Annotated in this window: 45 protein-coding genes (1 of these 45 running past the window's edge); 16 read left to right on the top strand and 29 right to left on the bottom strand. The window is 70.9% G+C overall.

All coding sequences use genetic code 11. The features are described 5' to 3' along the window. Nucleotides 1-92 precede the first annotated feature (92 nt). From O2L52_RS10330 to O2L52_RS10355, 6 genes are all read right to left on the bottom strand, one after another. Nucleotides 93-1,013 (bottom strand): proline dehydrogenase family protein, encoded by a 921-nt coding sequence (locus O2L52_RS10330; protein ID WP_270115300.1) that lies wholly within the window; start codon nucleotides 1,011-1,013, stop codon nucleotides 93-95. Nucleotides 1,014-1,193: 180 nt separating this feature from the next. Next, on the bottom strand, nucleotides 1,194-1,823 hold the full coding sequence (locus O2L52_RS10335; protein ID WP_270115301.1) for a hypothetical protein: 630 nt from the start codon (nucleotides 1,821-1,823) through the stop codon (nucleotides 1,194-1,196). Next, complete coding sequence (locus O2L52_RS10340) at nucleotides 1,820-3,157, bottom strand: glycosyltransferase (protein ID WP_270115302.1); 1,338 nt, start codon at nucleotides 3,155-3,157, stop codon at nucleotides 1,820-1,822. Before O2L52_RS10340 ends, O2L52_RS10335 begins: the two co-directional genes overlap by 4 nt. Further along, nucleotides 3,147-3,689, bottom strand: coding sequence for a hypothetical protein (locus O2L52_RS10345; RefSeq protein ID WP_270115303.1), 543 nt, complete (start codon nucleotides 3,687-3,689; stop codon nucleotides 3,147-3,149). The genes O2L52_RS10340 and O2L52_RS10345 overlap by 11 nt, the downstream gene beginning before the upstream one ends. Further along, complete coding sequence (locus tag O2L52_RS10350; protein WP_270115304.1) at nucleotides 3,686-4,882, bottom strand: glycosyltransferase; 1,197 nt, start codon at nucleotides 4,880-4,882, stop codon at nucleotides 3,686-3,688. The genes O2L52_RS10345 and O2L52_RS10350 overlap by 4 nt, the downstream gene beginning before the upstream one ends. Beyond that, the gene (locus O2L52_RS10355; RefSeq protein WP_270115305.1) at nucleotides 4,879-6,396 is read right to left on the bottom strand and encodes a glycosyltransferase family 4 protein; all 1,518 of its coding nucleotides are present in this window, start codon (nucleotides 6,394-6,396) and stop codon (nucleotides 4,879-4,881) included. Before O2L52_RS10355 ends, O2L52_RS10350 begins: the two co-directional genes overlap by 4 nt. A gap of 290 nt (nucleotides 6,397-6,686) precedes the next feature. On the opposite strand from O2L52_RS10355, the gene O2L52_RS10360 reads away from it, so the two are divergent. After that, complete coding sequence (locus O2L52_RS10360; protein WP_270115307.1) at nucleotides 6,687-7,307, top strand: acyltransferase; 621 nt, start codon at nucleotides 6,687-6,689, stop codon at nucleotides 7,305-7,307. Next, nucleotides 7,304-8,395: a non-hydrolyzing UDP-N-acetylglucosamine 2-epimerase gene (gene wecB, locus O2L52_RS10365; protein ID WP_270115308.1), complete on the top strand. Its 1,092-nt coding sequence runs from the start codon at nucleotides 7,304-7,306 to the stop codon at nucleotides 8,393-8,395. Before O2L52_RS10360 ends, wecB begins: the two co-directional genes overlap by 4 nt. 128 nt (nucleotides 8,396-8,523) lie before the next feature. Here the strand turns inward: wecB and O2L52_RS10370 are convergent, their stop codons facing one another. Continuing rightward, the gene (locus tag O2L52_RS10370; RefSeq protein ID WP_270115309.1) at nucleotides 8,524-10,062 is read right to left on the bottom strand and encodes a glycosyltransferase family 4 protein; all 1,539 of its coding nucleotides are present in this window, start codon (nucleotides 10,060-10,062) and stop codon (nucleotides 8,524-8,526) included. 521 nt (nucleotides 10,063-10,583) lie between these two features. On the opposite strand from O2L52_RS10370, the gene O2L52_RS10375 reads away from it, so the two are divergent. Both O2L52_RS10375 and O2L52_RS10380 read left to right on the top strand, forming a co-directional pair. Continuing rightward, on the top strand, nucleotides 10,584-11,846 hold the full coding sequence (locus O2L52_RS10375) for a glycosyltransferase (RefSeq protein ID WP_270115310.1): 1,263 nt from the start codon (nucleotides 10,584-10,586) through the stop codon (nucleotides 11,844-11,846). Next, the gene (locus O2L52_RS10380; RefSeq protein WP_270115311.1) at nucleotides 11,843-13,954 is read left to right on the top strand and encodes a glycosyltransferase family protein; all 2,112 of its coding nucleotides are present in this window, start codon (nucleotides 11,843-11,845) and stop codon (nucleotides 13,952-13,954) included. Before O2L52_RS10375 ends, O2L52_RS10380 begins: the two co-directional genes overlap by 4 nt. Nucleotides 13,955-14,050: 96 nt before the next feature. On the opposite strand, the gene O2L52_RS10385 is transcribed toward O2L52_RS10380, so the two are convergent. After that, nucleotides 14,051-14,845 carry a sugar phosphate isomerase/epimerase family protein gene (locus O2L52_RS10385; protein WP_270115312.1) on the bottom strand — a complete coding sequence of 265 codons (795 nt, stop codon included), beginning with the start codon at nucleotides 14,843-14,845 and terminating at the stop codon, nucleotides 14,051-14,053. A 65-nt stretch (nucleotides 14,846-14,910) separates the two neighbouring features. Here O2L52_RS10385 and O2L52_RS10390 point away from each other — a divergent pair, with 65 nt between their 5' ends. Next, nucleotides 14,911-15,723 carry a hypothetical protein gene (locus O2L52_RS10390; RefSeq protein ID WP_270115313.1) on the top strand — a complete coding sequence of 271 codons (813 nt, stop codon included), beginning with the start codon at nucleotides 14,911-14,913 and terminating at the stop codon, nucleotides 15,721-15,723. A gap of 45 nt (nucleotides 15,724-15,768) precedes the next feature. On the opposite strand, the gene O2L52_RS10395 is transcribed toward O2L52_RS10390, so the two are convergent. From O2L52_RS10395 to O2L52_RS10410, 4 genes are all read right to left on the bottom strand, one after another. Then, entirely contained in the window at nucleotides 15,769-17,052 is a 1,284-nt protein-coding gene (locus tag O2L52_RS10395) for a nucleotide sugar dehydrogenase (RefSeq protein ID WP_270115314.1), read from the bottom strand. A gap of 20 nt (nucleotides 17,053-17,072) precedes the next feature. Next, nucleotides 17,073-18,065 carry a Gfo/Idh/MocA family protein gene (locus O2L52_RS10400; RefSeq protein WP_373897041.1) on the bottom strand — a complete coding sequence of 331 codons (993 nt, stop codon included), beginning with the start codon at nucleotides 18,063-18,065 and terminating at the stop codon, nucleotides 17,073-17,075. Between the two features lie 44 nt (nucleotides 18,066-18,109). Then, nucleotides 18,110-19,213: a DegT/DnrJ/EryC1/StrS family aminotransferase gene (locus O2L52_RS10405; RefSeq protein ID WP_270115316.1), complete on the bottom strand. Its 1,104-nt coding sequence runs from the start codon at nucleotides 19,211-19,213 to the stop codon at nucleotides 18,110-18,112. Nucleotides 19,214-19,466: 253 nt separating this feature from the next. Then, nucleotides 19,467-21,098 (bottom strand): glycosyltransferase family 2 protein, encoded by a 1,632-nt coding sequence (locus O2L52_RS10410; protein WP_270115317.1) that lies wholly within the window; start codon nucleotides 21,096-21,098, stop codon nucleotides 19,467-19,469. A gap of 416 nt (nucleotides 21,099-21,514) precedes the next feature. Here O2L52_RS10410 and O2L52_RS10415 point away from each other — a divergent pair, with 416 nt between their 5' ends. The 5 genes from O2L52_RS10415 to O2L52_RS10435 all read left to right on the top strand — a co-directional run bounded on the left by O2L52_RS10415 (nucleotide 21,515) and on the right by O2L52_RS10435 (nucleotide 30,535). Further along, nucleotides 21,515-22,996 (top strand): bifunctional cytidylyltransferase/SDR family oxidoreductase, encoded by a 1,482-nt coding sequence (locus tag O2L52_RS10415; protein WP_270115318.1) that lies wholly within the window; start codon nucleotides 21,515-21,517, stop codon nucleotides 22,994-22,996. A 59-nt stretch (nucleotides 22,997-23,055) separates the two neighbouring features. Further along, on the top strand, nucleotides 23,056-25,308 hold the full coding sequence (locus tag O2L52_RS10420; protein WP_270115319.1) for a hypothetical protein: 2,253 nt from the start codon (nucleotides 23,056-23,058) through the stop codon (nucleotides 25,306-25,308). 8 nt (nucleotides 25,309-25,316) lie between these two features. After that, entirely contained in the window at nucleotides 25,317-26,963 is a 1,647-nt protein-coding gene (locus O2L52_RS10425; RefSeq protein WP_270115320.1) for a CDP-glycerol glycerophosphotransferase family protein, read from the top strand. A 216-nt stretch (nucleotides 26,964-27,179) separates the two neighbouring features. Next, a complete protein-coding gene (locus tag O2L52_RS10430; protein WP_270115321.1) occupies nucleotides 27,180-28,817 on the top strand; it encodes a glycosyltransferase family 2 protein in 1,638 nt (545 codons plus the stop codon). A gap of 134 nt (nucleotides 28,818-28,951) precedes the next feature. After that, complete coding sequence (locus O2L52_RS10435) at nucleotides 28,952-30,535, top strand: glycosyltransferase family 2 protein (protein ID WP_270115322.1); 1,584 nt, start codon at nucleotides 28,952-28,954, stop codon at nucleotides 30,533-30,535. Nucleotides 30,536-30,696: 161 nt separating this feature from the next. Here O2L52_RS10435 and O2L52_RS10440 read toward each other — a convergent pair whose 3' ends face one another. From O2L52_RS10440 to O2L52_RS10470, 7 genes are all read right to left on the bottom strand, one after another. Further along, nucleotides 30,697-32,643 carry a glycosyltransferase family 2 protein gene (locus O2L52_RS10440; RefSeq protein WP_270115323.1) on the bottom strand — a complete coding sequence of 649 codons (1,947 nt, stop codon included), beginning with the start codon at nucleotides 32,641-32,643 and terminating at the stop codon, nucleotides 30,697-30,699. Between the two features lie 155 nt (nucleotides 32,644-32,798). Next, nucleotides 32,799-33,494: a phosphocholine cytidylyltransferase family protein gene (locus O2L52_RS10445; RefSeq protein WP_344471988.1), complete on the bottom strand. Its 696-nt coding sequence runs from the start codon at nucleotides 33,492-33,494 to the stop codon at nucleotides 32,799-32,801. Between the two features lie 147 nt (nucleotides 33,495-33,641). Then, on the bottom strand, nucleotides 33,642-36,416 hold the full coding sequence (topA, locus tag O2L52_RS10450) for a type I DNA topoisomerase (protein WP_344471786.1): 2,775 nt from the start codon (nucleotides 36,414-36,416) through the stop codon (nucleotides 33,642-33,644). A 143-nt stretch (nucleotides 36,417-36,559) separates the two neighbouring features. Next, on the bottom strand, nucleotides 36,560-37,738 hold the full coding sequence (locus O2L52_RS10455; protein WP_270115326.1) for an RNA-guided endonuclease InsQ/TnpB family protein: 1,179 nt from the start codon (nucleotides 37,736-37,738) through the stop codon (nucleotides 36,560-36,562). A gap of 134 nt (nucleotides 37,739-37,872) precedes the next feature. Next, a complete protein-coding gene (locus O2L52_RS10460; protein ID WP_270115327.1) occupies nucleotides 37,873-40,197 on the bottom strand; it encodes a sodium-translocating pyrophosphatase in 2,325 nt (774 codons plus the stop codon). A gap of 227 nt (nucleotides 40,198-40,424) precedes the next feature. Next, a complete protein-coding gene (locus tag O2L52_RS10465) occupies nucleotides 40,425-40,943 on the bottom strand; it encodes an ATP-binding protein (protein ID WP_270115329.1) in 519 nt (172 codons plus the stop codon). Next, nucleotides 40,940-41,299: an STAS domain-containing protein gene (locus tag O2L52_RS10470; protein WP_270115330.1), complete on the bottom strand. Its 360-nt coding sequence runs from the start codon at nucleotides 41,297-41,299 to the stop codon at nucleotides 40,940-40,942. Before O2L52_RS10470 ends, O2L52_RS10465 begins: the two co-directional genes overlap by 4 nt. Nucleotides 41,300-41,597: 298 nt before the next feature. Between O2L52_RS10470 and O2L52_RS10475 the strand changes: the two genes are divergently transcribed. After that, a complete protein-coding gene (locus O2L52_RS10475) occupies nucleotides 41,598-43,952 on the top strand; it encodes a DEAD/DEAH box helicase (protein ID WP_270115331.1) in 2,355 nt (784 codons plus the stop codon). Between the two features lie 187 nt (nucleotides 43,953-44,139). Here O2L52_RS10475 and O2L52_RS10480 read toward each other — a convergent pair whose 3' ends face one another. Then, nucleotides 44,140-44,730, bottom strand: a complete 591-nt coding sequence (locus O2L52_RS10480) for a heme-binding beta-barrel domain-containing protein (RefSeq protein WP_270115332.1) — start codon at nucleotides 44,728-44,730, stop codon at nucleotides 44,140-44,142. A gap of 151 nt (nucleotides 44,731-44,881) precedes the next feature. Here O2L52_RS10480 and O2L52_RS10485 point away from each other — a divergent pair, with 151 nt between their 5' ends. Next, complete coding sequence (locus tag O2L52_RS10485) at nucleotides 44,882-45,667, top strand: HAD-IIA family hydrolase (RefSeq protein ID WP_208496955.1); 786 nt, start codon at nucleotides 44,882-44,884, stop codon at nucleotides 45,665-45,667. Between the two features lie 269 nt (nucleotides 45,668-45,936). Next, entirely contained in the window at nucleotides 45,937-46,218 is a 282-nt protein-coding gene (locus tag O2L52_RS10490) for a DUF3263 domain-containing protein (protein WP_270115333.1), read from the top strand. Between the two features lie 362 nt (nucleotides 46,219-46,580). Here the strand turns inward: O2L52_RS10490 and O2L52_RS10495 are convergent, their stop codons facing one another. The 3 genes from O2L52_RS10495 to mdh all read right to left on the bottom strand — a co-directional run bounded on the left by O2L52_RS10495 (nucleotide 46,581) and on the right by mdh (nucleotide 49,672). Further along, nucleotides 46,581-47,825 carry an APC family permease gene (locus O2L52_RS10495; RefSeq protein ID WP_270115334.1) on the bottom strand — a complete coding sequence of 415 codons (1,245 nt, stop codon included), beginning with the start codon at nucleotides 47,823-47,825 and terminating at the stop codon, nucleotides 46,581-46,583. Nucleotides 47,826-47,860: 35 nt separating this feature from the next. After that, nucleotides 47,861-48,607 carry a phosphatase PAP2 family protein gene (locus tag O2L52_RS10500; protein WP_270115335.1) on the bottom strand — a complete coding sequence of 249 codons (747 nt, stop codon included), beginning with the start codon at nucleotides 48,605-48,607 and terminating at the stop codon, nucleotides 47,861-47,863. A gap of 114 nt (nucleotides 48,608-48,721) precedes the next feature. Beyond that, nucleotides 48,722-49,672, bottom strand: coding sequence for a malate dehydrogenase (gene mdh / locus O2L52_RS10505; RefSeq protein ID WP_270115336.1), 951 nt, complete (start codon nucleotides 49,670-49,672; stop codon nucleotides 48,722-48,724). A 411-nt stretch (nucleotides 49,673-50,083) separates the two neighbouring features. Here mdh and O2L52_RS10510 point away from each other — a divergent pair, with 411 nt between their 5' ends. Further along, the gene (locus O2L52_RS10510; RefSeq protein ID WP_270115337.1) at nucleotides 50,084-50,983 is read left to right on the top strand and encodes a sulfite exporter TauE/SafE family protein; all 900 of its coding nucleotides are present in this window, start codon (nucleotides 50,084-50,086) and stop codon (nucleotides 50,981-50,983) included. Nucleotides 50,984-51,043: 60 nt separating this feature from the next. Here O2L52_RS10510 and O2L52_RS10515 read toward each other — a convergent pair whose 3' ends face one another. Next, complete coding sequence (locus O2L52_RS10515) at nucleotides 51,044-51,577, bottom strand: hypothetical protein (protein WP_270115338.1); 534 nt, start codon at nucleotides 51,575-51,577, stop codon at nucleotides 51,044-51,046. A 98-nt stretch (nucleotides 51,578-51,675) separates the two neighbouring features. Continuing rightward, nucleotides 51,676-52,842 carry an acyl-CoA dehydrogenase family protein gene (locus O2L52_RS10520; protein WP_270115339.1) on the bottom strand — a complete coding sequence of 389 codons (1,167 nt, stop codon included), beginning with the start codon at nucleotides 52,840-52,842 and terminating at the stop codon, nucleotides 51,676-51,678. Nucleotides 52,843-53,108: 266 nt separating this feature from the next. On the opposite strand from O2L52_RS10520, the gene O2L52_RS10525 reads away from it, so the two are divergent. Beyond that, nucleotides 53,109-54,503: a UDP-glucose dehydrogenase family protein gene (locus tag O2L52_RS10525; protein WP_270115340.1), complete on the top strand. Its 1,395-nt coding sequence runs from the start codon at nucleotides 53,109-53,111 to the stop codon at nucleotides 54,501-54,503. Nucleotides 54,504-54,733: 230 nt separating this feature from the next. Here O2L52_RS10525 and O2L52_RS10530 read toward each other — a convergent pair whose 3' ends face one another. Continuing rightward, complete coding sequence (locus O2L52_RS10530; protein ID WP_270115341.1) at nucleotides 54,734-54,985, bottom strand: hypothetical protein; 252 nt, start codon at nucleotides 54,983-54,985, stop codon at nucleotides 54,734-54,736. A 2-nt stretch (nucleotides 54,986-54,987) separates the two neighbouring features. After that, nucleotides 54,988-55,572, bottom strand: coding sequence for a UbiX family flavin prenyltransferase (locus tag O2L52_RS10535; RefSeq protein ID WP_270115342.1), 585 nt, complete (start codon nucleotides 55,570-55,572; stop codon nucleotides 54,988-54,990). Nucleotides 55,573-55,623: 51 nt separating this feature from the next. On the opposite strand from O2L52_RS10535, the gene O2L52_RS10540 reads away from it, so the two are divergent. Next, a complete protein-coding gene (locus tag O2L52_RS10540) occupies nucleotides 55,624-56,532 on the top strand; it encodes a polysaccharide deacetylase family protein (RefSeq protein WP_270115343.1) in 909 nt (302 codons plus the stop codon). Between the two features lie 221 nt (nucleotides 56,533-56,753). Here the strand turns inward: O2L52_RS10540 and O2L52_RS10545 are convergent, their stop codons facing one another. Both O2L52_RS10545 and O2L52_RS10550 read right to left on the bottom strand, forming a co-directional pair. After that, nucleotides 56,754-57,200, bottom strand: a complete 447-nt coding sequence (locus tag O2L52_RS10545) for a hypothetical protein (protein WP_270115344.1) — start codon at nucleotides 57,198-57,200, stop codon at nucleotides 56,754-56,756. A gap of 132 nt (nucleotides 57,201-57,332) precedes the next feature. Beyond that, a protein-coding gene (locus tag O2L52_RS10550) for a CDP-alcohol phosphatidyltransferase family protein (protein WP_270115345.1) crosses the window boundary here: on the bottom strand, nucleotides 57,333-57,671 show its 3' end. Its footprint extends 1,689 nt past the window's final position; the window shows 339 of its 2,028 coding nt (coding positions 1,690-2,028); its start codon lies beyond the right edge, outside the window; it ends in the stop codon at nucleotides 57,333-57,335.

Consider the following 57,671-nt stretch of genomic DNA (forward strand, 5'->3'; position numbering starts at 1 on the left):
TGGTTGGGTGGGGGGCCCGGGGCGCCCACCGCCGTCACCCGCCCCCGGGCGGGGCGGCGCAGGCCCCCCCCGGCCCGGTTCCTGAGAACTCTCTAAGACTTCGTCCACAGTGACCGCGCGAAGACGGCCAGGTTCGCGGGGCGCTCGGCCATGCGGCGCATGAGGTACCCGTACCACTGGTCGCCGTACGGCACGTAGACGCGCATCCGGTACCCCTCGGCGGCCAGGCGCAGCTGCTCGGTGGGGCGGATGCCGTACAGCATCTGGAACTCGAACGACTCCTTGCCGCGGTCGTACCAGCGGGCCCGGTCGATGCCGATCTCGATCAGGCGCGGGTCGTGGGTCGCGAGCATGGGGTAGCCCTCGCCGGCCATGAGCGCGTTGATGCAGCGCACATAGGACCGGTCGACGTCGAGGCTGCGCTGGTAGGCGACGGACTCGGGCTCCTTGTAGGCGCCCTTGCAGAGCCGGATGCGCGAGTCGGGCACGGCGTGGGTCTTGCAGTCGTCCTCGGTGCGGCGCAGGTAGGCCTGGAGGACGGCGCCGGTGGCCGGGTGGTCCTCGCGGAGGCGCTGCACGATCTCCAGAGTGGAGTCGGTGACGGTGTGGTCCTCCATGTCGATGGTGACCGTGGTGCCGGCGTCGGCGGCGGCGGCGCAGATCTCGCGGGCCCGGTCGTAGGCGAGCTCGGGGTCGATGCGCTGGCCGAGGGCGGAGAGCTTGACGCTGACCTCGGTGGAGCCGGCGAGGCCCTCGCCCTTGAGGGCGGCGAGGAGGCCGAGGTACTCGTCGCGGGTGGCGTCGGCCTGCTCGACGACGACCGTGTCCTCGCCGAGGTAGTCGAGCGTGGCGAGCAGTCCGTCGGCCGCGAGGGTCCTCGTGGTGGCGACGGCGTGGGCCGTGGTCTCGCCCGCGACGTAGCGTCGGACGAGCGATCGCGTCACCGGTGCGGTGCCGACGAGCCGCTCGATCTTCGATGACCTCGCGGCGGCGAGAATGACAGAACGCAGCATGTCTGCAGCGTAGCCGCCCGCGTCCCGGCCGCAGGTCACGGTGGCATAACACGTGCGCCGCAACATTGGAAACAGCGCCTCAAGACGAGAAGGATCGTCTCATTCCAAGGTCAGGCGGGGCTGTGGCCTCTGTTCGCTCCGAATTGGTGGGCGATTTAGGCTGTTTAGCCGGGTTTCGCGTTACAGCGGGGTGTAGGGCTCTCGGTGCGGCGCCTCCGCCGCGTCAGGGTCCCAGGGCTCGATCGGGTTCACGACCGGGTAGGGCTTGTACGGGCCGTAGTGCAGCGCGCGGGTGACGACGGGGCGGGGGTGGCGCCTGGCGATCGACCAGGCCAGCGGAACGGCCGCCGGGTCGGGGCAGACCACGTGGTCGGCGGCGCCGAGATCGAGGCGCCCGAGGCGGCGCAGGGCGATCGCGCGGAGCGCCTGGTGGCGAAAGGGCCGGTAGACCTTCCAGAAGACGTTGCGGCGGCAGAAGCCCGCGGCCTTGCGGTGGGCGCGGCGGGCGAAGCCCGCGCCGGGGAGCCTGCCCTCGAGCCGGCGGAGCACAGCGGCGGGGGCGCGCTCGACGAGCGCCTCGTACAGCCACAGGAGCGGCTGGCGGTTCTCGGGCTTCGCCAGCGAGTACACCTCGACGCTGGGATGGAGGAAGGGCGCGCGGCGCCAGCCCTGTCCGTCCGCGACGACCGCTTGGACGCGCACGCCGCGGCGGGCCATCTGCCAGGCGTAGTCGTTGGTGCGCTTGATGGCGCCGTTGCCGAACAGGAGGATCACGACGCGTTCGGGCAGGGGCTGCAGATCGGCGGTCATCGAGGGCTCCTGTCCGCTGCGATGGTGCGGGCGCGCCGCTCGAATGCCTCGAGGGCGCGGTACCGGGTGAAGCCCGCCCCGTAGGTGCGGGCGCTTTCGGCCAGTTCCGGGTCGGCTTTGCGGGCCGCATCCCCGGCGTCGGCCATCGCGGCGGCGACCGCGGCCGGCTCCAGGGCGCCGGGGTTGAACCAGAGCGGGTAGTCGCGGAGCAGTTCCTCCGCGGCCGAGCCGGGTTCGTGCACCGAGACGATGGGCTTGCCGGTGGCCATGTACTCGAAGATCTTTCCAGAGGTCACGTACTTGGAACCGCCGACAAGGAAGACCAGCACGTCACTGGCGGCATAGGCCTCGCCGATCTCGGACTTGGAGACCGGGCCGTGGTGGTGCACCTGCTCCTGCTCCTCTTCGAGGCCGAGCTCACCGCGCATGCGCGACTCGTACTTCGCGAAGAACCCGAGGTGCCCGTAAAGGTCGAGCCGCGCGCCGGGGTGCCGTCCCGTCTCCGCCATATGCCGGAAGCCGTCCAGCATGGCGCCGGCGGGCTGGTTCGCCGTGAGCGTCCCGATGTAAGCGAACGACAGCGGTCGGCTCTCGTCCGCCGTGGAGGCGGGGATCTCGGGGAGGACGTCGGGGTCCCAGCCGTTGAGCACCACGTGCATCCGCTCGGCGGCCTTGGGGTAGCGCTCGGCGTGCCAGGACCGCAGCGCCTCGTTGACGAACAGCGCCTCGGCCGCGTTGTCGAGGATCCGCCGCTCCCACCGCCAGGCCTTGTCGCCCTTGGGGAACGCGTCCTCGTTGGTGAACAGGTCGAGCGTCCACGAGTCGCGGTAGTCCACGATGTACGGCACCCCGGTGCGCCGCCACAGCTCGTAAGCGGCCCCGAACGCCGAGAACGGGTTCCCGGTGGCGATCACCAGATCGAAGGGGCGTTCGACGTGAAGCCGCAGGCCCTCCTCGACTGCGGACTCCCCCCAGGAGGCGTACCGGTCGGGGAACTTGAAACGCTGGCGCCACCGGTGCCACCTCGAGGCGAGGAACGGGAAGTTCCCGCGGAAGCGCCCGAACTCCCGGATGTCGGTCTCCCAGGCGAAGTCGTCGAGCGCGGGGCTGACAGTGGCGATGCGCGGGTCGACGGTGGCGGCGAGGCCCTCGTCGGTGGAGCCGACGACGTCGGTGAGGAACCACTGCGGAACGCGGGCGACCGTGACGTCCCAGCCGGCCTCGGCGAAGTAGTTGGCGGTGGCGCGGGCGCGGAAGACGCCGCTGGCGCGCGAGGGCGGGAAGTAGAACGCCAGATACAGCACCCTCGGTCGGGCCGGGGCCTCATCGCGCATCGTCGCCTCCCCGGGCGGGCTCGTAGGCGTAGGTGGTGATGGTTCCGGGTCGCTCGGCGAGGAGGGCGGGCAGGAACTCGATGCCGAGTTCCAGGGCCTTGGGCTCGCAGACGACCAGCCAGTCAGGGGTCTCGTACTCGAGACGGGCGCGGATGCGCTCGAGTTGGCGGGCTTCGCGCAGTGCGGTGGTGCCGGCGCGCAGTCGCCGGTCCAGGGGCTGCACGACCCACCGTTCCCAACGGCGGGCGACCTTGTCCGCGGGGCGGCGCAGCGGGCCGCGGCCGAGGCGGCGCAGGAGCCCGAGCGGGAGGCGGCGGGCGAGGACCGCGAGCGCGGGAGATTCGGTGGCGCTCAGGGTGTTGGCGTCGAGCCAGTCGACTTCGACGCGGGGGTCGAGGTCCTCCCAGCCTTGCCGGCGGATGCCGGCTTCGGCGATGAGGACGACGCGGTGGCCGTCCTCGACGGCGCGGCGGGTCTCGACGGCGACGGCCCGTTTGCGGCTGGCCGCCGGGGCGAGGAACAGGAGGTTCATGCGGCGGCTCCGAACCAGATGCGGTGGTGGTGGTCCGCGACGGCCTCGTAGGAGTACTTGGCGCGCAGGTGCTCCCGGGCCCGGCCGAGGTCGGTCTTGCCGGGGTGGCGTTCGCGCAGGTCCCTGAAGGCGTCGGCGAACGCCCCGGGGTCGTCGACGACGTCGACGAGTCGTCCGGCGTCCTCTTCGATGCCGGCCAGGACCTGGTCGGAGCCGCCGGAGCGGGTGACGAGCACGGGGATGCCGGCGGCGATCGCCTCGACCACGACGACGCCGAAGGTCTCGTGGCGGCTGGTGTGGACGAGGAGGTCGTGGTCGGCCATGAGCGCGGGAATGTCGCCAGGGTCGACCGAGCCGATGAACGAGACCGCTTCGCTGATGCCGAGCTCCTCGGCGAGCTTGACGAGTGCTGCGCGGAGTACGCCTTCGCCCGCGAGCGTCAGAGTGAGCGTGCCGTCCTCGGCATGGCATTCGGCGAAGGCCTGGAGGAGGTAGTCGATGCGCTTGCGTTCGACGAGGCCTGCCACGGACAGCCAGCGGCGCAGGTCCCGAGGCGCCTGCTCGCGACCGGCGGTGAAGTCGATCGGATTGGCGATGTACTGGATCTTGGCCGCGTGATGCGGGAAGACCTCGGCGATCAGGTCGTGCAGCGGTGCGCCGACGACGAAGCTGCCCGCGCTGCGGTGCAGTATCTCGTCGTACAGCTCTCGGGAGGAGGCCTGCGACAGGACTTCCGGCAGGAACGAGGAGTGCTCGGTGGTGTAGACCTTCGCGCCGGAGCGGCAGTGCTCCAGCGCGGCGTAGCCGCCGAGCATGGGGACGTGCGCGTGGATGACGTCGGCCTCGATCCTCCTGCCGTCCAACGCGACCCCGAGCCATTCGGCGTACCGGCGGGCGTGCACGGCGTGGTCGCGGCTGCGTTCGACGATGGCCGGAAAGCGGTACAGGGACGCGCCGCCGACGGCCTCGGCGGCCTTCATCGCCCTCGGCAGCAACTGCGTGTGGAGGTCCCTGACGCGTCGGAGCCGTGCGGGTTCAGGACTGACCGCCCAGCCGTCGAGGTGGTAGATGTCGAGCCGGTCGAGCCCGGGGGCGACGGCCGCGGCCATGGCCTGCACGAACGAGCCGCGGTAGGGCCGCTGCGCGTCCGGGTACCAGGGGGTGACGACGGCGACGTTGCGTTCGATGCTCACTGCGCGGTCCTCCTTGGCGGGCTTCCGATGAGGCTCTCATAGACCCCGGCGAGGTGCTCGGCCTGGCGCTGCCACGTCCACTCCTGGAGCGGCACCTGGTCCAGGTAGGCCCTGCGGTAGCGCTCGGGGTCGGCGAGCACCTGCCTGACGGCGCGCACGAAGTCGGCGGTGTCCTCCGCGCGGAAGACCTCGCCCTGACCGGTGCGGCGGACGGTCTCGGCGATGGTCTTCACGTCCGAGACGACCATCGGCAGCCGCGCGTGGGAGTAGTCGAAGAACTTGGTGTTCAAGGAGATCTCGTGATTCTGGTGGTGGTGGTTGGGGCTGACCCCGATGTCGGCGGCCGCGACGTGGCGGACCACCTGGTGGTGCTCGACGTGCGGGAGGATGTGGACGCGGTCGGCCACGCCGAGCTCCTCGGCGCGGGCGGCCAGTCCGCGGACGTACGCCCAGTGGTGCTTCGAGACCACGAATGCCGTGTGGACCTCCGGAAGCGAGGGCAGCGCGTCGACCATGATCGTGAGCCCGCGCTGGACGAGCGGGACGCCGCTGTAGATCATCAACGGCGTGTCCTTCTCGATCCCGCACCGTTCACGCAGGTCGGGTACGTCATCGTCGGTATGGTCGCCGATGTCGGGGGTGTTCATGACGATCACCGGCCGTTCAGCGAGGCCGTGCTCGGCGACGAGGAGGTCGGCGAGGGGCTCGGAGACGGTGACGACCGCGTCCGCATACGGAGCGAACTCGCGCTCGTGCCCGACCTGCGCCGCGTGCCACCACGGGTGGTCCTTCCAGGGCTTCATGCCCGGCAGGAACTCGTGCGCGTCCCACACCAGCTTCACGTCGCGGCCCTTCGCGGCGGCCCGCAGCTTCGCGCGGGCGCCGACGCCGAGCATCTGGAAGTCGTTGGCGTGGATCAGGTCAGGGGCCAGCTCGTCGATCACGGGGCCGAACGCGAGCTCCAGGTCCCACAGGGCCGGGTCGAGCCGGCGCCAGGCCCGGTCGCCGAGGACGCCCTTCCAGAAGCGGAACGCGGCCCGGTCGACCGCGCCGCCCGCGCGTTCGCGGCGCTCGCGCACCCGGCGGCTGAGGCGGGTGCGGCCGCGGATCCACAGGCTCGCGGCCTTGACCGCGGCGGTCCTGCAGCCGAGACCGAGCGAGGCGACCGCATTCGGTTTCGCCGCGAGGCGGGCCCGCTCGTACGCGAGGTCCGCATTCCACGCCTGCACCTGCTTGCGCCGGTACGACTCGAGCGGGCCGGGCGGGTACGCGAACGGGCTGCGCAGCCACGGGCGGCGCACCTCGTGGCGGCGCTTGTCGAAGTCCCGCCCGGTCGGCACCAGCCGCACCGTCGCGCCGCCGAGGTCCCAGGTCTCGGCGCGCTTGTCGGTACGGCCCAAGAGGAACACCTCCCAACCCGCGGCGGCGGCCGAAGCCGCCTCCTTCTGCACACGGGAATCGCCGACGACGCCGTTCTGGACCAGCATCACGATGCGACCTGGGCGCTGCGCCATGTTTCCTCCGAGGGTTCCGGCCGGAGTCGATCCGTCCGTCGTTCAAGCGCAGATGATACGGAGTCCCTTCCTTCACCTTTCGTTTTCCCGCAGTTGGCCGCCTATGCAGTTGGCATCCGAACGGCGTTCTCCTTTCACCTTCGGTTTGCCCGCAGTTGGCCGCCCGGGCAGGCCGCGTCCCAGTGGCGTTCGCTCGAATTCGGTTGGGTCGAGTCCGAATCGGCGGCCCGTATAATTCGCCCAGCGGGCGCCGGCCGCCGGCCGCGCCATTTCTCTATCGAAAGCAGCACATGCCTTACAGGATTCAGGAATCCGCTCAGGTCGACCCGACGGCGAGCGTCGGCGACGGCTCCGCGGTCTGGGAGCTGGCGCAGATCCGCGAGCGCGCGGTCCTCGGCGAATCGTGCGTCGTCGGCCGCGGCGCCTACATCGGTACCGGCGTGCGCATCGGCGACAACGTCAAGATCCAGAACTACGCCTTGGTGTACGAGCCGGCGACCCTTGCCGACGGCGTGTTCGTCGGACCCGCCGCGGTGTTCACCAACGACCACAACCCGCGGGCGGTCTCGGCGGACGGCAGTCAGAAGAAGGCCGCCGACTGGGACGCGGTGGGCGTCGAGGTCGCCGAGGGCGCCTCGATCGGGGCGCGCGCCGTCTGCGTCGCGCCGGTGCGCATCGGCCGGTGGGCCATGGTCGCCGCCGGAGCCGTGGTGACCAAGGACGTGCCCGCTTTCGCGCTCGTCATGGGCGTGCCGGCCCGGCAGGCCGGATGGGTCGGGCGCGCCGGCGCCCGTTTGGAGAACGCCGGGGCCGGCCTGTGGCGCTGCCCCGAGACCGGTGAACAGTACGTGGAAGCGGACGGCGAACTGTCCGAGAGCAATCTGTCAGCAAGTAACGAGGAGTCCGCATGAAGGTCGTCAGCATCGTCGGCGCCCGCCCGCAACTGGTGAAGCTCGGAGCGGTCGCAAAGGCCTTCGCGGGCACCGATCACCGGCATGTGGTGGTCCACACTGGACAGCACTACGACCCGGAGCTGTCAGACGTGTTCTTCACCGAGTTCGGCATCCCCGAGCCCGACTTCCACCTCGGCATCGGTTCGGGCAGCCACGGGGCCCAGACGGGTGCGATGCTCGCCGCGATCGATCCGATCCTCGACGCCGAGCAGCCCGACTGGGTGCTGGTCTACGGCGACACGAACTCGACCATCGCCGGCGCGCTCTCGGCCGTGAAGCAGCACCTCCCCGTCGCTCACCTGGAAGCCGGGTTGCGCTCCTTCAACCGGCGGATGCCCGAAGAGCACAACCGCGTCCTCACCGACCACTGCGCCGACCTGCTGCTCGCCCCGACCGAGGAAGCCTTGCGGCACTTGACGAACGAGGGCCTGGGCGCCCGCGCCGTCAATGTCGGCGACGTCATGGTCGACGTGTGCTTCCAGACCCGCGACAGCGTGCTCGCGGACGGGACCCGACCGCAGCTGCCGGCCGAGGTCGACCCGGCCGCGCCGTTCCTCGTCGCCACGCTCCACCGCGCCGAGAACACCGACGACCCCGAGCTGCTGGCCGCGCTCGTGGAGTCGATGACGGGCCTGCCGATCCCGGTGGTGCTGCTGGCGCACCCGCGCCTGCAGGCGAAGGCGGACCAGTACGGGCTCAAGCTGACCCAGGGCTCGCTGTTCGCGGCCAAGCCGCTGCCGTACCGCGACCTCGTGGCGGCCGTGCTGGCCTCGTCGGGAGTCGTGACCGACTCGGGCGGGCTCCAGAAGGAGGCGTACCTGCTCGGCCGCGTCTGCACCACGCTGCGTACGGAGACCGAGTGGGTCGAGACCATCGAGGAGGGCTGGAACGTCCTCGTGCCGCGCCCCGACCGACTCTCGGTCGAGGACTGGCACGCCACGGCGACCCGGCCCGCCCCGGCGCAGCGCCCCGGCGCCCCGTACGGCGACGGGAAGGCCGGCCAGGCGGTCGTCGCGACCCTTGAGGCGCACCTCCCCCGCCGGTAGCGACCGGTCGACCCGCCGCATCGGGCCGCGAGGTGGGACGGCGAACCCGCCGTCCCATGCGGCACTCCTCAGCACGAACGAACATCCGAACGCGGCGCCCGTCAAGACGGGCGCCGCGTTCGCGTGCGTCAGACGCCCAGGGCTCCTTCGGAAACCGGGACCGGGGCGGGGCCGATCAGCTCCTCGTACAGCTCCACGTAGGTGTGGACCTGGCGTTCCCACGTGTATTCGGCGAGGACGTCCGGGTCGCGGTAGGCGCTGCGGTAGGCGTCCGGATTCGCGAGGACCTTCTCGATCGCGACGACGAGGCCGCCTATGTCGCCCGAGGCGAACACCTCGCCGTTGCCGATGCGCCGCACCTCCTCGGACAGGGTCTTCACGTCGGAGACGACGAGCGGCAGCCGTGCGTGGCTGTACTCGAAGAACTTGTTCGGCAGCGCGATCTCGTGGTTGATCGGACCGGACTGCATCGGGTGGATCCCGACGTCGGCGGTCGAGAGGAACCGCGGCAGGTCCGCGTAGTCGACGTACCCGCGAAAGTGCAGGCGGTCGGCGACGCCGAGCGCCGTTCCCAGGCTGATGAGCGACTTCACGTACGGATGGTTGGGGCGGTTGACCAGGAACGCGACATGGAAGCCGGGGATGCGGGCCGCGGCCTCGATGATCCATTCGATCTTGCGTTCCGGTGCGGCCCAGCCGGAGTAGACGCCGAGCGGCGTGTCGGCACCGAGTCCGCAGGCGCTGCGGATGTCGCCGGGGTCCGGGCGCGAGTAGTCCGGGGTCAGCGGTGCGTTGAGCACGACCGCGGGCGTTCGGTCGAGGCCGTGGTGCTCGCGCAGCAGCTCCGCGAGCGGCTCGGACACCGTGACGATCGCGTCCGCGCCGGGCAGGTAGCGGCGTTCGTAGCGGACCAGGGACTCGAAGCGGTCGGCCGGGAGGGTGTCGCACCCGGGCACGAACTCGTGCGCGTCGTACAGCAGCTTGACGGTGCGGCCGGAGCGGCGGATGCGGGCGGCGGCGCGGGCGCAGATCCCGATCGGGTGCATGTCGTGGGCGTGGATGAGGTCCGGCTCGAGCCGGATGATCTCCGGCTGCAGGGCGAGTTCGATGCGGACGGCGTCGATGTCGAGGCGGCGCCACACCCGGTCGCCGAGCAGCAGGGTCCACCAGCCGCGTTCGAAGCGGTCGATGCGGCCGTCGTCGCGGGCGGCATAGGAGTCGCGGGCCCTGGTCTGGCCGATGCGGCGGCCGATCCAGAACCGCTGGACCTTCCGGGCGAGGCGGCGCACGTGCCGGGGCGGGCGCAGCAGCCCGTCGCGGCCCTGGCCGCGCTCGTCGTCGATCGCCTCGAGTTCGATGCGCTCGGCCTTGATCCGGGTGTCGCCGTGCTTGATGCGGGCGGTGTCGCCGTAGGCGAGCGGGTAGCGGAGCGCGGCGAGGCGGCGGCGGAGGTTCTTGGGCGGGTCCATCTTGGGGACGGGGATCTTGTGATAAGTCGCGTCGCCGTGCCGGTAGTGCTCCTGCCTGCCGGACACGGAAAGGCCGACGAGGTGGACGTCCCAGCCGGCCTCGCTCATCGACTGGGCCGACTTCTGCACCCGGGAGTCGCCGTCGATGCGGTTGGCGACGACCATGACCACGCGCCCAGGGGCGGAGGCTGCGTTCATATCGGGGACGGTCCTTCCAGATTCCCGTCGGCCGGCGAAAACGGCCGCTGCTCGAGACTGCATAGTACGGAACGAGGTCATTCACCTTTCGTTGTCCCGCAGTTGTCCTCGAATGCAGCATGGGGAAATTCGCGATTCATTTCGATTCCCATTGAAGCCGCAATTGCAATTGCGGATCGCCCTATGCGGGGTCCGTCCGCATTCGACGCAGGCGTGGTCGTCCGAGACCCGGCCCGGTAGGCCCCGGCCCGAGCTCCTGCGGCACCGCCCGGACCGCATTCGCAGTCGTCAAGGCCGTCCCCCGGCGGCTTACCAGACCGGGAGGTCCACTTAACGTTCTTCATCCAGACAGCTCAGAGCCCTTTCGCACCATGCTAACGTCCACTACCATGTCAGCCTTCGCAACATCCGGGCCCGCTCGGCACGACAGGGCACCCGGACCGGGGCGCGGTGAGCAGCGCCCCCATCTGATCTATCTCGCGATCGGGTTCCCCCCGGCCGCGAAGAGCTGCGCCTATCGGATGCGTGAGACCGCCAACCAGTTCGCCGCCCAGGGCTGGGACGTCACGGTCGTCACCATCGAGGACGAGTCCTGGAAACTGGAGTCGGGCCTCGACCACACCCTCTCCGAGAAGGTCGACCCGAGAATCGCGATCGTCAAGCTCCCGCTGCGGCGCGAAGACCTGGAGACCGACATCCGCCGCTACGGCGAGCGGCGGGCCCTCACCCCCGCGAAGTGGGTCAGGTCGCTGCGCGACCGCCAGCAGGAGACCTTCCCCGAGATGAACTTCGGCGATTGGCGCGGCGCGCTCGAGGACGCGGTCCTGCGCATCCACAAGGACAAGCCGGCCGACCTGGTGCTCGCCACCTGCGTCCCGTACACCAACCTCGCCGCGGCCTGGCGGCTGTGGGAAGAGGCGCACGTCCCCTACGCCGTCGACTTCCGGGACGGCTGGTCGATCGACGTGATCGACGGTCGCGAAGCCTTCACCCGCGACTCCGAGAACGGCCGCTGGGAGGAGCGCGTCCTCGGCTCCGCGACCAGCCTGTGGGTGGTCAACGACCCGATCGCCGAGCACTACCGCGCCCGCTACCCGGAGCTGGCCGACCGCGTGCACGTCGTCCGCAACGGCTACGACGTGGACAGCGCCCCCGGCCGGGCGCACAGCCCCGACCCCGAGTCGGGCCTGGTCTTCGGCTATCTCGGCACGGTCAACTTCTCCACCGAGCACCTGGGCGCCGTCCTCGACGGCTGGCGGGCGGCCCGCAAACGCGAACCGCTGCTGGCCAACGCCCGCTTCGAGGTCCGCGGCCACATCGGCCACGGCTCCGTCCGCGGCGCCAGCCCGCAGGTCGAACTGCTGCGCGACGCCGAGGCGGACGGGGTCACCTACGGCGGCCCGGTCGCCAAAGCCGACGTCGCCGCCACCTACGCCCGGTGGGACGCCCTGGTGCTCATCCTCATCGGCGGCCGCTACGTGACCTCCGGCAAGGTCTACGAGTACATGGCGACGGGCCTGCCGATCGTGTCCGCGCACGCCATCGACCACGACGCTTCGAACGTCCTCAAGGGGCACCCGCTCTGGACCGGACCGCGCGGCATCGACTGGGAGGCCCTGGCCGACGCGTTCGTCGAGGCCGCTCACCTGGCCGTCGAGTCCACCCCTGAGCAGCACGCGAAGGCGATGACCCACGCCGACCGGTTCACGCGTGAGATCATCATGTCCGCGGCCGTGAAGAAGCTGGTCAGCGAGATGCCCGCCAGGAAAGGCGACTCCCAGTGATCGACGTGCTGTTCATCAGCGGCAAGACCGCACCGATCAGCGTCCTCGCCGACGCGGTGCGGACGCTCGGCGCCGAAGGCGCCCGCGTCTCCTACGCCGCCTCGGTCCCGGCCGCCTGGATCTCCGGGCAGCTGGTCGACATCGACTTCACCGACACGCACCGGCTCTCGACCTACAACCGGCGGCGCAACGTGGAACTCCCCTTCGGGGAGCGGGTCTGGCTGCGCAGCCGCAAGGACCCGTGGCTGCGCGACCATGCCCGCCAAGCCCACGTCCTCGTCGCCCTCGACGAGGGTGCGGTCTACACCGTCTGGCAGCTCGCCCACCGCAACCGCGCCGCGAAGGCCGTCTACGGCCTGGCCCCCGCGATCGACGCCGTGCGCGACCTCAACCAGCGCGAGGACGGCCCCGCCCGCCCCCGCGGCGCCTTCGCGCCCCCGCCGTCCGTCATCGCGCGCGACTTCGCCAAGACCATGCAGCGGCTGCCGGCCTCCACGGCACGCACCCTCACCGCCAAGCCCATCATGCGCTCGTCCATCGGCGCGCGCCTGTGGCGCCTGCCGCTGCGCGTTCCGGGCGTGCCCGCCTCGATCCGCGTCAAGACCGGGCTCCGGGTGAACGAGGCCATGAACTGGGCCGGCCGCCACAGCGGCGGGGCCTACGCCCTCGCGTTGACCGCTTCCAAGATCAAGGACCCGGCGATCAAGGCTGAGCTCCTCGACAAGGCCGTGACGCAGGAGATCAACCGGGGCACCAACCCCAAGCACATGGCAGCGGCGGTGCAGGCGCTCCTCGCGCACGCGGACGGCCTCCAGGCCGCCGAGCGGTACGAGGAGGCCGCCCAGGCACTCCAGCGCGCCCTCTTCCTCGGCTTCCACCGGGTCGTCCACATCGACCAGCTCACTTCGCCGCTCGCCGACGACCCCGAGGCCTTCGTCAAGCGCTTCCACGGGTCGAACGCGATGCGCACGGTCATGACACCGCGCGGACGCGTCCGCCCGGCCGCACCGGCCCCGACCGACCGGCCACTGCGGCTGCTGGTCGCGACCAGCGCGAACGACAACTTCCTGCACCACATCCTCGACCGCTACCGCAACCACCACGGCGTCGAGGTCCGCTACCTGGACGTGGCGACGCAGCCCTCGCTCAAACGGATCTCGTGGGCCGACAAGCGGATGATCATGGAGCGCATGGGCGGCGACGACGAATACGCCGAGCTGGTCGAAGACCTGCTGCGCCCCCACCTCGACTGGGCCGACACCGTGTTCCTCGACTGGTGCGTGGGCCCCGCCGCCATGCTGACCACTGTCGACCCGGGCGACACCCGGATCGTCGTCCGGCTGCACAGCTACGAGGCGTTCACCCGCTGGCCGCACCTGGTCGACTTCTCCCGCGTCGACGACCTCGTCTTCGTCGGCGACCACGTCCTGGACCTGACCACCGCCCTGGTGCCGCAGCTGCGCGGTCCGCAGGCGCCGCGGACGCAGGTGCTGTACAACGCGGTCGAGCTCAGCGAGTTCCCCCGCGCTAAGACCGACGAGGCCCGCTTCAGCCTCGGCCTCATCGGCGTCGGGCAGGTCGTGAAGGACCCGCTCTGGGCCGTGGCGGTGCTGCGCCTGCTCCGCGAAGAGGACGAGCGCTACCGCCTCGTGCTGGTGGGAGGCGACATGGACCCCAAGTCCAGTCGCGCCACCGCGAAGTACCGGAGCAAGATGGAGAAGGAGCTGGCCCCGCTCGCCAAGGCCGGTGCGGTGCTGCGGCTCGGCCCGACCGACGACGTCGCGGGCAAGCTCACCGAGGTCGGGTTCATGCTCAGCTCGTCAGTGCGTGAAAGCGCGCACCTGGGCCTCATGGAGGGCGCCGCCAGCGGCGCCGTCCCGGTGGTGCGGGACTGGCCGTTCTTCGCCGGCAAGGTCCACAGCGCCCGCACGGTGTACCCGGACAGCTGGGTCGCGGACACGCCGGAGGCGGCCGCCGAACGGATCCTGCGGATCAACGCCACCGAGGAGAGCTGGCGCCACAGTGCCAAGCTCGCCGCAGAGCACGCCCTGTCCACCTGGGACTGGTCGGTGGTCAGCGCCGACTACGACCGGTTCTTCCTGGGTTAGAGCGACGGAAAGCGAGAGCCCTCGGACGGTGTCCGGGGGCTCTGCCCATGTACGGGCCGGGGTCGCGGTGGAGAGCGGCGCGCGGCGATCTCACTGCTATGGGCGGGAGTCGAGCGCGTCGCGTGCGAACTTCAAGGACTCGTGCAGGTCCTCGGCCCGGCGGATCCGGTTGCCGGACTTGCGGGTCGAGACCTCCACGGTGATCGACCCGTCCCAGTCGGACGAGCCCAGGGAACCCAGCAGCTCCGCGCACGGCTGGGTGCCGCGGCCTGGGACGAGGTGCTGGTCCGACCCCGGCTCGGTGCCGTCGCACAAATGGATGTGCCTGAGGCCCTTGCCCATGCGCTCGGCCATCGCGAGCGCGTCGGCCCCTGAGGCCGCGCAGTGCGACAGGTCGAGCGTGTACGAGTCGTAGCCGTGCCGGGTCGGGTCCCAATGGGGGCGGTAGGGCACGAGGTTCCGCTTGCCGAGCTTGAGGGGGAACATGTTCTCCACCGCGATGGTCACGTGCGGGTAGCGGGCCCGGAGCCCCTCCAGGACCGTCGAGAACTTCGACGCGTACTCCTTCTGCCAGGAGAAGGGCGGGTGGATGACCACGGTGGGCGACTCGAGGTACTCGGCGGCCTGCACCGAGCGGCGCAGCCGTGTCCACGGGTCGGCGCTCCACACCCGCTGGGTGACCAGCAGGCATGGGGCGTGGACGGCGCCGATCTTGACGCCGTAGTGCTTGGCGAGGCTGGCCGCGGCGGACGGGTCCTGGGAGACTCGGTCGGTGAAGACCATCAGCTCCACGCCGTCGTAGCCGAGTTCAGCGGCGAGCTCGAAGCCCACCGCGGTGGGCTCCGGATACACGGAGGTGGTCGACAGCAGAACCGGGACGGACTGGGTCACGGACACCAGGATACGCCGGGCCGTCGGTGCCGGGCGGACCGTATGGGGGCGGGTACCGTTGACGGATGACCGACGAGGTGGCCGCGGGCTTCGACCGCGAATGGGTGGAGTTCCTCGATCCCGCCGACGCCGACACGATGGTGCGGGCCGATTTGACCTGGCTGGTCTCCAGGTGGGGCTGCATCTTCGGAAAGCATCCGGACGAGGGCGGGTGCCCGGGGATCGATGCGGACCAGCCGGCCGACGGCTGCTGCCTGCACGGCGCGTTCTACACCGACGAGGCCGACATCGCCCGGACCAAGCGGATCGTCAAGAAGCTCACACCCGAGACCTGGCAGCTGCACCGGCGGTGGAAGGACACCATCGTCGACGACACCCTCGAGAACGACGAGGGCGAAGAGGAGCCGGCGAAGAAGACCGCGGTCGTCGACGGCGCGTGCGTCTTCCACAACCGCGAGGGCTTCCCCACCGGCGCGGGCTGCGCCCTCCACCAGCAGGCGATGCGCGACGGCGTCCACCCCATGGAGTACAAGCCCGAGGTGTGCTGGCAGCTGCCGGTGAAGCGCGACTTCAAGACCGAGCACCGCGCCGACGGCACCGAGGTGTCGGTCACGCTCATCACCGAGTTCGACCGGGCCTCGTGGGGCCCGGGCGGGCACGACTTCGACTGGTGGTGCACCGGGTCGCCCTTGGCGCACACCGCCGCCGAACCGGTGTACCTGTCGTACGCGGTCGAGCTGACCGAGCTGCTCGGCCCGTTGGCCTACGAGAAGCTCGCCGACCTGTGCGCCGAACGCCAGAAGCGCGGGATGATCGCCCCGCACCCGGCCACCGCCGCGGTGCCGCTGGGCCTGCCCGCCCGCCGCCAGCGCTCGTGAACGACTGCGGACCCGGCCCGATGGGCCGGGTCCGCAGTGCAACGGCTATTCGCCGATCACGATGTGGCGCACGCCCGCCCAGCGCGCCGGGTCCGTGGTGCGCCGCCCGTCCAGGAACACCGTCACGTCAGGCAGGTCCGCCGACGACAGCTTCCGGTATTCGGCGTGGTCGGCCTGCAGGACGGCCGCGGTGACGGTCTCTCCCCGATGCGCCGGCAGACCCTCGTGCTCAAGCTCCTCGACGGTGTACATCGGGTCGGTCACGTACGGGACCGCGCCTTTCTCGCGCAGTGACGCCACGAGCGGGAACACACCGGAGAACGCGGTCTCCTTGACACCGCCGCGGTAGGCCGCGCCGAGGATCAGCACCGGTACGCCCGCGAGGTCGCCCGCGGCGGCCGCGAGGAGGTCGACCGCGTACGACGGCATCGCCGCGTTGGCCTCGCGGGCCGCGCGGACCACGGTGGCCTCGGGGTCGTTCCACAGGTACATCTGCGGGTAGATCGGAATGCAGTGGCCGCCGACGGCGATGCCGGGTCGGTGGATGTGGCTGTAGGGCTGGGAGTTGCAGGCCTCGATGACCTTCATGACGTCCAGGCCCTGCTTGTCGGCGAAGCGCGCGAACTGGTTCGCGAGACCGATGTTGACGTCCCGGTAGGTCGTCTCGGCGAGCTTCGCCATCTCGGAGGCCTCGGCGGAACCCAGGTCCCACACCCCGTTGGGGCGCGGCAGGTCGTCGCGCTCGTCGAAGTCGAGGACCGACTCGTAGAACGCGACCCCGGCCTTCGCGGAGGCCTCGTCGACGCCGCCGACGAGCTTGGGATAGCGGCGCAGGTCCTCGAAGACCCGGCCGGTCAGGACCCGCTCGGGGCTGAACACGAGGTGGAAGTCGTGGCCGGCGCGCAGGCCCGAACCGGCCTCCAGCATCGGCGCCCACCGCTCGCGGGTGGTGCCGACGGGCAGTGTCGTCTCGTACGAGACGAGCGTGCCGGGCTTGAGCCCTTTCGCGACCGCCTTCGTCGCCGAGTCCATCCAGCCGAAGTCGGGGGTGCCGTCGGCGTCTACGAACAGCGGCACCACGATGACCACGGCCTCCGAGGCCGCGACTGCGGCGGCGGTGTCGGTGGTGGCCTCCAGGGTCCCGGCCGCGACGGCGGCCGCGAGCTTCTCGCCGAGCAGGTGCTCGCCGGGGAACGGCTCGGTCCCGGCGTTGACGAGGTCGACCGTGGCGGCGTTGACGTCCGCCCCGATGACCTTGTGGCCCTTGGACGAGAACTGGACGGCCAGCGGCAGCCCGATCTTCCCCAGGGCGACGACGCAGATGTTCACAGGTGTTCTCCCGAGGAGGTTCAGCGGCCGGTGGCCGGCACGTCGGCGGTTTCGGTGGCGGCAGGATCGAGGTCGACGGTGCGGCCGGTGGCGGCCGACCGCAGCATCTGCTCGGAGACGACCACGGTGGCGAGGCCCTGGCGCAGGTCCACGATGCCCGCGTCCTTGCCGAGGACGGCGTCGCGGAACTGCTCGTGCTCGACCAGGAGCGGCTCGCGCTTGCGGATGGCGTACCTGATCATGTCGCCTTCGGACACGCCGCGGAAGGCCCTGAGGGCCTCCCACTCGTTGTCCTGCACGCCGTTGGCGTAGAAGGTGAGGTCTCCGGTGAGGGTGTCCGCGATGAAGCAGCCGCGGTCGCCGGTGACGACGGCGGTGCGCTCCTTGAGCGGGCTCAGCCAGTTCACGGAGTGGTTGACGATCGCGCCGCCGGAGAGGCGGCCGACGGCGGAGAGCATGTCCTCGTGCTCGCGTCCCGAGCGGGACACGGTGTTCGCGGTGATCGACCGGTAGGACTGGCCGGTGACCCACGAGGTGAGGTCGATGTCGTGGGTGGCGAGGTCCTTGACCACGCCGACATCGGCGATGCGGTGCGGGAAGGGGCCCTGGCGGCGGGTGACGACCTGGAGGACCTCGCCGAGCTCGCCGGCTTCGAGGCGCTCGCGCAGGCTCATGATCGCGGGGTTGTAGCGCTCGATGTGGCCCACGCCGGCGACGAGGCCGCGGGAGCCGAAGGCCTCGGCGAGGAGGGACGCGGCCGCGGTGGTGTGCGCGAGCGGCTTCTCGATGAGCGCGTGGATCCCGGCTTCGGCGAGGGCCAGGCCGACGGGCTCGTGGTAGGCGGTGGGGCAGGCGACGACGGCGTAGTCGACGCCGACGGCGATCAGCTCCTCCACGGTGGCGACGAGCGCGGCCCCGGAGGGGACGGCGGAGGCGTCGGCGACCGGGTCGGCGACGGCGACGAGGGCGACGCCGTCGAGGGAGTTGAGGACGCGGGCGTGGTTGCGGCCCATGGCCCCGAGGCCGATGAGGCCGGCGCGCAGCAGGGGCTCGGTGGTCACAGTCGTCCCTCCAGTCCGGTCACGGCCGCCGCGATGCGGTCGAGGTCCTCGCCCGAGAGCGAGGGGTGCACCGGGATCGAGAGGACCTCGGCGGCGGCCCGGTCGGTCTCCGGCAGATCGGCGCCGATGTCCTGGTAGGGCAGGAGGCGGTGGATCGGGGTCGGGTAGTAGACGGCCGAGCCGATGCCGTCCTCGGCGAGGAGCGCCTGGGCGCGGTCGCGGTCGCCGGCGACGCGGATCGTGTACTGGTGGTACACGTGGCGGGCTCCGGCGGCGACCGGCGGGGCGGTGACGGCGTCCAGGCCCTTGAAGGCGGCGTCGAAGCGGGAGGCGTTGGCGCGGCGGGTCTCGGTCCACTCCTCGAGGCGGCCGAGCTGGACCCGGCCGATCGCGGCGGACACGTCCGTCATGCGCATGTTGGCGCCGACGATCTCGTTGGCGTACCGCTGCTCCATGCCCTGGTTGCGCAGCAGGCGCAGGGTGCGGGCGAGCTGCGGGTCGTCGGTGGTGACCATGCCGCCTTCGAGGGCGTGCATGTTCTTGGTGGGGTAGAAGCTGAAGGTGCCGGCCTTGCCGAAGGAGCCGACGGGGGTGTCGTCCAGAGCGGCGGCGTGGGCCTGGCAGGCGTCCTCGAGGATGGCGAGGCCGTGGCGTTCGGCCAGCGCGGTGAGCGCCCGCATGTCGGCGGGGTTCCCGTAGAGGTGGACGGGCATGATCGCGGCGGTCCGGGGGCCGATCGCGGCCGCGGCGGCCTCGGGGTCGAGGTTGAACGAGCCGGGCTCGATGTCGGCGAAGACGGGGTCGGCGCCGACGAGGCGCACGGCGTTCGCGGTGGCGGCGAAGGAGAAGGAGGGCACGACCACCTCATCGCCGGGGCCGATGCCCATGGCGAGGAGCGCCAGCTGGAGCGCGGAGGTGCCGGAGTTGACGGCGACGGCGTGGGCGGTCCCGGAGACCTTGGTGAACTCGTCTTCGAAGGCCGCCACTTCAGGGCCTTGGACGACCATGCCGCTGCGCAGGACCGCGACGGCCGCTTCGATCTCGGCTTCACCGATGACCGGTGCGGCGCCGGGGATCGGTTCGTGACTCTGGCTGCTCAATTCCTCAGCTCCAATTGCTCTGCGACTCGGCATGAACGCGATGAATATAGGCCGATCTAGGGAGATGGCCTGCGACGGGGGTGTCGAATTGTCTAAACCGCACACGTTCATCTGCTACCCGAGGGGCTGATCCCCGTTTTGCGGACTTTCCGGATAAGTGCCGGGAATCAACCGGTGAATGGCCTGTGAACATGACTTGAATTGCGGGACGGGATCGTGCGCATGATTCTCCGGGCGATCCGGGGCATGGCGGTCAGCGTCCGAGTACCCGCTTGAGGCGGCCCCGCACCAGTCCGGCGGTGGAGACGCGCTGGACCTTGAGGACCGCGCGGCCGCGCTTGTCGGCCCGGACGTGGAGCTTCCAGCCGCGCAGGCCTCTGCGGACGCCGTGGGTCCAGGCACCGGCCGGGACGGCCAACGGCAGGTCGTACGTGTGGCCGCGAAGGTCGATGCGGAGGCGGAGCGTCCATTCGGCGCCGTCGACGGCTGCGGCGAGGGCGCGGTAATCGACGGTGACGCGGGCGGTCGAGCGTGTGCCGTCGAGCGGTTCGAACACGACGGAAGCGTGCTGCGGGGCCGCGGCTGCATCGGCCGGATCGCAGGCGGGGCCGGGGACCGGGCCGGAGAGGCGGACCGCGGCGGCGGCGAATCCGGCGAAGGAGTCCGTGCCGGTGAAGGGAGCGGTGGCGCTGATCGGAAAGGTGAAGGTCAGCTCCCCTTCGGGCCTCAGCTTGACGGCGGCGGGTCTGAGCGCGGCGGCGAGGCGGCCGGTCACGGTCTCCTCGGTGATCTCGTAGTTCCGGTCGTCGAGTCCGGCGAGGCGGTCGCGGTAGCCGGGGTAGTCGCACCAGGCGCGGTCCGCATCGAAGTGGAACGAGGGCCGGTCGGGTCCGGCGATGAACCGCCGCAGCAGCGGCAGGCGCTCGGGTCGGGCGAGGACCACCCGGAGGCGCTTGGCGAGGGCGAGGCGGTCGCGGATCGCGTCGGTGAAGTAGGCGTCGGCGAGTTCGGCGAGGCCTTCGCACACCTTGGCCTGGTCGGCCTCGTCGAGATCGAGGAAGTCGGCCTGGAGCAGGTTGAACAGTTCGACGTGAAAGTGGCGCATGAGGACCGCGTCGCGCTTGGGTCCGGGCTCGAGGAGCCCGGCGGTGAAGTGCATGATGCGGGCCATGCAGGCGAGCCGCTGGAGGTGGTCGATGCTGTAGGTGATGTTGCTGTCGTCGTCGCGGCGGATCGCGTAGTAGTAGTCGTAGTCGCCGAGGACGGTGATGCGGCGGGCGCGGATCATCGCCTCGATGGTGAACGGCTGGTCGGAGCCGAAGCGCATGTCGACGGGGTAGCGCAGCGAGTACTTCTCGACGAGCTCGCGGCGGAAGAGCTTGGTGTTGGAGACCGCCCAGGGGAGCTTCGAGTCGTAGAAGTCGATGTCGGGGCCGGTCTGCGCGAACGCCTGCTTGGAGACCCCCTTGCCGTTGACGCCGACCATCTTCCCGGCGACCACGTCCGCCTCGTTGGCGTCGGCGGCGGCGACCATCCGCTCCAGGGCCTCATGGCCGAGGCAGTCGTCGGCGCCGATGAAGAACACGTACCGGCCGCGGGCGTGGTCCAGGCCGAGGTTGCTCGGGGCCGCGGGGCCGCCGGAGTTGGCCTGGTGGAGCACGCGCACGACGCCGGGGTGCCGCTCGGCGAAGCGGTCGAGCTCCTCGCCGCTGCCGTCCGTGGACCCGTCGTCGACCGCGACGACCTCGAGCCGGTCGGCCCCGATGCTCTGCGTCACGAGCGACTCCAGGCACTTCACCAGGTAAGGCATGGTGTTGTACACGGCCACGATGACGCTGACGTCGGGCACCGAAGCAGCGTCGTCGGCGGACGGTCCATGGGACACTGCAGCCTCCAAGGGGGAACGTGAAGGAAATGAATGCGCCATAGCCGAGCCGAGAACATCGCGGTTTCAGCGGTGCGACACGAAGGTAAACAGCATACTCCCGGACGCCGCGGAGCCCGGATACGCGGGTCGGCAACGGTCCGGGCACGCCTGCGCGGGTGCAGGCGCGACGCCGAGCGCGACCGTCCGCACACCTGGCGGAGACCGGGATCATACGGATGAACGTGCGGCAACAGCCAGGGGGACGGAAGTGGGCCCGATGCTAAAATCCCTCCAGCGAGTCCGGCCATAGGCAGCAGGCGCACCGGCCGCCGCATCACGCCCACCGCCGCGGCCGACCGCACGGCGACCAATCCGAGCGCAGGGCGGGTCGTCCCCTTACTTTTACGGGCAACGAAAACGAGGAGGACCGGATCTTGTCGAACCACGGAGCCGAGTCGCGTCCGGGCATCACCGCGGTGGTCCTGGCGGGCGGCACCGGCCAGCGAGTCGGACTGAGCATCCCCAAGCAGCTCATCAAGATCGCAGGCAAGCCAGTGATCCAGCACACCCTCGAAGCCTTCGAGGCCGCCGACGAGATCGACGACATCCTCGTCCTCATGGCCGAAGGCTACATCGACGACGTCAAAGCCATCGTCGCCAAGGCCGGTCTCACCAAGGTCACCGACGTCATCCCCGGCGGCGCCACCCGCTCCGACAGCACCAAGGCCGCCATCAGCCACATCGAGGGCCGCGAACACGCCTCCGAAGAGCACCGGCTGATCTTCCACGACGCCGTCCGCCCCCTCATCTCCCGCCGCGTCATCACCGAGACCGTCGCGGCCCTGGAACGCTACGACGCCGTCGACGTCGCGATCCCCTCCGCCGACACCGTCATCGTCACGCGCACCCACGGCGAGGACGGCGAGTTCATCACCGACGTGCCCGATCGCGCCCGCCTGCGTCGCGGCCAGACCCCCCAGGCGTTCAAGCTCCGCACCATCCGCGCCGCCTACGTCGAAGCCGACAAGGACCCCCACTTCGAGGCCACCGACGACTGCTCCGTCGTACTCAAGTACCTCCCCAGCGTCCCGATCCACGTCGTCGCCGGCGACGAATGGAACATGAAGGTCACGCAGCCCGTCGACCTCTACATCGCCGACAAGCTGTTCCAGCTCGCCTCGACCGCGACCCCCACGCTCACCGACGAGCAGTACCGCGCCCGCCTCACCGGCAAGACCCTCGTGGTCTTCGGCGGCTCCTACGGCATCGGCGCCGACCTCGCCGACCTCGCCGAGTCCTACGGCGCCGACGTCTTCCGCTTCGGGCGCTCCACCACCGGCACCCACGTCGAGAACCCCGACGAGGTCGCCGCCGCGCTCACCGAGGCCCACGGCAAGACCGGCCGCGTCGACTACGTCGTCAACACCGCCGGCATCCTCCAGATCGGGAGGCTCAACGAGACCACCCAAGCCGACATCGACAACACCTTCAAGGTCAACTACCTCGCGCCCGTCCAGATCGCCCGCGCCGCCTACCCGTACCTGGCCCGGACCCAGGGACAGCTCCTGCTCTACACGTCCTCCAGCTACACCCGGGGCCGACGCGACTACAGCCTCTACTCCTCCACCAAGGCGGCCATGGTGAACCTCACCCAGGCCCTCGCCGAGGAATGGAGCGACGAAGGGGTGCAGGTCAACTGCGTCAACCCGGAACGCACCGCCACCCCCATGCGCACCAAGGCGTTCGGCTCGGAGAATCCCGAAACCCTCCTCGCCTCCGAGGCGGTGGCCCGGACCTCCCTGGACGTGCTGCTGTCCGCCCTCAACGGCGCGGTGATCGACGTGCGCCGGGACGACCCCACCACCGGGGGCTTCGAGCAGGCCATCGCCCGCGTCCTCGACACCGGCATCGAATAGGCCCGGACTCGCTCCACGACCGGTCCGGCCGCAACCAGACGAGATAGGAAACCGACGTCATGTCCATGCGCGCTCTGCTGAGGAGCACGGCTATCCAGGAGGCCGGCCCCGCTGGGCTCGCGCTGACGGGGCTCATGCTGGCCACCTACCCGGCGATGCTGGTGGCCGCCCTCGTCCCCTCCCCCGCCGCCTTCACCGCCGCGCTCGTCGCCAGCTACGCGACCGACATCATCCTGCACGGGCGCTACCAGGACCTCATCGCCCGCCTCCGCCAGCTGCGCTTCGGCATCTCGAACCGGTTCCTCGTCCGCGAACTGCTCGTCATCCTGCTCGTCACGCGCTTGGTCGGGAGCCACGGCCTCAGCTACCGGGCGGTCCTGCTCGCCACGCTCGCCTTCGTGGCGCTCGTGGCCGTGCAGGTCCTCCACGGCGGCCTGACCGCGATGGTCCGCAAGTCCCGGACCCTTCCGTTCGCCTCCCGCAACATCGACCTCTCCCCTCTGGCCATCTCGGACGCGCCGCCGGCGTGGCTGGAGAACCGCGCGGGCGAGAAGATCCTCCACACCGACGTGCCGCTCGTCGCCGGCCTGCTGGTCTCCTCCTTCACGCTCACCAACACGCCCGGGTACATCGGCGTCACGGTCACGTTCGCGCTCGCCGTCGGCTACCTGCTGGTCCTCGGCGTGTGGTCCGGCCCGGGGCACCGGGTGCCGAGCAACGGCAAAGCCCTCGCCTGGCTCAACCGATGGCTCGCCGCCCACCAGCCCACGGTCGTGCTGTCCTTCTCCGGCTCCAAAGAGGCCACCTACCAGGTCAACATGTGGCTGGAGACCCTGGAGCGCATGGAGGGCGAACGACCGCTGGTGATCCTGCGCGAGATGCACTCGATGCCCGACCTGGCCCGCACCGACGTCCCGGTCCTGTGCGTGCCGAGCGCCGTCGACATCATGAACATGGACCTGTCCAGCGTGCGCGTGGCCGTCTACCCGGCGCACGTGGGCAAGAACCTGCACCTGCTGCGCGTGCCGACCATGAAGCACGCCTTCATCGGCCACGGCGACAGCGACAAGGTCGCCAGCATCAACCCCTTCGGCAAGGCCTACGACGAACTGTGGACCGCCGGCAAAGCCGGGCGGGACCGCTGGGCCCGGGCCGACATCGGCGTCCGCGACGAGGACATCGTCGAGGTCGGCAGGCCCCAGCTCGACGTCATCGACACCGCGCCCGTCGGCGGTGAGATCCCCACCGTGCTGTACGCGCCCACGTGGGAGAACTGGACCGACGACCCGGGCACCACTTCGGTGACCGTGCAGGGCGAGATCATCGTCAAGGCGCTCCTGGCGGCCGAGCCGCCGGTGCGGGTGGTCTACAAGCCGCACCCGTTCACCGGGACCCGCTCCGCCAAGGCGAAGGCCGCCGACCGCCGCATCCGCGCACTCATCGAGGACGCCAACCAGCGCTCGGGCGCGGCCCCGACCGCGGTCGTCCCTCCCCCGCCCGGGCTGGTCGACGACGAGACCGCGAAGCTCCAATGGGGCGACGCGGCCACGTCCCGCAACGCCGTCACCACGCGCGCCGAGGTCGCCGCCGAACGGCAGGCCGCCTCCGAATGGAACGCGGCGTTCTGGGCGGCGCAGCCCGCGAACCGGCACCTGGTGGTCACCGGCGCCCTTCCGAACGTCTACGACTGCTTCAACCGGGCCGACGGCCTGGTCTCGGACATCTCCAGCGTCGTCTCCGACTTCATCGCCAGCGGCAAGCCGTACGCGGTCGTCGACTCGGCCGGCGTCGGCGAGGAGGCCTTCAAGGCCGCCAACACCGCCGTGCGCGCCGCGGTCATCCTCGACCCGAAGGCCCACGGGCTCCAGGACCTGCTCGCCGCCGTCCGCGACCCCGAGCACGACCCGCTCAAAGCGGCCCGCAAAGAACTCAAGACCTACCTGCTCGGGCCCGACGAGCCTTCCGCGCAGAAGCGGTTCGACCAGGCCGTTCAGGAACTGGCCAAGCGGGCCGAGGAACGCAACCGGGCCCAGCTCAGCGCGGAAGCGGCGAACGACCTCGCCGAGACCGTCGCAGTCGACGGCACGGTCGGGAACGGCGCGATCGAGTACGGCACAGTCGAGGCGGTGACCGTCGAGACGGCCACTGCGGATGACGGCACGGTCGAGGACGGGATCGAACCCGTCGAACCCACGGAGATCACCGCGCCGGACCCGGGCACCGTCGAGGCCTCGGAGACGAGCGTCCTGGAGGCCGGCACCGCCGAAGCCGAGGCTCCGGGCCCCCGGGCCGCCTCGAACAGCGTCGACTGAGGACGACCGTGCACCTGCTCCGCAAGCTCCTGTCCCGCACCGCGACCACTGGACTCGCCGCCGCCGCCCTGGCCTCCGCGGTCCTCCCGTGGACCTGGTCCGCCTGGGCCGCATGGGCACTCGCCACCACGGCACTGCTCCTGGCCTGGCGGGCCCACCGCGAGCTCGGACCCGAACGGGACCGGTTCGCCCGAGGCGTCGCCATCGCGGCGATCAGCGTCGTCGCGGCGCAGCAGGGCCCGATCCCGGCCGCCCTGGCCGGAGGCGCGCTCATCGCGGTGGTCGGCTTCGAGCCGCTGCTCGCGGTCGCCGTCGCCACCGGGCACATGGACAGTGCGAACCTCGCGGTGACTCGGGAGCGCGCGTGGTTCACGCCGCGGGTCATGGGCGAGGCCCTCAGCGCCGGCGGCGGCGTGTTCGCCGCTGCGGGCGCGCTCGCGCTGACGGCGGACACGAGCCTGCCGCTGTGGATCGCCGCGGTCGCCGCGGCCGCCACGGTGGGCGCAGCAGCTGCCGGAGCGCTCGGGGCGCTGCTGCGGCGGCGCCGTTCGGCCCACGCCGGCGACGCGGCCGTCATCCAGGCGCTGGAAGCGCTCGAACCCGTCTTCATCGTGCATTTCTCGGGCCCGCCGGCCTCGGCGTACCAGCTGGAGATGTGGCTGCCCTACCTCGACCGGCTCGGCGACCCCTATGTGGTGGTCGCCCGTGAGAAGGTCCACCTGGACGAGCTGCGCGGCTCCACCGGCGCGCCGATCGTGGTGGCCCCGTCGATGTCGGAGCTGGAGCGGCTGCTCGTCCCGAGCGTCAAGGCCGCCTTCTACGTCAACGGGTCCGCGCTGAACACGCACCTGGTGCGGTTCGGGCAGCTGAAGCACCTGCAGCTGTTCCACGGCGAATCCGACAAGGCCTCGAGCTTCAACAAGGTCACCGCGATATACGACACCGTGTTCGTGGCCGGGCAGGCCGCCGTCGACCGCTACCGGGCGCACGGCCTGGACCTGGACTTCCGGGAGGTCGGCCGACCGCAGCTCGCTTCGATCGCGGCCGGTCCGCGCACCGCCTCGGGCCCCAGGCCGGTGCTGCTGTACGCGCCGACGTGGACCGGCCTGACGAGCGAGTTCGACTACTCGTCGCTGGCGATCGGGCGGCTGATCGTGGAGGAGGCGCTGCGGCGCGACCTCGCGGTCATCATGCGGGCGCACCCGTACACGCGGTTCAACCTGGCCGCCGCAAGGCGGCTCGACGAGATCGAGCGGATCCTCGCCGAGGACGCCGAGAAGTCCGGACGGGCGCACCTGTGGGGCGCGCAGGCGACCGGCTCGGTGTCGCTCGTCGACTGCGTCAACGCGGCCGACATCGCGGTGTGCGACGTCAGCGGCGTCGCCACCGACTGGATCGCCGCCGACCGCCCGTTCGCGGTCACCGACATGGGCGGCCTCGGCGAGCACTTCGCCGACGAGGCCTGGATCGCCAAGGGCGCGTATCGGATCGATCGGGACGGCTCCAACCTGGAGTCGGTCTTCCGCGAACTGCTCGACACCGATTCGAAAGCGGCGCAGCGCAAGGAGACCCGCGAATACTTCCTCGGCACCGCTTCGGGCGAGGAGAGCGTGGAAGTGTTCGTGCACGCGGCTCGCGCGGCATATCGCGACTGACAATGCCCGACTGCACTGTGGAGACCTGAATCATCACTTGATGGAAACGCATTCTTAATGATGTCCGTGAGGGTTGTCACTCCTCATTGCCCAATGGCGAAAACGCCAGTGAAACGGCACATGAATGCAACTTTTCCGATTGCCGCGGCGTACCTTCAGTAGGCCTGCCCGCCAGGGGGCCTCGAGCCGTGCTCACAATCAGGATCAGGATTCAGAATGACAACGCCTCTCGTGTCGGTCGTCATCCCCGTCCACAATGCCATGCCCTACCTGCTCAAGGGCCTGCAGTCCGTCGTGGACCAGACGATCGGGGTCGAGAACCTCGAGATCATCGCGGTCGACGACGGGTCGACCGACGGCAGCGGCGAGGCCCTCGACAAGTTCGCCCTCGACCACCGCGACCTCCTCAGGGTCGTGCACCAGGAGGCCTCCGGGACGCCGAGCGCCCCGCGCAACCTGGCGATGGACATGGCCCGCGGCCGCTACATCCAGTTCCTCGACGCCGACGACTACCTCGGCGCGGAGGCCCTGGAGCGGATGGTCGCCGTTGCCGAGGCCCAGGGCTCGGACGTCGTCCTGGGGAAGCTCGTCAGCGTCGGCGGCCGCCGCGTCGCGGGTTCGATGTTCGACCGCGACCAGCCGCGCGCCGACCTCTACTCCTCCCGCGTGTACTGGTCATTGGGCGCTTGGAAGCTGTATCGCCGCGAGCTGCTCGACCGGCACGGCCTGCGCTTCCGAACGGACCGCCGGACCGGTGAGGACCGCCCGTTCGTGTTCCTGTCGTACTTCCACGCCCGCAACATCTCCGTGGTCGCCGAATACGACTGCTACTACATGGTGCAGCGCGACGACGGCGGCAACCTCACCCTCGGCGGGATGGGCGCCCCCAAGGACCGCAGCTTCAACAACGAGAGCCCTCTGGAGATGATGGTCCCGCTCGTCGGCGCCACCGTCCCCGCCGGACTCGGCCGCGACCACCTCCTGTTCCGGCACTGGGAGGTCGAAGGCGAGATCGAGTTCCGCATCATCGCGAACGACCGCTCCCGCGAACGACAGGAGGCCCGCCTGCAGCAACTGCGGGCCCTGCTGGAGGAGTGGTACTCGCCGCGCGGCACGAAGCACCTCAAGGCCCATATGCACCTGCTCTACCACCTGGTGCGGACCGCGACGCTCGACGAGGTCCTGCTCGCCCATCGGCACCGCGACAGCGTCCCGCTCGTCGGACGTGCCGGCCGCCTCTACGCGGTCCTGCCCGGCCACGAGGACCAGGCCGGACCGGGCCCGGGCCCCTGGGTCGACGTCACCGACATCTCCCGGCCCGAGCACTGGCTCGACGGCGTGGAGGCCGAAGGCACCGCGCTGCGCCTCAACGGCAGCTGCTGGTTCCGGAAGATCCCCAACGACCGGGTGGAGCTGCGCCTGGAACTGCGCCATCGCCGCAACGGCCAGGTCAAGCCGTTTCCGCTCGAGCACGAGAACGGGCGGTTCGGCACCGAACTGGACCTGTGCCGCGACCTCGGCCCGATCGACCGGGCCAAGGGCACGTGGGACATCGAGCTGGTCGCCGCCGTGGGCGACTTCGAGCGGCGCGTCCCGTTCGGCAGTTCCCTGGGCGCCCCGATGCGCGGCAAGCCGGTGCCCCTGCACCGGCTCGACATCCCCCACCAGCCGCCGCGCACGATCCCGGCCACGCAGTACTTCACCGCGGTGAAGAGCCACCTGGCCCTGCAGGTGGGCGGGAAGCGGGTGCGGCAGGGCGCCGGCGGGCACTCACGGCTGCGGCAGGAGATCGGCGCCCGCCTGAAGCTGCGCCAGCGCCTCGGCAAGGTCAAACGGCGGCTCCTGCGCCGCTGAACCCGCGTTCCGCCCGAGGCGGCGGGGCCTTGCGGCGGGCGGGATGCAAGCGGTGAGCAGAATTGCGGCACCTACCGGACGGGTTACGATAGTGGACCTTCCGTATATCCAACACATGAACTTCTCGAGGGCCGATGTCCGCACCTGCACCCACCGTCAGCGTCGTCATTCCCGTGCACAACGCGATGCCGTACCTGCTCAAGACCGTCAACTCCGTGCTGGAGCAGACGATCGGCAAGGACCGGCTCGAGGTCATCGCGATCGACGACGGGTCGACCGACGGGAGCGGTGAGGCGCTCGACGAGTTCGCCGCCGCGGAGCCCGGCATCGTGCGGGTCGTGCACCAGGAGGCTTCCGGCGGCCCCAGCGCCCCGCGCAACCGCGGCATGGACCTGGCCCGCGGTGAGTTCGTGTTCTTCCTCGACGCCGACGACTACTTCGGCCCCGAGGCCCTGGAACGCCTCGTGAAGGCCGCGAACGAGAACGACTCCGATGTGGTGCTGGGCAAGGGCGTGGGCGAGGGCGGGCGGGTCCCGCCCATGTCGATGTTCAAGGCGAACCAGCCGCGCGCGGACCTGTACTCGTCCCGCGTGTACTGGACGCTGGCCCCGTGGAAGCTGTACCGGCGCTCCCTCATCGAGCGGCACCAGCTGCGCTTCCCCACGGGAGTGCGGATCGGCGAGGACCAGCCGTTCGGGTTCTGGGCGTATTTCCACGCGTCGAACATCTCGGTGGTCGCCGACTACGACTGCGTGCACGTGATCCGCCGCGAGGACGGCGGCAACATCACCTCCGGGGCCGGGCTGGACCCGCGCCGCTGGGAGCACTCGGACACCCGGACCTTGACGACGATGGTGGACCTGGTCGGCAAGAACGTCCCGGCAGGCCCGAAGCAGGACCACCTCATGCACCGCCACTGGGAGGTCGAGGGCGTGGGCGTCCTCAACCGGGTGATGCGGATTCCGACTGCGGAGGTCCGCGACGAGCAGGTCGCGCTGACGAGGGCGCTGCTGGACCGCTGGTACACGCCGGAGACGGCGCGGCGCCTGCGACCCGACCTGCGGCTGTCCTACCACCTCGTGCAGCACGGCACCACCGATGAGGTGCTGCAGTCGCGCAAGCAGAAGGACAACATCAGCCTGGCCGGGCGCGGCGACCGTGTGTACGCGGTCCTGCCCGGCAGCGAAGCGACGGCGGGGATCGCCCCGGGCCCGTGGGTCGACATCACGGACGCGGTGTCGCTCAAGCACTGGCTCGACGGCGTGGCCGTGGACGGCACGGTGCTGCGCGTGTCCGGGACGGGGCGGCTCTCGCGGGTCCCTGCCGAGCGGCTGGGGCTGCGGCTGGCATTGCGCCGGCGCGGCACCAAGGAGGTCCGCGAGTTCCCGCTCGAGCACGAGGACGGGGTGTTCACCGCCGTGATCGACGTGGCCCGCGACCTGGGCGAGCCGAAGGCGGCGGCCGGGGTGTGGGACTTCGAGATCGTCGCCTCGATCGACGAGTTCGAGCGCCGGGCCAAGTTCGGGTCCTCGCTGGGCAAGCCGATGCAGGCTCGCGGGCGCTTGGTGCACACGCTGCGCGAGCACGGGCGGCTGCGGGCTCCGGCGGTCGCGAAGCAGTACTTCACGGAGGGCGCGAAGCGGCTCGCGGTGCGGGTCTACGGCCCGCCGTCCCTGCGGCGCACCCTGGGCGCGATGAAACGGCGCATCCTCGGTTAACGCATGAGACGGGAACGGGCGCGGGGGAATGCGGGGGCGGTGGCGGGGTGGGGGGGGGGGGGGGGTGGCAACACCCGCCCCTCCCGCTCCCCCCCTGGCCCCGGCCCCGGCCCGCCGCCCCCCCCCCCCCCGTTCCCGTCTTCGTCGACGGTGTCGTTTCGCTAGCGGCGCTTGAGCATCCGCTTGGCCTTGCGCGCGGCCCGGCGCGCGAGCGAGGGCCGGCGGGGTTCGGCGGTCTCGTCCTTCCCGAAGTCCGACTTCGCGTGGACGACGGCCGGCTCCCGGCCGTGACGCTGCTCCAGGGCGAGCGGGAGGGGGATCTCGGGGCCCCCGGCGAAGCCGGCGGCGACCTTCCACCGGCCCGGTTCGAGGCCGTCCGTGGGGAGTTTCACCTGCAGTTCGCCGATGCCTCTGACGGGCTGCACGAGTGCTGGGGATTCGACGCGGCGCCCGTCGGTGTCGTGCGTGAACGCGACGACGGCTTCGCTGGGCCCGGACGCGTAGCTGGGGAGACCGATGTGGAGGGCGCCGGACTCGATGCGGGCCGCTTCGGGCCGCAGTTTCGCGAAGTACCTGGCGGGCTGGGAGGTGGCGGCGGCGACGTCGAGGGAGAGGTTCCCGTACGGGTGGGTCCAGTAGGGCACGGCCAGGCGCCCGGCGACGACGCCGGCGGCGCGGTGGCCTTCGACGGCGGTGGCCCGCAGGGAGCCGAGCCGGACCTCCTTGGTCCACCCGGAGAGGCTGAGGCGCACGAGGAGGTCCCAGAGGCCCCGACCCAGGGGTTTGCCGCCCGCGGCCGTCTCGGGGTCGATGGGGGCGTTGCAGCGCAGCACCAACCGGGTCTCAGTGCCGTCGGCGACGGCTTCGCGCTGAATCTCGACTTTCTGGAAGAAGTCGGCGCCGGTGGATCGTTCGCGGACGACGAGGTCGACTTTGGCGGTGTCGAATCCGGCGTCGACGAGGCCGAGGTCGTCGAGGGCCTGGCGGGCTTCGGGCGAGAGTGGCAGGTCGGGGCGGGGCCCGGAGGGGCCGTCGCGGAAGACCAGGGGTTTGCCGTTGGCTTCGTACCAGGCTTGGAAGTCGAGCCAGAGGGAGCCGTTGTGCCAGGCGAGTCCTTCGAGGGACGCGGCCGGTTTGAGTCTGGGCTCCCAGGCGGCGAGGGCTTCGAGGTCGGCCAGCCGGTCGGCGAGGGTCAGGCCGGCGACGATCCGCTGGATGGGTTGGAGGCCGGCGGCGACGCCGGGGCCGAGGCGGGCGGAGGTGCGGCGGACGGCGGCGAACATCTGGGCCCGGTAGTCGGCGGGCTGGTCGAGGAAGCGGCGCCCGCGCAGGGGTTCGACCATCTCGACGCGCAGCCAGCGGCGCAGGACCTTGTCGCGGGCGGGGCCGGGCTCGGTGTACTTCTCGACGACGTCGATGGACTTGCCGAGTTTGGCGAAGTAGTCGTCGGGGTCGAGGCGCTGCTGGCTGATGTTGACGCCGTCGTCGCGGCGGACGTGGTAGTAGCAGGTGTAGTCGGCGAGGACGGCGACGCTGCGGGCGCGGAGGTACACCTCGGAGACGAAGAGGTGGTCCTCGAGGCGGTGCTTTCCGACGGGGAAGCGGATGCTGGTCTCATTGAGGAATGCGCGACGGATCATCTTGTGGCAGGTGAGGCTGTCCATCAAAGGAGCATTGTGGACGGTGCATTTGGGTCGGTTGCGGCGGAACAGCTCCTTGGGGACCGCGCGGCCCCTGCCGGCCATCCTGCCGATGACGACGTCGGCGCCGTTGGCGGTCCCGTAGCGGTGCATCCGCTCCAGGGCCTCGTCGCCGAGGTAGTCGTCGTCGTCGACGAACATGACGTATTCGCCGCGGGCCCGCTCGATGCCGGTGTTGCGCGGCTTGCCGGGCCAGCCGGAGTTCTCCTGGTGGACCACGTGGAAATGGGGGTGCTCGGCGGCGAGGCGGTCGAGGACCTCGCCGGTGCCGTCGGTGGAGCCGTCGTCGACGAACACGGCCTCGAACTCGTCCGGCGCGAGGCTCTGCCGCAGCAGCGCGTCGACGTTGTCCTGGAGGTTCGCGCCCGTGTTGTAGACGGGGACGATTACGGAGACTTTGATCGTCATGTCGAGGTTGACCTCGCGTCAGGATCAGGGCCGCGGGGGCCGACGGTTCCAGGCGGACTGCTCTGGGGCCTCGCTCCAGTGCGAGCGAGCAGTCGACCGGCTGCGACGATGATATTCGGTCACGGCCCGCGGGACGGACCGGTGGCACCGGTTGTTCACCTGAAGCGGCGGTTGGCCTCGGTGAGGTCCTCGGCGAAGTCGATCTCGATGACGTCGTGCGCGGAGATGTCGATGGCCTCGAAGTGGACGCCGTCCTTCTCGATGGCCAGCTCGATGCCGCGCTCGAAGTAGTCCTGGTCGCCGACCTCGGCGAGGCGCTTGGCGAGGATCGCCCGGTCGCCGGAGGAGACGTAGTTGACGCCGACGGCCTCGCCGAGCGCGCCGTCGCTGACCTCTTTGGACAGGCGGCGGATGTAGCCGTCGGGGCCGAGGGTGTACTTGATCTCCTCTTCGGCGACCGAGGCGGTGTTCACGGAGATGAAGGACCGGTCCATCGCGATGTGCGGCAGGAGCGCGTCGAGGACCCGCGGGTCGAACACGACGTCGCCGTTGAGCCAGAGCACGCCGCCGGGGCCGAGGATCGTGAGGGCCTTGAGGAGGCTCTTGGAGGTGTTGGTGTCGCCGTAGGCCTGGTTGTAGATGAAGCCGACGTCGGGCACCTCCTCCATGATGACCTCTTTCTTGAAGCCGACCACGAGGTGGATCGAGTGGCGGCTGAAGCGGGAGGTGAGCAGGCGCAGCGACCGGCCGAGGATGGTCTCGCCGGAGGCCAGGGGCGTCAGCGGCTTCGGGTGCGGCTTGCCCAGGCGGGAGCCGACGCCGGCCGCCAGGATCACGATGTTGGTCGACACGCCGTCCTCATCCGTTGCAGTCACTTGGGCCTCAATGGTCACGAATCGCCCTCACGCTACCAGGGGCGTCCCGCCCGGCCCACTGTACGGGCCCGCCGTCGCCGGGCGCACCGCCTGGTGCGGTCCGCCGGGCGCGGGGCGCGAGCCTCAGGCCTCGTCGGCGGAGGGCTTCGCCGCGGTCTTCTTGGCGGCCTTCGCGGTGGTCTTCTTCGCGGTGGTCTTCTTCGCGGTGGTCTTCTTCGCGGCGGTCTTCTTCACCGCTTTCTTGGCCGTGGTCTTCTTGGCGGCCTTCTTCGCCGTCTTCTTGGCGGGCGCGGCGCCCGAGGAGACCTTCTCGCGGCGCTCGGCGAGGAGCTCGGCGGCGCGGTCGATGGTGAGGTCCTCGATCGAGTCGGTCTTGCGGATCGACGCGTTCGTCTCGCCGTCGGTCACGTACGGGCCGAACCGGCCGTCCTTGAGCGTGACCTCCTTGCCCGTCACCGGGTCGGGGCCGAGCTCCTTGAGGAGGGTCTGGGCGCGCTGCTGGCGGCCGCGGGTCTTCGGCTGCGCGAGCAGCTTCTCCGCCTCGTCGAGCGTGAGCGTGAAGAGCTGCTCCTCGTTCTCGAGCGAGCGGAAGTCGCGGTTCTTCTTGACGTAGGGGCCGTGCGGGCCCAGGCCGGTGCGGATCTCCTCGCCCTCGGCGTCTTTGCCGACCAGGCGGGGCAGCGTCAGGAGCTTCACCGCCTCGTCGAGGGTGATCTCGGAGAGCTTCTGCCCGGTGAGCAGCGACGAGGACTTCTCACCGCTGGTCACGTACGGCCCGTAGCGGCCGGTCTTGGCGAGCACCGGCTCCCCGGTCTCGGGGTGCGTGCCCAGCTCGCCCTCGTTCTCGGCCAGCTCGAACAGCTCCTGGCCCTTCTCGGGGGTGAGCTCGTCGGGCGCCATCGACTCGGGGATCGAGGGGCGCTTGCCCGGCTCGGCCCCCTCGTCCGGCCCGGTGCTCGTGCGCTCCAGGTACGGCCCATAGCGGCCGACGCGGGCGACGACCTTGCGCCCCTGGTCGTCGGTGTACAGGGGGATCGAGTTGACCTCGCGGGCGTCGATCTTCGCGAGCTCCTCCTCGATCATGTGCCGCAGGCCGCCCGAGGCGGCGACGGTGCCCTCTTTGTCCTTGCCGCCGAAGTAGAACTTGCGGAGGAACTCCTCGCGCGACTCCTGCCCGGCGGCGACCTCGTCGAGCTCGTTCTCCATGCCCGCGGTGAAGTCGTAGTCGACCAGGCGCGGGAAGTGCCGCTCCATGAGGCCGATGACGGCGAACGCGCGGAAGGCCGGCACGAGCGCCTGGCCCTTCTTGAACACGTACTCGCGGTCCTGGATGGTCTGCATGATCGACGCGTACGTCGACGGGCGCCCGATCCCCCGCTCCTCCAGGGCCTTCACGAGGCTCGCCTCGGTATAGCGCGCCGGCGGCTGCGTGGTGTGCCCGGCGGCCTCGAGGCCGCGCTCGGAGAGGTGCTGGCGCTCGGCCAGCTCGGGGAGGCGCTTCTCGGCGTCGTCCGCGTCGCCGTCCTCGATGGACTCGACGTAGGCGAGGAGGAAGCCCGGGTTCGTGATGGTCTTGCCGGAGGCCCCGAAGTCGGCCTGCTCGCCGTCGGCCGTGGTGGCGCGGGTGCGCACCGACGTGGAGTTCCCGGTGGCGTCGACCATCTGGGACGCGAGCGTGCGCCGCCAGATCAGCTCGTACAGCCGGTACTCCTCGGCCGAGAGCTGGCCCTTGAGCTGGTTCGGGGTCTTGAAGCGGTCGCCCGAGGGCCTGATGGCCTCGTGCGCCTCCTGCGCGTTCTTCACCTTCCGGGCGTACCGGCGCGGCTCCGAGGGCACGTACTGGGCGCCGTAGAGCTCGGCGGCCTGGGCGCGCGCGGCGTTGATCGCGGTGTTCGACAGGTTCGTCGAGTCCGTTCGCATATAGGTGATGTGGCCGTTCTCGTAGAGCCGCTGGGCGACCCGCATGACCTGCGCGCTCGAGAGGCGGAGCTTGCGCCCGGCCTCCTGCTGCAGCGTCGAGGTGATGAACGGCGCGTACGGCTTGCGCCGGTACGGCTTCTTCTCCACTTTGAGGACGGTGAAGTCGCGGCCCTCGAGGCGGCGGGCGAGCCCGCGCGCCCCGGCCTCGTCGAGGTGGACGACGTTGCCCTTGACGCGCCCGGTGGCGGCGTCGAAGTCCTTGCCGGTGGCGACCCGGTCGCCGTCGACGGCGATCAGGGTGGCCTTGAACTGCTGATCGTCGTCGGTGGCGAGGTTGGCGCTGACGTCCCAGTAGTCGGCGGTGCGGAACGCCATGCGGGCCCGCTCGCGCTCGACGACCAGCCGCGTCGCGACCGACTGGACGCGCCCGGCGGACAGGCGCGGCATCACTTTCTTCCACAGGACCGGGCTGACCTCGTACCCGTACAGCCGGTCGAGGATGCGCCGGCCCTCCTGGGCGTCAACGAGGTCCTGGTTGAGCTCACGCGGGTTCGCGGCGGCCTCGGCGATGGCCTGCGGCGTGATCTCGTGGAAGACCATCCGCTTGACCGGGACCTTGGGCTTCAGGGTCTCGAGCAGGTGCCAGGCGATGGCCTCCCCCTCGCGGTCCTCATCGGTGGCGAGGAAGAGCTCGTCGACCTCCGCGAGGTAGGCCTTCAGCTTCTTCACGTGCGCGGACCGGTCCGGGTTCACGATGTACAGCGGCGCGAAGTCGTTGTCGACGTCCACCCCTAGTCGCGACCAGGCCTTGTCCTTGTATTTGGCCGGGATCTCCTTCGCGCTGCGCGGAAGGTCCCGGATGTGCCCGAGCGAGGAGTCGACGATGTAGCCGGGGCCGAGATAGGAGGCGATCGTCTTGGCCTTCGCCGGGGACTCCACGATGACCAGGCGCTTAAGATCGGCCACTGCTCCCACCATTCCCTCGGAATTCGCACTCGATTCGTTACGTTGACCTTCTCCGCCCCTCTACAGAGCGGATTCCACCATACTGTGGCCGCTTGCCTCACGGCAGCGGTGATTCCTGCTTCATTCCAGTCCCCGGCCGGATGCCGGGCTTGGGTTTACGCGGATGCCTGTGCACGCGGGTGCGCGACCAGGTCTTCTACCGCTCCACAGGCGTTTTTCCTCTCGGCGAGCCCCGCCGCGAGAATGACCTTGGCTGCATTGACGTCCCGGTCATGGAGAACGCCGCAATGTTGGCACGTCCACGAGCGGACCTGCAACGGTTTAGGAGCTCCGACCACCCAGCAGGACGAGCATGTCCGCGTCGAAGGCAGGAACCGGTCGATCTTGACGACTTCCCGACCATAGAGGGCCGCTTTGTATTCGAGCATCCGGGTGAACCTGTTCCACGCGGCGTCATGGACGCTCTTCGCCAGTCGGGTTCGCGCCAGCCCTTTCACGCACAGGTCCTCGATGACCACCACTTGGTTCTCGCTGATGATCCGGGAGGACAACTTGTGCAGGAAATCGGCGCGCCGGTCCGCGACTGCGGCATGCAAGGCCGCGACTGCCGATCGCGCCTTCTCCCTGTTGGCGGACCCGGGACGCTTGCGGGCCAGCGCCCGGTGCGCCCGCTCCAGCCTCCGCGCCGCGGCGCGGAGCAGCCGCGGCGCCTCGACCTTGGCACCGTCGGAATCGGCCACGAACGAGTCGAGGCCTAGGTCAAGTCCGACGGCCTTGCCGTTGTCCGGCGTCGGCCGCACGGCGACCTCGCACACGAACGACGCGAAGTACCGCCCAGCCGCGTCGCGGATGACCGTGACGCTCGACGGCTCGCCAGGCAGGTCGCGAGACCAGGTGACCGCCATTTCGCCGATGCTCGGCAGGTGCAGGCGACCATCAGGGGTGATCTTGAACCTCGCGTTGCGGGTGAATCGCACCGCCTGCCGCCGGTCGCGCCGGGATTTGAACCGCGGCTTGCCCACGGGCCCCCCGCGCCTGCGTCCGCTCCGCGAGTCGAAATAGTGCTTGTAGGCGCGATTGGCGTCGCGGACCGCCTGCTGCAGTGCGACCGCCGAAGCGTCGGCCAGCCACGCTCGCTCGGGCCGCCGCTTCGCCTCGGTGACCACCACACGCGATACCTCGGCGTCCGACACCCAGGGCCTGCCTTCGGCGAGGGCCGCATCCCGCAGTGCGATCACATCGTTGAACACCACCCGGCAGCAGCCGAACGCCCTTGCGAGCGAGTTCGCCTGTGCAGGTGTGGGGTAAATCCGATAACGATGCCGCAACCGCATGAACACACCGTAGCCGACAGATATGACGATTCCACGGAACTGGCACAAGTGTGCCCCCGGCCTGTCGACCGGGGGCACACGCGGAACTCGTCCCGAATTAAGTGAAGCCTGCGAGCCGGCAATGAGCGCAGTGGCTAGCCGACCTTGACCGACTCACGCTGCTCCGGGGCGCGGGCTTCCCCCGCCTCCACCACCGCGGAACGGCGCTTGGAGATGAGGATCGCGCCGACGAGGATCGCGACGGCGATGCCCGTGATGATCCAGCGGACGGGGCCGTCGGCGTGCTCGCCGACACCCTCGACCGTGTAGACCACCACGACCGGCGCGATGATGAGGCTCACCAGGTTCATGACCTTGAGGAGCGGGTTGATGGCCGGGCCGGCGGTGTCCTTGAACGGGTCGCCGACGGTGTCGCCGATCACGGCCGCGGCGTGAGCCTCGGAGCCCTTGCCGCCGTGCGAGCCGTCCTCGACGTCCTTCTTCGCGTTGTCCCAGGCGCCGCCCGAGTTCGCGAGCATGACGGCCATGAGGACGCCCGTCGCGATCGCGCCCGCGAGGTACGCGGCGAGCGGGCCGACGCCGAGGCCGAAGCCGACGGCGATGGGCGCGGTGATGGCGAGCAGGCCCGGGGTGACCAGCTCGCGCTGGGCGTCCCGGGTGCAGATGTCGACGACGCGGCCGTACTCGGGCCGCTGCGTGCCCTCCATGATCCCGGGGAAGCGCGCGAACTGGTCGCGGACCTCGTTGACGACGGCACCCGCGGAGCGGGCGACGGCGTTGATGGCGAGGCCGGAGAAGAGGAACACGACGGAGGCGCCGATGATGAAGCCGACGATGTTCGCCGGGTCGGCGATGTTGAGCGCGCCCAGGAGCGCCTCGCCCATGAGCCCTTCGGCGGCCACGGCGTCGGTGTAGGAGCCGAACAGGGCGGTCGCGGCCAGGACGGCGGTCGCGATCGCGATGCCCTTGGTGATGGCCTTGGTGGTGTTGCCGACCGCGTCGAGGTCGGTGAGGGTGCGCGCGGCGTCCCCTTCGACGTCGCCGGACATCTCGGCGATGCCCTGGGCGTTGTCGCTGATGGGCCCGAAGGTGTCCATGGCGACGATGACGCCGACGGTGGTGAGCAGGCCGCAGCCGGCGAGCGCGACCGCGAAGAGGCTGACGAGGATCTCGCCGCCGCCGAGCAGGTACGCGCCGAGGACGGCGGCCGCGATGCACAGCGCGGTGTAGACGGCCGACTCCAGGCCGAGCGAGAAGCCCGACAGGATGTTGGTGGCCGCGCCGGTGCGCGTCGAGGCCGAGACGGCCTTGGTGGGCTTGTAGCGGGTGTCGGTGTAGTAGCCCGTGAGCGCCATGATGACCGCGGCCAGCGCGATGCCGATGACGACCGCGACGATCGCGAAGACCTGCGGGTTCACGGGGACGTCGGCGGTGTCGACGGTGGTGCTCAGCTCGGACCACGAGGAGGGCACGTACCAGAGGACCGCGACGACGGTGAGGAGCGCGGAGATGAGCGCGGAGAGGTAGAACGCCCGGTTGATGGCGGTGAGGCCGGAGGCGTCGGAGGCCCGCATGCGGGTGATGATGACGCCGATGATCGCGCAGACGATGCCGACCGAGGCGACCAGGAGCGGCAGGACCAGGCCGGTCTCGCCGAAGGCGGCGCGGCCGAGGATGAGGCTCGCGACGAGGACGACGGCGTAGGACTCGAAGAGGTCGGCGGCCATGCCGGCGCAGTCGCCGACGTTGTCGCCCACGTTGTCGGCGATGGTCGCCGGGTTGCGGGGGTCGTCTTCGGGGATGCCCTGCTCGACCTTGCCGACGAGGTCGGCGCCGACGTCGGCGGCCTTGGTGAAGATGCCGCCGCCGACGCGCATGAACATCGCGAGCAGCGCGGCGCCGAAGCCGAAGCCCTCCAGGACCACGGGCGCGTCGCCGTTGTAGACGAACACGACGACCGAGGCGCCGAGGAGGCCGAGGCCGACGGTGAGGAACCCGACCACGCCGCCGGTGCGGAAGGCCAGGTGCATCGCGGTGGTGGGCTGTCCGTCGCGGGCGGCGGCGGCCACGCGCACGTTCGCGCGGGTGGCCATGTTCATGCCGGCCCAGCCGATGAACGAGCTGAACAGCGCGCCGACGATGAAGAACACGCTGCGTCCGACGCGGACGTCCGTGCCTCCTTCGGCGGGGAGCAGGAACAGCAGGACCACGGCGATGACGACGAAGATCCCGAGCGCGCGGAACTGGCGGCGCAGGTAGGCCGAGGCGCCCTCTTGGACCGCCCCGGAGATCTCGCGCATCTTGTCAGTGCCGGTGCCTGCCGCGAGGATGCTCTTGACGAGCGCGGCGGCACCGCCGAGGGCCACCAGCGCGAGCGCGGCGGCGACCACGACGAGACTCAGGTTCGAGCCCGTGAGCTGACCTACGCCCTCGTCGCCGTTGGCGAGCAACGTATGCATGTAGTTCCTCCATATGCTGTGCAGATCCATGGCTCGCAAGCTTCGCCATGCGGCCCGCGGGGCACCGCGGGACCGGTGTCGCAATCACGTCGGGGGCCGCGTGACGGGTAGGACGGCGCGGCCGTGGCCGGGCCTGCGGCCCGGCCGGACTTAACGTGCGGAGTGTAACGATGTGAGGGCTTTGCGAGTGGGGATGGTCACGCCGCCCGGGCGGGGTGGCCCATCACTCAGTGATCGGCCGCGGAACCGGAGCCGGGGAGGGGCCAGGACATGCTGACGGTGGTCCCGCCGTTCGCGTCGGGACCGGTCACGACCAGGTCTTCGACCAGTCCGCCCAGGACGATGAGGGTGATCTCCTCGGAGAGGGTGTCCTCTTCCAGGGTGTCGCGGTCACCGGTGCGCGACTCGCCGCCGCCGATGCTCGCGCCGATCCGGCCGCTCGGGCGCGCGCGCAGATCTTGCGCATTGTCGGTGATTTTCGCAACAAAACGATCACCGATCGAAAATTCTACGCGCACGAGGTCGTCGATGCCGCGGTCGCGGTGGCGCAGGACGGCGCGCGTGCACGCTTCGCCGACCGCTTGGCGCACCTCGTCGAGGAGGCCCGTGGCGACGCCCGCGTGCGCGGCCACGTCGGCGGCCACGAGCCGGGCGGCGCGGACGTAGGCGGCGGCGGGGGTGAACGCGAACTGGACGGTCACCGCCTCGGTCCGTCCCCCAGTGCGGTCGTGCCTGGAGCCGTTCACTCGCCGGGCACCGTTTCCCGGACATCGAGCACCTTGTCGAGGCCGGTGAGGTCCAGGAGCTTCCGGATGCGCGGGTTGGCACAGACCACGACGAGGCTGCCGCCGGAGTCGGAGAGGCGGCGGCGGGCCCCGATGAGCACGCCGAGGCCGGTCGAGTCGCAGAACTCGGTGGGCGTCAGGTCGATGGCGACACGCATGCGCCCCTCGGAGGAGAGTTGGCGGACGGCCTCGCGCAGCTTCGGCGCGGTGTACATGTCGATCTCGCCGGTCACGCTGATGACCGCGTACTCGCCGACATCGGAGAGGCTGAGCCCCAGTTCGGGCTCGGCCGCGCCGTCGCCTGATGTTCCCCTCACGCCGTCTCTCCCCTCGTTCGTGCTGCGAGCCGATCGATGCCCTGCCGACCTTCCAGGACCGCGGGGCGGGGCCCGCGGGCCTCGATGGGCCGCCCGCGCGCCTCGACCTGTGGGCCAGGCACGGCGCGCGATGTGCGGATGGGCCCGCAGCGGTGCAGCCGTGCCTGTGAACACTGTGTCTTGGCCCATAAGCGTACTGCGTTCCCAGTGGAGTGGAGCCGGGAGCGTATGACCGAATTGCGGGCGCGCCACTTCATCGCCGCGGGGTGGTGTCGGTGGGCTGCGGCATCATTGGACGGTGTCCGTCGACCAGCTCATCGCCGCCCTCGATCCGGAGTTCGCGCGCGCGTCCGCCTCAGGGGCCCCGCCGGGCGGCGGCCTGCGCCACCTGCGCCGGCTCCCGCCGCGCGCCTCGGTGCGCACCGAGTGGCCCGAGTGGGTGCCCGAAGCGGTGCGAGACGCCTTGGGGGACATCGGGATCACCCGTCCCTGGCCGCACCAGGCCGAGGCCGCCACGCACGCGTTCGAGGGCCGGGACGTGGTGATCTCGACCGGCACCGCCTCGGGCAAGAGCCTCGCGTACCTGCTCCCCCTGCTGACCGAGTCCGCCGCTGACGGCGAAGGCCGCACGCTCTACCTCGCGCCCACGAAGGCGCTGGCCGCCGACCAGGCGCGGGCCGTGGGCGAGTTCGAGGTGCCGGGGCTCATACCGGCGATCGTCGACGGCGACACGCCATTCGAGCACCGCCAGTGGGCGCAGCGGTTCGCGAACCTGGTCCTCTCGAACCCGGACCTGCTGCACCACTCGCTGCTCCCCCGCCACCGCATGTGGCGCTCGCTGCTCAAGAACCTGAAGTACGTCGTGGTCGACGAGTGCCACGTCTACCGGGGCGTCTTCGGCGCCCACGTCGCCCTCACGCTGCGGCGGCTCCTGCGCCTCGCCGAGCACTACGGGGCGAGCCCGACGGTGATCGCGGCCAGCGCGACGGCGGCGGACCCGGCCGCGTCCCTGTCGGTCCTCACCGGGCGCCCGGCGGTGGCGGTGACGCAGGACCTCTCGCCGCACCCGGGGGCGACGGTGGCGCTGTGGGAGCCGGTGACGTACGAGTTCAACGGCGAGCCGCAGCAGGCGTCGACGCTGAGCGAGACGGCGCGGATGCTGGCGCTGCTGACGCGCCGGGGGGTGCGCACGCTGGCGTTCGTCCCGTCTCGGCGGGGCGCGGAGATCGTTGCGGCGGAAGCGAAGTCGCGGCTGGGCGCGGATCCGGCGGCGGACCGCATCGCGGCGTACCGGGCCGGCTACCTGCGGGAGCACCGCCGGGAGCTCGAGGCGGACCTGCGGGACGGGAAGCTGCTGGGCGTGGCGACGACGAACGCGCTGGAGCTCGGCATCGACGTGACGGGCCTGGACGCGGTGCTCCTGTGCGGGTACCCCGGGCGGCTGGCGAGCTTCTGGCAGCAGATCGGCAGGGCGGGCCGGGGCGACACGGAGGCGCTCGCGGTGATGCTCGCGAAGGACGATCCGCTGGACACGTTCCTGGTGCACCATCCGGAGGCGATCTTCGAGCGGCCGGTGGAGGCGAGCGTCTGCGACCCGTCCAACCCGTACGTCCTGGCCGGGCACCTGTGCCTGGCGGCTGAGGAGCTGCCGCTCAAGGACGCGGACCTGGACGCGATCCCGGGGAGCCGGGAGGTGGCGCAGCAGCTCTGCGAGCAGAAGCTGCTGCGCCGGCGGCCGGGCGGCCGGTACTACTGGATCGGCTCGGAGCGGCCCGAGGTGACGCTGCGCGGTTCGGGCCCGATGGGCGTGGACATCGCGGAGACGACGACGGGGCGGCTGATCGGCACGATCGACGCGGCGGCCTCGCACCGGCTGGTGCACAACGGCGCCCTGTACCTGCACCAGGGCGAGTCGTTCATTGTGGACGACCTCGACCTGGAGGACGGCCTGGCCCTGGTGCACGCGGCGAAGCCGCCGTGGACGACGACCGCGCAGGAGATCACGCACCTGGAGGTCCTGTCGGAGCGCGAGCGGCTGGAGATGGGCGACGTGACCCTGTGCCTCGGGGAGGTGGAGGTGACGTCGAACGTGATCTCCTACCAGCGCCGCAGGCTGCCTTCGGGCGAGGTGATCGACACGCAACCGCTCGACCTGCCGCCGCAGACGCTGCGGACCGTCGCGGTGTGGTGGACGGTGGAACCCGAAGCGCTGGAAGGCGTCCCGGACCTGGCGGGTTCGCTGCACGCGGCCGAGCACGCCTCGATCGGCCTGCTGCCGCTGATCGCGACGTGCGACCGGTGGGACATCGGCGGGCTCTCGACGCCGGCGCACATGGACACGGAGCTGCCGACGGTGTTCGTCTACGACGGCCACCCGGGCGGCGCGGGCTTCGCCGAGCAGGCCTTCCGGAAGTGGACGGACTGGCTGGGCGCCACGAAGGAGGCGATCGCGAGCTGCGAGTGCCGCTACGGGTGCCCGAGCTGCATCCAGAGCCCCAAGTGCGGCAACGGCAATGAGCCGCTGCATAAGAAGGGCTCGATCGCGGTCCTGGAGCTCCTCCTCAAAGCGGGCGGGGGGCCGGTCACCGCCACGGTCCATGCCGCGACGCCCGCTCCGAGTCCGGAAGCGGACCTCTGGCCCGGGGACTTCTAGGGGGTGTTTGAGAAGTCCCGGTGAGTCGGTATCCGAGTCCATTCGTTCGGTCGCAAGGCGGAGGGGTCTTCGCATACCGGTGTTGTATGCGAAGGCCCCGACAACGCAGCGAGCGGGCGAATGGGCCGGATAGCGGCCAGCGGGGCTTCTCAAGCACCCCCTAGCCGCCCCGGGGCCTCTCGGCGGGTCAGCCGGCGACGCGGCTGAGGCTGGCGCTCAGGTGGGGGCTCAGGGGCTTGCCTTCGGCGGCCAGCTCCTGGGCGTACATGAGGGCGCCTTCGACGAGGCCGTACAGGCGCTTGCCCGCGGTGACCTCCTTGGCCTGCGGGCTGCGCACGACCGCGTCCGTGGCGATCTCGATCCGCGTGCCGTCCACGTGCCCGTAGTACAGGTCGAGGATGCCGGTGGGGTGCGAGAGGAGCACCTCGATCTCGGGGCGCTTGGGGTCGTTCCCCTGGACGACGCGCCACCAGCCGGTCTCCTGGGCGGCGGGGCGCACGGGCTTGCCGTCGGCGTCGATGATCCAGGAGCGGGCGTGGTAGCGCAGGAACGGCCGGCCGTCGTGGAGGAAGCTGATCTCCTGGGCGTACAGGAAGTCCTCGGTGCCGGGGTAGCCGCCCTGGCCGCGGCCGCGCCAGCGGCCGACGAGGGGCAGCAGGGGCAGGAGGTCGTCGTGCAGGTTGGGTCCGCGACGCAGGTCGTCGGTCTCCTCGAAGGGGTAGGGCTCGACCTTCTGGAAGGTCGAGGCGAACTCCTCGGGTACTTCGCGCTCGCTCATTTGTTCCTCGCGGTTCGAATGGTCCAGTAGCCGATTGCGCCCGCCATGGCGCCTGCGGCGATGACGAGCACGGCCGTCAATGCCGTCTCCACGGGCACCACTTTACGTCCGGTCCTCGTCGTTTTCCCGATGCGATGGCAAGATGTTGAGCATGACTACACCTGGACCCTTCGACAGCTGGCTCTCGGACATGGACGGCGTGCTCGTCCACGAGGGCGTGCCGGTCCCCGGCGCCAACAAGCTCATCGAGAAGCTGCAGACGGCGGGGAAGCGGTTCCTCGTCCTCACGAACAACTCGATCTACACCCCGCGCGACCTGCATGTGCGGCTGAAGAACTCCGGGTTGCAGGTGCCGGTCGAGTCGATCTACACCTCGGCGATGGCGACCGCGGACTTCCTGCAGTCGCAGCGGCCCAAGGGCTCGGCCTACGTCATCGGCGAGGCGGGCCTGACCACGGCACTGCACGAGATCGGGTACGTCCTCACCGATTACCGCCCGGACTACGTGGTACTCGGAGAGACCCGGCGGTACGACTTCGGGGCGCTCACCACGGCGGTGCGGCTGGTCAAGTCCGGCTCGCGGTTGATCTGCACCAACCCGGACACGACCGGTCCGAGCCCGGAAGGGCTCATGCTCGGCGTGGGCGCGGTTGCGGCGATGATCACTGCGGCGACGGGTTCGGAGGCGTACTTCCCGGGGAAGCCGAACCCCCTGATGATGCGGAACGCGTTGCGCCGCATCGGGGCCCACTCGGAGACGACGGTGATGATCGGCGACCGCATGGACACCGACGTGCTGTCGGGCCTGGAGGCCGGGCTCGAGACGGTCCTCGTTCTGTCGGGGGTCACTGACACTATGGAAGAAGTCGAGCGCTACCCCTTCCGGCCGAACCACGTCAAGGACTCGGTGGCGGACCTCATCGACTGGATCGAGTAGCAGCGGCGACCGCTTCGCGGGAGCCGAGACCGCAGTCACGGCGTTCGCCCTCGCGGCGCCGTCAAGCGAGAAGGAGTCGCCCCATGCCTCCCGGCCAACGCCCCGCCAAGCCCGCTTCGCGTGCGCGCCAAGGCGGTGACGAGGAATTCGTCCCCTCACCGCGGCCCGGGCGAGGTCCGCAGGAGGCCTCCCGTCAGGCACGGGAGGCGCCCCCGAAGCAGCTCACGCCGCAGCGGGAACCGCTTCGTCCAGGGCCGCAGGCGGAACCGATGTCGCAGTCGACGCCGGGGAAGCTGGCGGCACCGAAGCCAGGGTCGCGGGATGCGTCGAAGCTGAGTTCGGCGGACTCCCGCCTCCTGGCGTTCGAGGCCCGCTGGTGGCGGGCGTCGGGTGCGAAGACGCAGGCCATCAGCGACGAGCTGGAGCTCACCCCCGAGCGGTACTACCAGCACCTGGCACGGCTCATCGACCACCCGGAGGCGGCCGCCGAGCAGCCCGCGGTCGTGCGGCGGCTCAGGGCCGCCCGGGACCAGCGCCGCGCGGAGCGGTGACAGGTCCGTGAGGCCGAAGGCGGCAGCGGCAGCGGCAGCGATCCTCGACGGTCGAGTTCGCCGACGCTGCGCGCCCGGGCCGATGCCGGCACGCAGCGGGCGGCACTTGATGAGCGAGCGGCCCAGACCGAATCAAGGCGTGCGACCGGCCTGCGGCGCAGGCAGGTCAGGGTGCATGCGGCCGGGTCTGCGGCCCGGCCGGTCAGGCCGTCGGTGCGACAGCGATGCAACTGCGGCCCAGACCGAATCAAGGCGTGCGACCGGCCTGCGGCCCAGCCGGTCAGGGCATGCATGCGGCCGGGTCTGCGGCCCAGCCGGTCAGGCCGCGGGTGCGACAGCGATGCAACTGCAGCCCAGACGGATCAGGGGTTCGCGCGCCGCGCCCTAGATGCGGTGAAGGCGTACCAGCCCGCGCCGACCGCGAACACGGCCAGGCCGCCGAGCACCGATGACAGCGGGAGGCTCGCGGCCACGAGCAGGCAGCCGGCGAGCCCCAGCCACGGGAGCGGGGCGCGCCGGTCGAGGGTGACCGCGGCGGCGTTCGCGACCCCGTAGTAGACCAGCACGCAGAAGCTCGAGAACCCGATCGCACCCGCCAAGTCCAGTGTGGACACAAGAATGAGCACGAGGCCGCTCGCGGCGAGCTCGGCCGCCCACGGCACCCCGAACCGCTCCGACACCGCCGCCAGGCCGCCCGGGAGCCGCCGGTCGCGCGCCATCGCGAGCGCGGTCCGCCCGATCCCCGCGAGCAGGCTGAGCAGGACCCCCGCGACGGCGATGCCGGCACCGATCGCGACGACCGGCTTCAACGCCGGTGCGCTCGCCCCGGCGAGATCGGCGAGCGGCGCGGTCGAGTCCGCGAGCGTGCCCGCGCCGAGCACCTTGAGCACCGTGAGCGCGACGAGCAGGTACACGGCGAAGGTGATCCCGAGGGCGATCGGGATCGCGCGGGGGATCGTCCATTCGGGCCGCTTGACCTCCTCGCCGAGCGTCGCGATCCGGGCGTAGCCGGCGAAGGCGAAGAACAGGAACCCGGCCGCGGTGAGCACGCCCCAGGGGTGCGTGCCGTCGAGCGGTTGGGCCGCAACAGGACCCGTGGCACCCGCGATGACGACCGCCGCGAGCACGGCGAGCGTGACGGCGGCGAACACCGCCGAGGCCAGCGCCGTGCGCTTCACGCCAAGGAGGTTGACGGCGCAGAACGCGACGACCGCCGCCGCCGCGAGCGCCCGCGGATGGTCGGGCAGGAGGTAGGCCCCGAGCGTCAGCGCCATCGCGGCGGCCGAAGCGGTCTTGCCGACGAGGAAGGCCCAGCCGGCGGCGAACCCGGCGGCGGGATGCAGGCGGCGCGTCCCGTAGACGTACGCCCCGCCGGCCTGCGGGTGGAGGGCGGCGAGGCGGGCACTGGAACGGGCGTTGCAGTACGCGATGAACCCCGCGATGGCGAGGGCGGCGAGGAGTCCGGGACCGGATCCGGCGGCCCCGGCCGCGGGGGCCCAGACGGCGAAGACGCCGGCGCCGAGCATGGAGGCGAGTCCGATGGCGATCGCCGAGGGGAGCCCCAGGCGGCGCTCGAGGTGCGGCCGCTCGCGCGGCGGTGCGGGCATGCCTCGAAGATACCGTGCGGGCCTTGCGGATCCGGCTAGCGGAAGCGCCGGTCGGGCTCGAGCCAGAGCGGGAGCGCGACCGTGTCCCACGGGACGCGCTGCGCCGTGCGGAGGATGACCGCCGCGATGGGCAGGGCCGCGAGGGCGTCGGTGGCCCAGTGGAAGCCGATGTACGTGGTGGAGAACGCCACGATCACCGGCGGCAGGACCAGGAACAGCCGCCGCAGCAGCGGGTTCCAGCGCGCGCCGACGAGCACCACGATGAAGCCGTACCAGACGATCGTGTTGAGGACGTGCCCCGACGGATACGCGCCGAACGGCTCGAGCCCGGTGTACAGGACCGCCTGCGCGGCATCGGCGTACGGGCCCGGCTCGGGCCGCGGCCAGTGCGGGTAGACCCGCGGCAGCGCGTACTTGAGGACCAGGACCGCCCCGGCCATCCCGTAGGCCGCGAGGAACGCGATGAGCGGCCGGACGTTGCGCCCCCGCCACGCGATGATCGCCGCGATGCCGAGGGCGATGCCGCCGAGGAGGCCGCCCTGGCCGAGCCGGTTGGTCTGGATCGCGATGAAGTTCGCCCACTCCGGACGGTTCGCGTCGGCCACGTCCCGGATCCAGATGTCGAGGTCAACGAGGGGACTGGCCCAGGTGAGGGGAATGGTGATGGCCGCGAACGCGACGGCCATGGCGATCTCCGGCAGCCATGAGCGCGGTCGTCTCGGGACGTAGGGCCGCCAGGCCTGGATGTCGGCTTTGGTGCGGCGCTGGTCTGCGGCGGTCACGGGCGTAAGCCTAGCGACCGGGGTCCGCTCCGCGAATCCGATACGGGACTGCGGGCGCAGACGCCGCAGGGGCGCCCGCGGACGGGCGCCCCTGAACGGTGTCGTGATCGCGGGCTACAGGCCGGCGACGTCGGCCTGCTTCGCGCGGACGGCCTCGGCGGCCTCCTTGAGGTTCGCGAGCTCGTCGTCGTGGAGCGGGGTCTCGACGACCTTCTTGACGCCCTCGGCGCCGATCTGGGCGTTCACGCCCAGGTAGACGCCGGAGATGCCGTACTCGCCGTCGACCCAGGCGCAGACGGGCATGACCGCGCCGGAGTCCTCCGCGACGGCCTTGGCCATGCGCGCGGCGGCGGCGGACGGCGCGTAGTACGCCGAGCCGGTCTTGAGGAGCGCCACGATCTCGGCGCCGCCGTTGCGGGTCTTGGTGACGAGCTCCTCGACCTTGTCGGCGGGCAGGAGGTCCGCGAGCGGCTTGCCGTCGACCGAGGACTGGCTGGGGACGGGCACCATGGTGTCGCCGTGCGAGCCGAGCGTCAGCGTGGTCACGGACTTGACCGGGACCTGGAGCTCCTCGGCCACGAAGTTCGTGAAGCGCGCGGTGTCGAGCATGCCCGCCTGGCCGAGGACCCGGTTCTTGGGGAAGCCCGAGGCGAGCTGCGCGAGCGCGGTCATCTCGTCGAGGGGGTTGGAGACGACGATGATGACGGCGTTCGGGGAGTGCTTGACCAGGTTCTCGGTGACGCCGCGGACGATCTTGGCGTTGACCTCGAGCAGGTCCATGCGGCTCATGCCGGGCTTGCGCGGGAGGCCGGCGGTGATGACGATGACGTCGGAGCCGGCGGTCTTCTCGTACCCGTTGCCGTCGTTGTCGGTGGTGGCGCCGACGACCTTGGTCTCGAAGCCCTCGATGGTGCGGGACTGGTTCATGTCGAGGGCGATGCCCTCGGGCTTGCCCTCGACGATGTCGGTGAGGACGACCTCTTCGAAGACGTCGTACTCGGCCAGGCGCTGGGCGGTGGTGGAGCCGTAGAATCCGGCGCCGACGACCGTGACTTTCTTACCCATCGAATGCTCCTCTGCATTGAGACTGCCTGTGCGGTTCGCAGGCCCTCGGGTGGTGCGGCGGCGCGTGCGTCGCCGTATGCGCCAGGTGAATGGCGGGCTACACGAGAGTAACCAGGCTTGTACGTCCACGCTATGACGCTCGTCTCGAGGGGCGCATCCGGCCCCTGACCGGGTGGCGGAGGCCTCCAAATGCGATCGCCGCGGGTGTGAGCGGCTCCCGCATCCGGGCCGCTCCGCTCCCGCGGCGGGTGTCGCGGTGGACGCGACGGGGGATGATGTGGGGACGGATCGGCGTCAGCGGGGTGTCGCGCATCCGTCCCGCTTCGACGTCCCGAAGCGTGGGCACCCGTTGACTTGTCCTACTGATTTAGTGGACTATTCAGAAGCCATCCGTACCCGAGGGAGCCGCGCGTGCTGTTCGCGACCACCATCCTCTCCTCCGTCGCCGCGGGCTTCGTAGCCCAGCTCGTCGACGGCAGCCTCGGCATGGGCTTCGGCACCATAACGATGACGTTCCTGCTCGGCCTGGGCATCGCCCCGGCCGTCGCGTCCGCGTCCGTGAACGTCGCGACGATCGCCACCGGCGCGGTGAGCGCGGCCTCGCACCACCGGCTCCAGAACGTCCACTGGCCCACCACCTTGAAGCTCGGCATCCCCGGGGCCGTCGGCGGCTTCGCCGGGGCCTGGGCGCTGGCGTCGCTGACGCGGCTCGACGCGGCCACGCCGGTGACGAGCGCGATCCTCATCGCGCTCGGCGTGGTCATCGTGTGGCGCTTCGTGAAAGGCCGCGGTGCGGGCCACGGCCCGGTCCGGTCGGGGTTCGCGATCCCCACGGGCCTGGTGGGCGGCTTCCTCGCCGCGGTCGGCGGGGGCGGCTGGGGGCCGGTGACGATGCCGATCACCTTGACGACGTCGCGGCTGGAGCCGCACCGGGTCGTCGGCTCGGTGTCGACGGCGCAGGTGTTCGCGTCGGCGGCGGCCGTGCTCGGCTTCTGGATGGCGGTGCCGGACACGCTGACGGTGCTGTGGCCGGTCGTGGTCGGCATGGCGGTGGGCGGCATGGCCGCGGCGCCGCTGGCGGCGTGGCTGACGCGCAAGATCCCCACGGCGAAACTGGGCTCGACGATCGGGATGCTCGTGGTGGCCCTGAACCTGCGCACCCTGCTCGCGGGCTTCGCGGTGCCGTGGCCTGTCGTGACGGGCCTGTACCTGGCGCTCGCGGCGGTCTGGGCGCTCGTGCTGGTGGCGCCGAAGCGGCGCGCGACCCGCGAGGCGGCGGCCGAGCCGGCCCCGGTCGAGGCCGAGGCGTAGCGCCCGGCGCAATGACATGGCGAGGGCCCGGACCGGCGACGGTCCGGGCCCTGCCGCGTCCTAGCTGATCTGGTAGGAGCCGGCGCGGTTGCTCCAGCCGATGGTGCCGAGGTTGGCGAGGTTGTCGATCCAGGTGGAGGAGGCCCCGGAGAGGGTCACCGAGTCCCAGAGCTTGATGTCGCACGAGCGGTACGTGTGGACGGAGCTGGCGCGGTTGCTCCAGCCGGCCGCGTCGAGGTAGTCGACGCTGAACTCGACGGGCGAGTACGCGGCGGAGCAGGTGTAGCTGCCGTCGCCCACGAAGGAGCGGGTGCCGCCGGCGGGGTCGTAGTTGGTGCGGTCGTACAGCGTGATGAGGGTGACCGACTGGATGCCGACCTCCTCGGCGGCGGCCGCGTCGGCGGCGAAGGCGGCGTCCTGGGTGGCGGCGCACGTCGTCTCGTGGGTGCTGAGGTTGACGACGCAGTGGTCGGCGGCGGGCGCGGCCTGGGCGGTGCCGGGCGCGAACGCGACGATGGCGGCGAGGGCCATGAGCGCCGATGATGCGGCGGCCAGCGCGCGCTTGCGGGGGGCGTGGTGCAGAGGTTCACTCATGACCGGATCTTAGCGAGTGAGCGTCGAGTTCGTAAGTCCCCCAAGGCGACAGCAAAGGCCCGGACCGGTGAGGGTCCGGGCCGAGCACTCGCGGCCGGCTAGAACGCCTTGCCGCGCTGGAGCTCCCGGGCGATGACGATGCGCTGCACCTGGTTGGTGCCCTCGTAGATCTGGGTGATCTTGGCGTCGCGCATCATGCGCTCGAGCGGGAAGTCCTGGGTGTAGCCGTAGCCGCCGAGGATCTGGACCATGTCGACGGTGATCTGCATGGCCGCGTCGGAGGCGAAGCACTTGGCGGCGGCGCCGAAGTAGGTGAGGTCGGCGTCGCCCCTCTCGGAGCGGGCGGCGGCCGCGTAGGTGAGTTCGCGGGCGGCGCTGATCTTCATGGCCGCGTCGGCGAGGAGGAACTGGACGCCCTGGAACGCGGCGATCGGCTTGCCGAACTGCTCGCGTTCGGCGGCGTAGGCGGTCGCGGCGTCGAGCGCGCCCTGGGCGATGCCGAGGGCCTGCGCGGCGATGGTGACGCGGGTGTGGTCGAGGGTGCGCATGGCGAGCGAGAATCCTTGGCCCGCTTCGCCGATGAGGCGGTCGGCGGGGAGGCGCACCGAGTCGAGGTAGACCTCGGCGGTCGGGGAGCCCTTGATGCCGAGCTTCTTCTCGGGCTTGCCGAAGGAGACGCCGGCGTCGCCCTTCTCGACGACGAACGCGGAGATGCCCTTGGAGCCGGCGCCGGGGTCGGTGACGGCGAAGACGGTGTAGAACTCGCTCACGCCCGCGTTGGTGATCCAGCGCTTGACGCCGTCGAGGACCCAGTGGTCGCCGTCGCGGACGGCGCGGGTGGTCATCGACGCGGCGTCCGAGCCGGCTTCGGGCTCGGAGAGGCAGTAGGAGAACATCGCGTCGCCGGCGGCCACGGGCGGCAGGTAGCGGCGCTTGAGCTCCTCGGAGGCGTCGAGGAGGAGCGGCAGCGAGCCGAGCTTGTTGACCGCGGGGATGAGCGAGGAGGAGGCGCAGGCGCGGGCGACCTCTTCGATGACGATGGCGGTGCCGAGCGCGTCGATGCCCGCCCCGCCGTACTCGGCCGGGATGTGCGGGGCGTGGAGGTCGGCGGACTTGAGCGCCTCGTAGGAGCGCTTCGGGAAGGACGCGGTCGCGTCGGCCTCGGCGGCGTGCGGGGCGACCCCGGCGTCGCAGACTCCCCGGGTCGCCGCCCGGATGTCGGCGTACTCTTCTGGCAGCTGGTAGGGGGTGAACCCGGTGGACATCAGTGGCTCCCGCGTTTGTTACTCGTCAGTACGTCAGGCCGAGTGTAACCCACCGCGACCGAGGCCGGTGATGCCCGCCACGGTGAGTTTTCCACTGCTTCGCCGCAACTTGGGGCGAAGTTCATGCGTGAAGCTGAATATACGACTGCGCAGGCCATAGTCGCATTCACGTACAATTCGAGGTCGCCGCGCACGATTCCAACGCACGTACGCACGGGCGCCGCCCCCACCGGGCGCGCCCGCCGAACGAACAGACAGGGCACCAGATGGCCAACGCGATCCAGACTCCCTCGCCGAACACCACGACCCGGCCCCGCATCTCCTTCATCGGATGCGGCTACCTCGGGACGACCTACGCGGTCTGCTTCGCGGAGCTCGGCTACGAGGTGATCGGATACGACGTCGACGCCGGCAAGATCGAATCCCTCAACACCGGGGTGCTCCCCATCCACGAGCCGGGCCTGCCCGAACTGCTCAAGAAGAACCTCGACACCGGGCGCCTGCGGTTCACCACCGACGTCCAGGCCGTGGCCGACTTCGCCGACGTCCACTTCATCTGCGTCGGCACCCCGCAGCGCAAGGGCGAGCACGGCGCGGACCTCTCCTACATCGAGGAGTCGGTCGTCGACCTCTCGAAGCACTTGAGCCGCAAGGTCCTCATCGTCGGCAAGTCCACGGTGCCCGTGGGCACCGCCACCTGGGTCCAGGAGCTCGTCGACCGCCACGCCCCCGCGGGGCTCGGCGTGGAGGTCGGCTGGAGCCCGGAGTTCCTCCAGGAGTCGAACGCGATGCACGACGTCCTGCGCCCCAACAGGATCGTGTACGCGGCCCAGTCCGAGTGGGCCTCCCAGCTGCTCAAGGACGTGCACCGCGGCATCCTCGAGCTCGCCGCGGTCGAGGACCGCGAGGTCCCCGTCGTCGAGACCGACCTGGCGACGGCCGAGCTGGTGAAGGTCGCGGCGAACGCGTTCCTGGCCACCAAGATCTCCTTCATCAACGCCATGGCCGACCTGAGCGAGGCCGCCGGGGCCGACGTGGTCGACCTGGCCCGCGCGATCGGCTACGACCAGCGCATCGGCAACAAGTTCCTGCGCGCCGGCATCGGCTTCGGCGGGGGCTGCCTGCCCAAGGACATCCGGGCGCTCTCGGCTCGCGCCGGTGAGCTCGGCGTGGGCGAGTCGTTCCGGTTCCTCGACGAGGTCGACGCCGTCAACACGCGCCGCCGCACGCACACCGTGCGCGCCGTCGCGGCCCTGGCCGGGCGGCCCTCGGGGCCGAACGGTCCGGACCTGTCGGGCGTGCGCATCGCCTACCTGGGCGCGACGTTCAAGCCCGACACCGACGACATCCGCGACTCGCCCGCGCTCGACATCGCGCGGCGGCTGCGGTCCGCGCGCGCCGACGTGGTCGTGTACGACCCGGAGGGGCTGGAGAACGCGAAGGCGTACGCGCCGGAGCTGAGCTTCGTGAAGACGCTCCCCGAGGCGGTGGCGGGCGCCGACGTGGTGTGCGCGATGGTGCCGTGGGAGGAGTTCCGCACGCTCGACCCGGAGGCGCTGGGCCAGCAGGTCGCCGAGCGGCGCATCCTGGACGGCATGAACGCGTTCGACCCGGTGCAGTGGCGCAAGCACGGCTGGTCGTACCAGGGCATCGGCCGCTAGACTCGAAGACGCGAAATCCCCGAACCGCCCGGCGCGCACGACGCGCCGGGCGGTTCGCTCGTCTGCAGGGTTTTCAGGCGGCGTTGTTGGGCGGAACTGCTAGGCGGCGCTGCTACGGCGTTTCCAGGCATCAGCCTTCAAAACGGACATTCGCAGGACCCCCGACAACAACCCTGCCGCAGGGGCGTGACATCGACGCCTCGATCGGAGCGTCGCGAGGCGTCCCAGGGTCAGGGCGCGAGGTTCACTCGCGTGAACGGCCAGGCGTGCGGGGCGCGGTCGACGAGCGCTTCGGGCGGGTCGGGGAGGCGGCGCGGCGGCTGCGGGCCGACGGCGATCACGACGACCCGGTCGCCGGCGATGAACACCTCGGTGCGCACCTCGGGGTCGGCGACGGCGTGCACGCCCTCGTCGAGCACCCAGCGGAGCAGCTCGGCCCCGCGCCCTTCGGCGGCCTTGGCCTCCCACATCAGCGTGTCCACCGCTACTCCTCTACTGCCTCAGTGCCTTTCAGGCCGTCCCAGCGGCGGGCGCGGGGGTGCTCGAGTCCGAACTGGTCGAGCGTCCGCGCCACCACGTGGTCCACGATGTCGTCGATCGTCTCAGGCCGGTTGTAGAAGGCCGGCACCGGCGGCAGCACGACCGCGCCCATGCGCGAGAGCACCAGCAGGTTCTCCAGGTGGATCTCCGAGAGCGGGCTCTCGCGGGCCAGCAGCACGAGCCGGCGCCGCTCCTTGAGCGTCACGTCGGCGGCCCGCCCGATCAGCCCCTCGGTGTAGCCGGTGCGGACCGCGGCGACGGTCTTCATCGAGCACGGCGCGATGATCATCCCGTCGGTGCGGAACGACCCCGAGGAGATCGGCGCGGCCTGCTCCCCCGGGCCCCAGGCGTGGTCGGCGAGCGCGACGACCTCGGCGGGCGTGTACGGGGTCTCGAGGCGGAGCGTGGTGCGGGCCCAGCGGCTCATGACGAGGTGGGTCTCGACGCCGTCGAGATCGCGGAGCGCTTCGAGGAGCCGGACGCCGAAGATCGCGCCGGTCGCTCCGGTGATGCCGACGACGAGTCGCATGTCCCCTCCAGCTTTCCTCGAAATGTGGCCCACGGCACTTACAATCACGACATGGTTCGTCACAAACTGGGCATTGCAGCCGCGGCCGCCGCGCTGCTGCTCGCGCTCGCCTGGGTCTGGCCCGAGGGCGGTGAACCGCCCGCGAGCGCGACGACCGCGACCGAGCCTACTGCGTCGGCCTCCTCTTCGACTGCGAGCGAGGGCGAGAGCGAGGCCGAGGACACCGGTTCGCCCGAGGCGCCCGCCTCGTCAGAGCAGGAACCGGCGCCGAGCGGTACGCCCGCGCCGGGTACAGAGCCCGCGTCGTCCTCGCCGCCCGCCGCACCGTCGCCGCCGGCGGCCGAGCCCGCCGCGAACATGTACGACGGGCCGCTGGGGACGCGCAACCACACCGGGGACGACCGGGTGGCGCTGACCTTCGACGACGGGCCGTCGCCGGAGTGGACGCCGAAAGTGCTCGACATGCTGCGCGAGCAGGGCGTCAAGGCGACGTTCTGCCTGATCGGGGCCTACGCGGAGGCGTACCCGGAGCTGGTCGCGGACATCGTCCGCGAGGGCCACACGCTGTGCAACCACTCGTGGTTCCACGAGTTCGACCTGGGCAAGTGGAGCGAAGCGGAGATCCGGGCCAACCTGCAGCGCACCAACGACGCGATCACGAAGGCCGCGCCGGGCGCCGAGGTGCGGTACTTCCGGCACGCGGGCGGGCAGTGGACGGACCGGGCCATCGCCATCGCCGCGGACCTGGGCATGGAGTCGCTCCACTGGACGGTGGACCCCTCCGACTGGGACAACGCGGTGACCGAGACGCAGATCCGCGAGCACGTGCTCGACCGCAGCGCCCCGGGCGCCATCGTGCTCCTGCACGACGGCGCCTCGAACCAGGCGGACATGTGCGGCGCCTTGACCGCGATCTTCAAGGAGTTCTCACGGCGCGGCTACGTGTACACCGCGCTGTAGGCCGATCCCGCGCAACGATCTCGGTACGGGACTGCGGTCCCGCCCGCACGCCTCGCGGACGCGGATGGCGATGCGATGCGCATCGCCGGCCCGGGCTCGTGGATCCAGTGGACCTCGGTGGTCCCACGCCTGCGTGCGATCGCCCAGCACGCATGGAACGGCATCGCAGCCGGCATCAGCGGCAGCGCGAGACGCGCGGTCGTTTACGGGTCGGCCGAAGATCAGCGCAGGTCGGCGGGCATCTTGCGGCCCGGCAGGAGCGCGAGGAACGCGAGGGCGAGCAGGCCGACGCTCATGGCCGCCTGGACCGGAAGGTCGAGCCCGAGGAGCCCGCCGCCGCTTCCCGAGCTGCCGCCGTCGATCGGCCGGGTCTCAGGTGAGGCGCCGCCGTCGGTGGGCGGGTCGGGGGTGCCGTCCCCGTCCGCGTCCCCGCCGTCGGTGTCCGAGGTGCCGTCGCCGTCGTAGCTGGGGCCGGGGGTCGGCGTGCCGGACGGGAACGGGTAGGTCTCGTCGACGTTCGACCAGTCCACATGGGAAATAGCGGAATGGCTTTCAGTGGCCGCCCCGGTCGCGGTCAGGCTCCCGAGAATCGCGGGCAGCGAGAAGAGGCCCGCCACCCCGATCACGGTCGCGGCGAGCACCAGACGCGAGAGCCGGAACTTGCGCACAGGTACACCTTAGTCGTGGGAGACCAGCGATGCGCGCCTGTCGGGGCATGTAACCCGAACGAGTTCGCTTGGCGGTCAAGCATGACGGCACGAACGGACCCGATCTCGCTGCGGCGGCGCAGGTTTCGGGGGTCAGGCGGCGGCTTCGCGCGACGCGCGGAGCGTGCCCGCGACGACCGCGCCGACGAAGACCGCGGCGACGTACACCGCGAGCGCCCCGTAGACCACAGTGGCCACTGCCGGAACGGTCGCCACAGCGATGGCGGCGGCCGCGATCGCGATGAGGCTCCGCGCGGGCCAGCCGAGACCGAGGTCGCGGCGGGCCACCGGCGAGGCGGCCTTGTCGAGCCCCGCGGCGAGGTCGTAGAAGTACAGCGCGATCACCGTGAGCAGCACGTAGAGCACCGGCCAGGCGACGCCGGCAGCCATCCCGGCCGCGCAGATCGCGCCGAGCTCGACCGCCCGGAGCCC

The sequence above is a fragment of the Glycomyces algeriensis genome (assembly GCF_027622855.1).
Taxonomy (GTDB): domain Bacteria; phylum Actinomycetota; class Actinomycetes; order Mycobacteriales; family Micromonosporaceae; genus Glycomyces; species Glycomyces algeriensis.

Bases quoted from the DNA above. Each gene is read 5' to 3' on its own strand.
- O2L52_RS10330 (WP_270115300.1), bottom strand. From the start codon at position 1,013: ATGCTGCGTTCTGTCATTCTCGCCGCCGCGAGGTCATCGAAGATCGAG.
- O2L52_RS10335 (WP_270115301.1), bottom strand. From the start codon at position 1,823: ATGACCGCCGATCTGCAGCCCCTGCCCGAACGCGTCGTGATCCTCCTG.
- O2L52_RS10340 (WP_270115302.1), bottom strand. From the start codon at position 3,157: ATGCGCGATGAGGCCCCGGCCCGACCGAGGGTGCTGTATCTGGCGTTC.
- O2L52_RS10345 (WP_270115303.1), bottom strand. From the start codon at position 3,689: ATGAACCTCCTGTTCCTCGCCCCGGCGGCCAGCCGCAAACGGGCCGTC.
- O2L52_RS10355 (WP_270115305.1), bottom strand. From the start codon at position 6,396: ATGGCGCAGCGCCCAGGTCGCATCGTGATGCTGGTCCAGAACGGCGTC.
- O2L52_RS10360 (WP_270115307.1), top strand. From the start codon at position 6,687: ATGCCTTACAGGATTCAGGAATCCGCTCAGGTCGACCCGACGGCGAGC.
- wecB (WP_270115308.1), top strand. From the start codon at position 7,304: ATGAAGGTCGTCAGCATCGTCGGCGCCCGCCCGCAACTGGTGAAGCTC.
- O2L52_RS10370 (WP_270115309.1), bottom strand. From the start codon at position 10,062: ATGAACGCAGCCTCCGCCCCTGGGCGCGTGGTCATGGTCGTCGCCAAC.
- O2L52_RS10375 (WP_270115310.1), top strand. From the start codon at position 10,584: ATGCGTGAGACCGCCAACCAGTTCGCCGCCCAGGGCTGGGACGTCACG.
- O2L52_RS10390 (WP_270115313.1), top strand. From the start codon at position 14,911: ATGACCGACGAGGTGGCCGCGGGCTTCGACCGCGAATGGGTGGAGTTC.
- O2L52_RS10400 (WP_373897041.1), bottom strand. From the start codon at position 18,065: ATGGGCCGCAACCACGCCCGCGTCCTCAACTCCCTCGACGGCGTCGCC.
- O2L52_RS10420 (WP_270115319.1), top strand. From the start codon at position 23,056: ATGTCCATGCGCGCTCTGCTGAGGAGCACGGCTATCCAGGAGGCCGGC.
- O2L52_RS10430 (WP_270115321.1), top strand. From the start codon at position 27,180: ATGACAACGCCTCTCGTGTCGGTCGTCATCCCCGTCCACAATGCCATG.
- O2L52_RS10435 (WP_270115322.1), top strand. From the start codon at position 28,952: ATGTCCGCACCTGCACCCACCGTCAGCGTCGTCATTCCCGTGCACAAC.
- O2L52_RS10440 (WP_270115323.1), bottom strand. From the start codon at position 32,643: ATGACGATCAAAGTCTCCGTAATCGTCCCCGTCTACAACACGGGCGCG.
- topA (WP_344471786.1), bottom strand. From the start codon at position 36,416: ATGGTGGGAGCAGTGGCCGATCTTAAGCGCCTGGTCATCGTGGAGTCC.
- O2L52_RS10455 (WP_270115326.1), bottom strand. From the start codon at position 37,738: ATGCGGTTGCGGCATCGTTATCGGATTTACCCCACACCTGCACAGGCG.
- O2L52_RS10460 (WP_270115327.1), bottom strand. From the start codon at position 40,197: ATGCATACGTTGCTCGCCAACGGCGACGAGGGCGTAGGTCAGCTCACG.
- O2L52_RS10480 (WP_270115332.1), bottom strand. From the start codon at position 44,730: ATGAGCGAGCGCGAAGTACCCGAGGAGTTCGCCTCGACCTTCCAGAAG.
- O2L52_RS10485 (WP_208496955.1), top strand. From the start codon at position 44,882: ATGACTACACCTGGACCCTTCGACAGCTGGCTCTCGGACATGGACGGC.
- O2L52_RS10490 (WP_270115333.1), top strand. From the start codon at position 45,937: ATGTCGCAGTCGACGCCGGGGAAGCTGGCGGCACCGAAGCCAGGGTCG.
- O2L52_RS10495 (WP_270115334.1), bottom strand. From the start codon at position 47,825: ATGCCCGCACCGCCGCGCGAGCGGCCGCACCTCGAGCGCCGCCTGGGG.
- mdh (WP_270115336.1), bottom strand. From the start codon at position 49,672: ATGGGTAAGAAAGTCACGGTCGTCGGCGCCGGATTCTACGGCTCCACC.
- O2L52_RS10515 (WP_270115338.1), bottom strand. From the start codon at position 51,577: ATGAGTGAACCTCTGCACCACGCCCCCCGCAAGCGCGCGCTGGCCGCC.
- O2L52_RS10520 (WP_270115339.1), bottom strand. From the start codon at position 52,842: ATGTCCACCGGGTTCACCCCCTACCAGCTGCCAGAAGAGTACGCCGAC.
- O2L52_RS10525 (WP_270115340.1), top strand. From the start codon at position 53,109: ATGGCCAACGCGATCCAGACTCCCTCGCCGAACACCACGACCCGGCCC.
- O2L52_RS10535 (WP_270115342.1), bottom strand. From the start codon at position 55,572: ATGCGACTCGTCGTCGGCATCACCGGAGCGACCGGCGCGATCTTCGGC.
- O2L52_RS10540 (WP_270115343.1), top strand. From the start codon at position 55,624: ATGGTTCGTCACAAACTGGGCATTGCAGCCGCGGCCGCCGCGCTGCTG.